Here is a 57,671-nt window from a genome sequence, read left to right as displayed (position 1 = left end):
GGAAAGATCGGCCTGGAGGACTGACCGGCGATTCGTCTTCCAGCACGTGTGCGGTCATGCGCCCTGTTCGGCGGTAACCAGCGGCTTCACCCGCGCCGGGCGGCTGGGGAAGGCGTGGCGCACGATCCGCCACATCACCTGGCCGAACTGCTTCGGCAGCGAACCGGTGTTGTAGTGCTGGCCATAACGCGCGCAGATCTCCTTCACCTCCACCGCGATGGCGGCGTAACGGTTTGCCGGCACATCGGGGAAGAAATGATGCTCGATCTGGTGACTCAGGTTGCCGGTCATTACGTTCATCGCCTTGCCGCCGGCAATGTTGGACGAACCGCGCAGCTGGCGCAGGTACCAGTGGCCACGGCTTTCATCGCGCACGCATTCCTTCGGGAAGGTCTCCGCGTCGGCGGTAAAATGCCCGCAGAAGATCACCACATAGGTCCACACGTTGCGGATCACATTGGCCACCACGTTGCCCAGCAGCACCGGCAGGAAGAACGGGCCGGCCAGCGCCGGGAACAGCAGGTAGTCCTTGAACATCTGCCTGCCCATCTTGCGCCCCACCGGGCGCGCCTGCGCCAGCAGCTGGCGGAAGGTAATCTTGCCGGCGAACCAGCGGCCCAGGCGCAGGTCCTGGATGGCGATGCCCCATTCGAACAGCAGCGCGAACACCACCGCCACCACTGGCTGGGTCAGGTAGAACGGGCGCCAGCGCTGTTCGGGGAAGATCCGCAGCAGGCCGTAGCCGATGTCATCGTCCAACCCGCGTACGTTGGTGTAGGTGTGGTGGCGGAAGTTGTGGGTCTTGCGCCAGTTATCGGCGGTGCCGACGATGTCCCACTCATAGGTGCTGCCCTGCAGCTGCGGGTCGCCCATCCAGTCGTACTGGCCGTGGATGACGTTGTGCGCCAGCTCCATGTTTTCCAGGATCTTGGACAGCGCCAGCAGCGCTACGCCAGCAATCCAGGCCGGAATCAGCACGCTGTGCACGAATGCGCCCAGGAACAGCAGCGCGCGGCCGGCCACGCCGGTCCAGCGCACGCCCGCGACCACGCGGCGGATGTAGCGCGCATCGGCGTCACCCAGCGTCGCCAGGTGGCGGGCACGCAGGGCGTCCAGTTCGTTGCCGAACGCGTCGAGTTCGGCGGCGGACAACACACGGTTATGCACGGCAGGCATGCTCAAAGCTCCAGGATCAGGTCGGTGCTGGCGCTGTTCACGCACAGCTTCACTTGCGTGGCCGGTTCGGCCGCGTACTCGCCGGTCAGGGTATGGCGGGTCACGCCACTGGCCTTGCCGCACACACAGGTATTGCAGATGCCCATGCGGCAGCCACTGGCCGGGCGCAGCCCTTCGGCTTCCAGCGCCTGCAGCAGCGACGTACCGCGCGGCAGTTCCAGGGTGCGGCCACTGCGGCGCAGCTCGACCCGCACCGTGCCGGTTTCTGCATCGGTCAGCACCGGCGGGGTGAAGGCTTCGGACTGAAGCGTGGCCACCCGTCCCTGCAGGCGCGTGTTGGCGGCCTCGACGAAACCGCCCGGTCCACACGCCATCACCTGCGCGCTGGAAAGATCGCCCAGCGAGCTGAAATCGTAGTCGCCCACGCGCGCGGCCGGCGCAGTCGGATCGCGGGTCAGCGCAAGGTGCACGCGGAAACCGGGGTGGCGGGCGGCGATATCGGCCAGCTCGTCGGCAAAGCACACGGCCTCGCGCTGCTGCGCCCAGTACACCAGGTCCACCTGCACCGGCATGCCGGCGGTCTCCATCTGGCGTACCAGCGCGCGCATCGGGGTGATGCCGCTGCCCGCAGCGAGCAGCAGCACCCGCGCCGCAGGCGCCGCCGCCAGGGTCATCTCACCGAAGGCCTGGCCCAGCTCGAACACCTCGCCCACCTGCGCATGCTGCGCCAGGTGCTGGCTGACCTTGCCGCCCGCGACCTTTTTCACGGTGATCGCCAGGCAGCCGTCATCCAGCAGGGTCGGGCTGTAGCTGCGCGACAGCCGGCGGCCGTCAACTTCCACGCCCAGGTTCACGTGCTGGCCCGGGGCCACCCCGCGGAAATGCCGGTTCGGGCGCAGGACCAGAGTGACCGCGTCGGCGCTGGCCGCATTGCGGGACACCAGCCGTGCCCGCGCCCGGCGCAGGGTCCACAGCGGATGCACCCGGCCGGCCCAGAAGTCGAAAAGCTCCTCGGAAACCCAGTGGCGGGGCGAAAGGGACGAACGGCGGGCGGCGGGACGAGGGAGTGCGCTCATGACGCCACTATACGGCCGAGCATACAGGTGTGTATACACTTGTATATTGCCCAGACCGGCTATGATTCAGGGACTTGACCGTCTGGCCCCTGGATGACCCCGCCCGATTCGCACCTGACCGTCCACGACGACGCCCTGCCGGCCCGCAAAGCCTCGATTTCACGCGAGGATCTGCTGGCCGCCGCCCTGACCCTGATCGGCCCGCACCGCAGCGTGTCGACCCTGAGTCTGCGCGAGGTTGCCCGCGAAGCCGGGATCGCCCCGAATTCCTTCTATCGTCAGTTCCGCGACATGGACGAACTGACCGTGGCCCTGATCGACCTGGCCGGCCGTTCGCTGCGCACCATCATTGGTGAGTCGCGGCAGCGCGCGGCATCGTCGGATCGCAGTGTCATTCGCCTGTCGGTGGAAACGTTTTTTGAACAGCTGCGCGCCGACGACCGCCTGCTGCACGTATTGCTGCGCGAAGGCAGCGCCGGTTCGGATGCCTTCAAGCAGGCCGTCGAGCGCGAACTGAACTACTTCGAAGAAGAGCTCTGCGTGGACCTGATCCGGCTGGCGCATGCCGACAACGGCGCGCTGCTGCATGAGCCGCACCTGGTCGCCAAAGCGATCACGCGACTGGTGTTCGCCATGGGCGGCACCGCGCTGGACCAGCCGCCCGAGCGCGACCCGGAGATGATCGAACAGACTGCGCAGATGCTGCGGATGATCATCACCGGGGCGCGAACGATCGCGGGCTACCCGCCAACGCGTTGATCATTCAAGGTTCTTCTCCCGGGTTGCGGGCCGCCGTATCCTCGACCGACATGCTGGATACCAGCCCATCAATCGGCTCGCCGTGGACCTTGATCGTATACGCGCCATCCGGGCCGGTCACCGGCGTATCGAAGCTGTTGATCTTTATGAGGGCGCTGTTGGCCTTGATTGCCCGGATGCACGTATGGCCAAGGCTGACGCCCTGCCCGGTGCCGCCGTAGTAGCACAGCTCCATTCCTGGCAGCGGGAAGTGCCAGATCGCCGACCTTGCGGCATCATCAGGACACTCGCTCCCTTCGCCGGCGCCGAAGTCGAAGGCATGGCCATCGAGCACGCGATGCGTGCAGATCTTTCCGGATTGGTTGTTCCTGGAGAACAGCTCCACGTAGCTGTCGCCGAACATGGCCATGCTTGAGATCTTGCCATCCAGCACATCGCTGCCATGCTTCTCCACCTTCACCGTATCGTTGGCGTAGCTACGGTCGAAGCTTCCAACCAGCACGGGGGCATTGATGTCCTTGAGCACGGTGACGAAGGTGTACCCCTGGTCTTTGCCGTGCCCCCAGTTGCCGAATGCCCGGAACATGGTGCCCTTGACAGCCTTCATGATCCGCATCGACTTGATCTCATCGTTGTCGCAACCGTGCGGTCCGTTGAGGTCGAATGGCTGGAAGGGCAGCAGGATTTCGCAGACGACGTCTTGCGTGCCGTCGTTGCCTTCGTAAAACACCACCCGAGGCTCGGTGAAATCGCCCTCTTCCGTGCCCATAGAGATGCTCGACACCTTGCCATCCAGCACGGTGCTGCCCATCTTCCGGACCGTGTAGCTGGAGGTGGTCAGATTGCGATCGAAACTGCCCACGGTGACGGGAAGCAGGACGTCCTGGGTCAGCGTGATCAACGCATGGCCTTCAGACTGCTGGTGGTCCCACGCCCCATACAGCCGGATCACCGTATCCTTGGGAGCCTTGAGAATGCGCAGTGACCGGATCTCGTCGTTGTCGCAGCCATGCGCGCCCTGCAGATTGAACGGAGAAAATGGAATCGCGACCCGGCACAACTCATCCTGGGTTCCATCGTTCCCTTCGAACGCAACCATCATGCTGTCACTGAAGTCGATCCCGGGCAGCGCTGGCTCGGGCCTAAGCGCGTATTCGCCTACCTTCACGCGGGCCGCGTGCCCCGCGGCAGGTGGAACCTTGTAGACGATGAACTTATTCGTTGCGTATTGCATCTCAACGATCAGGTAGCTTCCATTGGCCAGTGCGCCACTCTTGAATACAGGCACGTTGCCGAAATTGACCAAGCCATGGACCTCGCCCAGCATGGCATGTTCATGCCCCACGAACGCCGCCTGGACGCCGTACTGCTCGATCATCCTCCTGAATCGTGTGTAGTCGCCTTGCCCCCACTCGCCTCGACGATGCAGGTTGATCAGGATGCGCTTGTCGGCGACGCGCGCGGCACGCAGGGCGCCCTCCAACCAGGTCAATGCATTGCGCACCGCGAACTCGGTGCGACCGTTTTCCCTCATGTTCACGATGGTGCGCTCATACAAGGGGGACTCATTGAGCTGGATCATCGCCACGTCGCCGACATACACCATGTACGAGTAGCTGCCGTCGTGGACATTGATACCACCGTTGACGTGTTCGCCGTGGTGATAGTCCTGGGTGACGGGCTTGATCTCGTCCACCCACTGAAGCGTATCGCAGATGCTGTCGCGCACGCAGAAGTTCTTGCCCTCTGACAAGCAGATGTCTACGTTGTCGTTGTAGTCGCGATTGCCCAATCCCGGAAGGAACAACGGCTCGCCGTTGCCGCCGGCCAGCGTCGGGTACAGCGCCTGCATGGTGTAGCGCTCGTATTCGAGGCCGCCATCGGTATTGTCGCCATTGACGATCAGCGGAACCGGCCCATCGCTGGCTTTAGCCTTGCGGAACGCACTGATGTCGGCGAACACGGCCTCCAACGTATCGTAGGCCGGGTCGTCGAATGCGGCACCCGGCTGCCCGCGTTTCGTGGTGTCCACTGCGCGCAGCGCCCCGCTGTATTCCGGATCGCTCGCAACCACCAGCCAGCGCGGCGAACGGCTGTTCCAGCCCGCGGTGATGTGACTTTTGAGCGATCGGGTCAGGGTGGGGGCGCAACCCGGCATCGTATTGGCCGGCGGATAGGGGAACAGGTTCTCCGCCCACATGCTGGAAATTTTTCCGTCGACGTCGCCGTAGCTGCGGATGCTGTAACTGCCATCGGGCGCGGTGTAGTTGTGGTCGAACGAGCCGATGACGATCAGGGGCAGGTCACGGTGCGCATTGATGCACGTGTGCCCCTCGCTGTGACTTTGATTCCATGCGCCGTAATAGCACACCTCCATGCCAGCCTTCGCCTTGAACCATGCACCCGACCGCGCCTCGTCGTTGATGCATCCCGCTCCATCGCCCGATTCCATGTTGAAGCGCACGTCGTGCGCGATGGGCTTGGTGCAGATGGAATGCTGGCTGAGGTTGTTCCCCTCGAAAAGCGTCATTTCGCTCTTCCCGGCATTGAAGTCTTCGAACACGGCCATGCTCGACACCTTTCCATCAAGCGTGTCGCCACCGAACTTGACCAGTCGCCACCCGTCACCGGAGGCAGCGGTATCGAAACTTGCGACGGTCTGCGGCAGGGTGATGTCGCGGGTGATGTAGATGAAAGCATAGCCCTCCCCACGTACGTGGTGGAACCCGCCGAACAGGCGAATCATGGCTCCCTTCTTCGCCTTGAGAATACGCAGCGAGCGTGCCTCGTCATTGATGCAGCCGGAGTTCCCGCCCAGGTTGAATGCGCTGAACGGAAGCGTCCGCCGACAGATCACTTCCTGGGTCGCATTGCTTCCCTCATAGAGCACTACCGCAGCGTCTGAGAAGTCGATCGGCGGCAGAGGGGGCGGCTCTTTCAAAGGGTACTCGCCAACCAGCCGCCGGGCCGCATGCCCCTCGCCGGGGTGAACGCTGTAGACCAGAAACTGCGAGCTCGCGTAGTCCATTTCCACGATCAGATACGTCTCGTTGAAGAGCGCACCGCTTTGGAAAACCGGCACTGTCCCGAAGTTCTCCGCGGTTCCCGACACATGACCGAGATCCGTGTGATAGTGCCCGGCGAACGCCGCCAGCACGCCGTAGGATTGAATGAGGCGTTTGAAGCGCGCGGCATCCCCGGCGGGCCATGCGTTGCGTTTGTGCAGGTTGAGGAAGATGTGCTTGTTGTCCAGCCGGGCCTTTCGCAACGCGCCTTCGAGCCAACGTAACGAGCTGGTGACCTTGAACTTGATCTTGGGGTCCAAGGGAAGACCGGACCCGGATTCGAACTCGCGCTCGTAGAAGGGCGAGTCATTCAACTGGATCAGGGCCACCGCACCCACGTAGACCATGTACGAGTAGCTGCCCTCATGTACGGGCTTGGCATAGTGATAGTCCTCGGTTACCGGCCCGATCTCGTCCACCCAGTGAATGTGGTCGCAGATGGCGTCGCGCGCGCAGCCGTTGTTCACGCAATCATCGACATTGTTGCCGTAGTCATGGTTGCCGAGGCCGGGCAGGATCAACGCCTCTCCCGAGCCGCCGGCGAGCTGCGGAAACAGACCCTGGACGAAGGCGCGCTGATCGCCGTGGGCGTGCTCTGTGATGTCGCCGTTCACCACCAGCGGCACCGGTCCGCTTACGCGTCTCCGGTAGTCGGCGATATCGGCCACCACCCTGCGCAGCGCCTGCGCGGCGCCCGTTGGGTCATGAGGGTTGTCCAGCGTCCGTGGATACTGGCTGTCCGAGGCAAAGATCATCGCCTTGGGCGAACTGGTATTCCATCCGGGCGACATGTACCCGCTGTAATTGGCCGTACTCGTACGATCACAGCCTTCGCGATACCCCTGCGGCGTTGACTCGGCAGAAGCAGGGCATGGTATCGCCACCAAAGCGGCGCAATAGAGCAACCAGGGCAGAACGCGCATAGGAGGAACTCCCCAACGAGCAGGCACCCCCGGCTTCCACAGTATCAGCCTAAGGGACTGCTGCCTCGGATCAAATCCCCCGATTTGCAGTCAAAAAATGCATGCGGTCGTGTTCAGCGCGCGTGAAGACCCCTCCGTACCCGTTCCCCTCGTCCGTCAGCGCTGACACGCGGACATGGAAAAGGGCTGGCACTTGGCCAGCCCTTGGAGTGATGCTGACGCTTTTACTCTCACCGCATCAGCGGCGATAGCACTGCCGCTCCACCACGCGGTCGCCGTTCTTGCTCTGCGAGTTGCCCTGGATCTGGCGACCAGCCGCGCCGCCGGCTACGGCACCCGCCACGGTCGCGATCTTCTTGCCGCTGCCGCCGCCCACCTGATTGCCCAGCAGGCCACCTACCACCGCACCGGTGGCGGTACCAGCAATGCGGTTCGGGTCGCGGCTGTTGCGCTGCACTTCGACGTTCTTGCAGACCACCTTGGTGCCATCGTTGAAGCGGCGTCCTTCATCCTTCGGCCCGTAGGTCTGGGCGCTGGCGCTGAACACCGATGCCATCAGGGCGGCTGCACACAGCACGTTTCGGGTAGAGAGATTCATGGTTGGCTCCTCGCTTCATGACGTAGCGCCAGTGTCTGCGCGGTGCCGGGAACCCCTTGTGAAAAGCCGTGGATGTAGCGTCAATGCCGCACGGGCTGTTCAGCCGGCAGCCATTGCCGCATCGTCGGGGAGGATCAGTGGTTGCCCCCTGCATACTTCTTCTCCCCGGCCAGCACCGCCAGCCGCGTGCGTTCGCCGTTGCCATCCTGCAGCGCCAGGCGGTTTTCCGGCGGGGGCAGCGGGCACGTGGCGAACTCCGTGTACGCGCAGGGCGGGTTGTGCGCGCGGTTGAAGTCCACCACCACCGTGCCGTCCGCGGCAACCGGGTCGGTGCGCAGGTAGCGCCCCACCCCGTAGGTGAGCCTGCCGGTGGTCTGGTCCTGGAACATCAGGTTCAAGCCTTTGGCCGGATCGCCCAACGCTTCCAGCCGCCACTCATGCCCTTCCTTCTCGAACACCACATAGCCCGGGTTGGGATTGTCGGCGACCTCGCCCAGCACGTTGACGATGGGAAGCGTCTTGCCGGCCGGGTGCGGAACGAATCGCGCCTGCACGCGCCAGGCTTCATCGGCGGGGAAGAAATCCAGGCCTGCGAAGTCCCGCCGTGCCGGCGCGTCCGCATGGCGCACCCGCAGGGCAAGGCGCTGACCGCGCTTGATCGCGGTGATCTGGCCCCTGCCTTCGTCATAGGCCAGCTTGGTTCCACCGCCAGTCCCTTCCGGATCCAGGCGGACTTCGCCCTGTACCGGCTTGCCGTCAACCGTAATGGGTACGCCTTCGGCGACCTGGAAGTACAGGCCATCGGCGCGCTGCTCCACCTCGCCCAGTCGATCCGGCGCGATGGACAGGCGGATCGCATTGTCCGCGCCCCCACCCACGCTGCGCTTGCCTGCTTCGATCCAGTGCAGTCCGATCAGGCTGGTCCAGCCATCCGGCTTGCTCAGGTCCGCACTGCGTTCACGGACCCACTGCGTGTGCTGGTCCTGGAAATCCAGCGCCGCGGCTGCGGCCGCGGATGCGGATGGCACCCCTGTGGCCCGGTCCTGCGGACTGCACGCGGTTGCGAGCAGGGTGACCACGAACAGCGAAACGACTGCATGCGTCTTCATGATGTTCACCAGTTCTTCGAAATACCGAGGTGGAGGTAGCGTCCGTAGGATTCGTGCAGCGCGCTCAGGTAGTTGCCGGTGGCGCTCAGCGGCGGCTCTTTGTCGAACAGGTTTCGCGCCCCCACTTCCACTGCGGTGCCACTCAACCGCCCTCGGGTGAACTCCTTCTTTACCGACAGCGCCCAGCGTTGCGTGGAGCCGACCACGAACGGCGTGCGGTCGGCGTAAGCCCCGGCGGTCACGCTGTCGATGTAGTCATCGCGCAGCCGTACCGTCCAGTCCTGCAGGTTCCAGATCAAGGTGGCACTGGCCCGCCATTCCGGCTTCGCGCCGTTGATGCCCACTTCGTTGGCCGCCCCCAGGTCGGGCACCAGGATGTTCAGCTGCCCGCTGGCGATGGCCGCTGCCACCTGCTGTATTTCGGCAGGTTTCTGCTGGGTGTACTCCTTGAGCTGGCTGGCACTGATCAGCAGCGAGAAGTTGCCCCACGACGTTTCCGGCAGGCGCCAGCCGACGTTGTAGTCCACGCCCGACGCGGTGAGTGGCCGACGATTCTGGTAGCGGTTGTAGATGTGCGTCACCACGCCAGCCGGCGCCAGGCCGGAACCTTCGAACTGCGCGATATCCTCTGCCGTCACCGCCGCCCGCACCACGTTCGGGTTGCTGCTGCCTTCCACCACGCGCAGGTACGCGTCGTACAGCAGTTCCTCACCCATGGTGCTGATGGGGTTCTCCACCTTCACCCGCCAGGCATCCACGCTCAGGCTGACAGCGCCCAGTCGTTCGGGCAGGAACTGCGGCTCGAACACCACGCCCCACGAGGATTGGCGTGTGGTTTCCGGTTCGACGTCGTCGCCGTACGAAGTCACGGAACTTACCGACGGCTTCACCGACGAACCGCTGCTGAAGGCATTCAAGCAGGCGGTGTAATCGGGCTGCGCGCCCTTGGTGACCAGCGCATGGCAGCGCACCGCGTCGTTGTTGAAGCCAAAGCCATAGGTCGGCGGCGAGTTCACCAGCTCCAGTCCCGGTGCACGGAAGCCGCCGCTTACCGAGCCACGCAGCAGCAGGCTGTCCACCACCTTCCAGGCCGCTGCCAGTTTCGGCTTGCCGACCTTGCCGGCGTCGCTGTAATCCTCCCAACGGCCGGCAAGCTGCAGGTCGAGCGACTGCACCAGCGGGATGCCCTGTGCCGGCGACACCAGCGGCACCGCAAATTCGATCAGCGCCGATTTGACGTTGCGGCTGCCGCGCACATCCGGCCGCGGGCTGTGGGTGAAGAAATTGCTGGCCGCGACCGTACCGGTGTACCAGTCGGTATAGGGGTTGCTGCCATCGATGTTCTCGTCGCGGTCATCCCGGCGGCTTTCATACCGGTACTCCACCCCCGCTGCCATGCCGATGTCGCCCGCATACCAGGTCAGCAGGTCGGAGCGGTTCACCTTGAAGTCCCACAGCGCCAGTTCCGTGGTGCCTTCGCGAGTCGCCTCGCCGATGAATGACGAGGTGTCGTACGACGTGGCATCGCCCACCCGGATGCTGGCGGGGTCGCCGCCGCTGAACGGGTTGTAGGCACTGGCGTCGGTGCGGTTCACCGCTTCGATGAAGGCATCGGTCAGCCCGCCCTGCTGCGTATCGGTACTGCGCGCGCGTGAGTACAGCAACGCGGTTTCCCAGTTCCAGCCGCCCTCGGTCCAGCCACGCACGCCCAGCAGTACCCGCGACTGGTCGTTGTCCACCTTTACCCGGCGGATGCCCGAATCGGCGAACTGGTAGTTGAGCAGGCGGATCGCATCGGCACCGCGCAGCGCTTGCGGAACCCAGTACGCATCCGGGCGGATATGCAGCAGGAAGCCATCACCGCCAAAGCCCGACTCGCTGCTCACCCAGGATTCGGAAGTGGCACGGTAATAGCCCAGCTCACCGAACAGCTGCACGCTGTCATTGACGTCGAAGCGTCCCGTGGCAAACACATTGCCCTTGCGGATGGCCGGTGACGTGGTGATGCCCGGCTCGGCCGCCGAATCGTAGTGATAGCGCGTGGGCACCGTGCCGGAGGTCAACGCACCGGTGGTGGGATTGACGTACCAGCTGCCGGTGCGCCGGCTGCCGGTATAGGTATCGAAATGCCCCCACGGCGTTCGGGTGCTGAACCCGGTGGTCCCGTTCGGGTCGGGCACGCTGGTGCCGTCGCCCAGCGGGCGGCGGCCGTCGGTGGCGGTGAACCAGGCATCGGAATTGAGCTGCGAGGTCCGGCTGGAGAAGCCATAGAGCACCGAAAGGTTGCCGCGCCCTTCGCTGAAATCGCTGCCGAAGTACCCGTCCAGCGATACCTCCTCGCGGTGCCCATCGGCCACCTTGCCGTAGTTCAGGCGAACGCCGCCGCCATCTGCCAGGTTGCTCGGCATCACCAGATCGACCACGCCGGCCACCGCATCGGAACCGTAGATGGAGGCCGCGCCGTCCAGCAGCAGGTTGACCCGTTCCAGCCCGAAGACCGGAATGGCGTTGGCGTTGTAGGTGGTGTCATCGCCGCTGTTGCTGATCGGGTGCTGCACGGTGCGGCGGCCATTGACCAGCAGCAGCGTGTACTTCGAGCCCAGGTTGCGCAGGTTGATGGAGCCCACGTCACCGCGTGCGACGTTGGAGTTCCGGCCTGCGTTGGTGGTGCCTTTCTCCGTAATGGCCACGTCGCCAAACTGCGGCAGGCTGCGGAACAGCTCGTTGCCGTTGGTGGCAAGGGTGGCGTCGATCTGCTCGCGATCCACCGCGAGCACCGGCAATGCCGCCTGCGCACCGCCGCCGGCAATCTGCGAACCGAGCACGGAGACCTTGTCCAGCGTGCGCGCATTGGAACCCTGTGACGGCGCCCCCGTCGCAGCTGCTTCTTCAGCCGCCTCTGCGGGCTCGGCGGCCTCCGCTGCCCCGGTCGGTGCAAGCAGCGTGCACAGGGCAAGCGCCAGATGACTGCGCTTAGCGCGTAGCGTCCGCATATGCGCCTCGCACGATGCTGCCTTCCAGCTTCTGCTCGTCCTTCACCAGGTTGTACAGCGGGCACGTTGCCTCGACCGACTGGCGCAGCGCATCGATCTCCTGTTCCGACGCCGGCGATTCAATCCGCACCTTGTAACGGATGTCGCTGTACCGCGCCGGCGAACGCACGTTGCTGCCGAAGCGCGGGCTCACCTGGCCATCCACGGTCAGCTCCAGCGAATCCAGCAGCACGTTGCGCGAGGCCGCCTGCACTTCGAAGATGTGGGTCAGGCAGGTACCGGTCACGCCGAGCAGGTGTTCCTCCACCGTCGGGGCCAGGCCATAACCGAGCAGTCCCGGCGCGCTGTCATGCAGCTGCTGGTGGTAGCCATCCTTGCCCAGGAAGACGCGGCGCAGGCCGGTACGCGGTTCGACGTGGGCGCGGGCGACCAGGGTTTCCGGCTCGGCCGGCCTGGCCTTGCCGGCGCCAGGTTTCACCTGTCGGGCCAGCACCGCCGGGCGCTTCTCCTCGGTGATGAAGTCGCGCAGGCCCGGCGGCAGCTTGGGATCGCGCTCGGCCGCACTGTGGATGTATTCCACGTCAGCATGGCTGACCTGTTGCGGACGGGTAACCAGGTCGATGGCCGAGGAGTTCTCATGCACCGCGCGCTTGAGCGCCTGCAACTGGGCGTCGGTGGCCGGTGAATCGATGTAGGCCACATAGGACAGGTTGTTGGGGTAGGCCAGCGTCTCGCTCTTGCGCTCTGGAATGCTGGTGAACACCACGTCCAGGCCATCCAGCGGCACGCCCTGCACGGCCGCCTGCACGATGTACTCGTCGGCCACCGAGCTGGCCAGCGTGCCGACCAGCGAATCCCATGAGCCGGCGCCAAGGTTGTAGCCCGCGTAGTTGCGGCCGCTGTCACTGATGTACTGGAATTCGCCGGTCGGCCCGATGCGCAGGCGGCGTACACCGGAGCGGCTTTCGGCGGTGACTTTGGCGTGGATCGCCGTGGGCGTACCGGGTTTGGCCGACTGGGCCTGGATGGCCTCGCGCTTGGCCGCCAGGTAAGTGCGCAGCGGCGAGGACTGGTCCTCGGCCGAGGAAACCAGCGGGGCCAGCAGCAGCATGGCGGACAATGCGGTGGTGCCGATTACCTTGAACGGCGTCGTGCAGCGTGCGATGGACATGGGAGAACGGCCTCCGGAGTGGTTCGTGAATAGAAGCCCACTCTTTCATGTCGCATCGCCGCATTTAAATAACCGTTGGCAATTCCCATATACATGCCCGACGCCGCCGCGATTCGACGGATGGGATGCCACTGCTAGAGTCGGGTTGACCAGATACAGAGGGACAGGACTGAATGACCACCACCGATCCACTGGTACTGGTGCTGCAAGGCAGCGCGGTAAATGACATCCCAAGCTTCTATGCCGAGATCAACCGGGTCTTCATGGCCGGCGAAGATTGGCAGCTCGGGCACAGCCTGGATGCACTGGATGACATGTTGTACGGCGGCTATGGGGTGCTGGCCGGGCACGAAGGCGCGACATTGATCTGGCGGGACATCGAACATTCCTGCAACGCGCTCGGCGTAGATGCGACCCGCTCATGGCTCCACGGCAAGCTTGCAGGAAGTAGCGTGTTCAACGAGGCCACCATCGCAGCTCAGCTGAAGGCGCTGGACGCTGGCGAAGGCCAGACTTACTTCCAGATCGTCATGGAGATCTTCGCCGCCCATCCTCGGATCTACCTGGCGGGTCGCTGAGCCGCATGACCACGGTTTCCCGTTGGTAGGGTCGATTTCCAAACGACTGCACGTAGACGAGCAACGCCCGGTGGCGCATGGGGCGCAAACGGAAGCGTCTCTCGGTTCGAAGGTCATGCGTTACCGGCCGTGGTCACACTATCGGCAGTCGTCTTGCGACCGACCCTACCGTCCAGTCGGCTAACCGTTTAAGTCGGCGCAACCTCCAATTCGGCACAGGCGGCAGCCGCAGGTGCGACCCTCCCCTACAATGTGGAGTCCGGCCTGCCCAAGGCCCCGCCACCGATGGACCCCGCGTGACCCAGAAGCCCGCTGAACATACCCCGCTGATGAAGCAGTTCTTTGCCGCCAAGTCCGATTACCCGGACCTGCTGCTGTTCTTCCGCATGGGCGACTTCTACGAGCTGTTCTACGACGACGCCCGCAAGGCGGCGCGGCTGCTGGACATCACCCTGACCCAGCGCGGCAGCTCCGGCGGCGCGCCGATCCCGATGGCCGGGGTGCCCGTGCATGCCTACGAGGGCTACCTGGCGCGGCTGGTGGCACTGGGCGAATCGGTGGCCATCTGCGAGCAGATCGGCGACCCGGCGCTGGCCAAGGGCCTGGTCGAGCGCAAGGTGGTGCGGATCGTCACCCCGGGTACCGTCACCGACGAGGCGCTGCTGGATGAGCGCCGCGATACCCTGCTGATGGCGCTCTCGCGTGGCAAGAACGGCTACGGTCTGGCCTGGGCCGACCTGGCCGGTGGCCGCTTCCTGGTCAACGAGGTCGATTCCGACGACGCGCTGGAGGCCGAACTGGCCCGCCTGGAGCCCGCCGAACTGCTGGTGCCCGATGAAGAGAACTGGCCGGAATTCCTCAAGCATCGCAGTGGCATCCGCCGCCGCGCGCCGTGGCTGTTCGATGCCGACAGCGGCCGCCGCCAGCTGCTCGCCTTCTTCAAGCTGCACGACCTGACCGGCTTCGGCATCGACGACAAGCCGCGCGCCACCGCCGCTGCCGGCGCCCTGCTCGGCTATGTCGAAGAAACCCAGAAGCAGCGCCTGCCGCACCTGACCTCCATTTCCACCGAAACGGCCAGCGAGGCGATTGCGATGAACGCGGCCACCCGCCGCCATCTCGAGCTGGATACGCGCGTGGACGGCGATACCCGCAACACCCTGCTGGGTGTGCTCGACACCACGGTCACTCCCATGGGTGGGCGCCTGCTGCGCCGCTGGCTGCACCGCCCGCTGCGCCTGCGCGAGGTGCTGGTGCAGCGCCACGATGCGGTGGCCACGCTGATCGACCGCGGTGCCGACAGTGACGTGCGCGAGGCGTTCCGTGCGCTGGGTGACCTCGAACGCATCCTTACCCGCGTGGCGCTGCGTTCGGCGCGCCCGCGCGATTTCTCCACGCTGCGCGATGGCCTGGGCCTGCTGCCGGAGGTGCGCGCGGTGCTGGCACCGCTGGATTCGCCGCGCCTGGTGGCCCTGCGCGAAGCGTTGGGCTCGCATGACGAGTGCGCGCACCTGCTGGCCTCGGCCATCGCCACTGCCCCGCCGATGAAGCTCAGCGACGGTGGGGTAATCGCGGAAGGCTATGACGCCGAACTCGACGAACTGCGCCGCCTCTCCACCCATGCCGACCAGTTCCTGATCGACCTGGAACAGCGCGAGCGCGCCAGCAGCGGCATCGCCACGCTGAAGGTCGGCTACAACCGCGTGCACGGCTACTACATCGAAATCAGCAAGGGCCAGAGCGAAAAGGCGCCGGTGCATTACACCCGCCGCCAGACCCTGACCAATGCCGAGCGTTACATCACCGAAGAGCTGAAGTCGTTCGAAGACAAGGTGCTGTCGGCGCGCGAACGTTCGCTGACGCGCGAAAAGCTGCTGTACGAACAGCTGCTCGATACGCTGGCGGGCGAACTGGAACCGCTCAAGCAGTGCGCCGCCGCACTCAGCGAACTGGACGTGCTGGCCGGCTTCGCCGAACGCGCGCAGGCGCTGGACTGGGCGCGCCCGGAGCTGGAAACCGCCCCGTGCCTGCGCATCGAGCGTGGCCGCCACCCGGTGGTGGAAGCGGTGCGCGAGCAGCCGTTCGAACCCAACGACCTCGACCTGCACGCCGACCGCCGCATGCTGGTCATCACCGGCCCGAACATGGGCGGTAAATCCACCTACATGCGGCAGAACGCGCTGATCGTGCTGCTGGCGCACATCGGCAGCTTCGTGCCGGCCAGCCGCGCGGTGATCGGCCCGATCGACCGCATCCTGACCCGCATCGGCGCCGGCGATGACCTGGCACGTGGCCAATCGACCTTCATGGTCGAGATGAGCGAAACCAGCTACATCCTGCACCACGCTACCGCGCAGTCGCTGGTGTTGATGGATGAGATCGGGCGCGGTACCTCCACGTATGACGGCCTGGCGCTGGCCGACGCGGTGGCCCGCCACCTCGCGTACGAGAACCGCTGCTACACGCTGTTTGCCACCCACTACTTCGAGCTCACCGCACTCGCCGACGAGCAGCACCAAGGCGGCATCAGTGGCATTGCCAACGTGCACCTGGACGCGGTGGAGCACGGCGAGGCGCTGGTGTTCATGCACGCGGTGAAGGACGGCCCGGCCAACCGCAGCTTCGGCCTGCAGGTGGCCGCACTGGCCGGCCTGCCCCGCGCCACCGTGGCCCAGGCCCGGCGCCGGCTGGCCGAGCTGGAGCAGCGTGGCGGCGAAACCGTGGCCGCCACCATGGCCCCGCAGGCGCTGGACGCGCCGCAGCAGTTCGGGCTGTTCACCGCGCCGTCCAGCAAGGCGCAGGAGGCGTTGGCCGCGATTGATCCTGATGAGCTGACACCGAAGCAGGCGCTGGAAGCGCTGTACCGGTTGAAGGCGCTGGTGTGAAGCGTCACGACCAACGGTCGTGACCTACCGGGGATCGTGGTACCGCCCCGGCGCGCGGAATGTGCGGTAGCGCCCGACCGTTGGTCGGGCGGCCGGCCGCGTGAAGCCTTCGCATTCTCTTCGTGCAGGCGGCGTTATGCTCCGCCGGTCCCATCCCGGGTCGAAGGAGTCGATCGTGAACACGAACTCGCTCACCGCATCCCTCTTGGAGCAGCTTCAGCAAGGCCAGGGCCTGCAGCAGGTCTCGCAGCAGCTTGGCCTGGACCAGAGCCAGACATCGCAGGCCATCAGCGCTGCGCTTCCGCTGTTCATGGGGGCCCTGGGTAACAATGCCAGCGAACCGCAGGGCGCACAGTCCCTGCTCAATGCCCTTCAGAAAGACCACCTGAGCGGTGGCGGCGGTGGCGGGTTCGACCTCGGCGGCATCCTCGGTGCCGTCCTCGGCGGCGGCGCCGGTGGCCCGGCCACCAATGGCCAGGGCATCCTCGGCCACGTCTTCGGCGGTCAGACCCCGCAGGCCGCCCAGGCCCTGGGCAACAAAACCGGCTTGGACAGCGGCCGCGCCGGCCAGCTGCTGGCGATCCTGGCGCCCATCGTGATGTCGTTCCTTGCCCAGCGGTTTGCCCAGCAGGGCAACGCCAGCAATCTCAGCCAGGCGCTCGGGCAGGAAGCCCCACAGGCCGCCAGTGCGGGCGGGATCAGCGGCGTGCTGAACATGTTCGACCAGGATGGCGACGGCCAGTTCGGCCTCAGCGATGTCATGGGCATTCTCAGCAAACGTTGACCAGCCTGTCGGTCGCCGGCTTGCATGGCCGGCGACCTTTCAATAGTCCGTACCTATCACTTCGGTTAGATCAATTGAATTTACCAACCGCCGACCGGCGCATAGGGTAGTTGGGCTGCCCTCGCGTCCTTCCGCGGGGCCCATTCCACATTCGCCAGTCCACAGGTAACTGCCCATGAAAAGCGAAGCGAAGTGCCCGTTCAACCACGCCCTTGTCGGCGATGCCACCACCAACCGCGACTGGTGGCCCAACCAGCTCCGCGTGGACCTGCTCAACCAGCACTCCTCGCGCTCGCACCCGCTGGCTGCCGACTTCGATTACGCCAAGGCGTTCTCCCAGCTCGACTACGCCGCGCTCAAGGCCGACCTCACCGCGCTGATGACCGATTCGCAGGACTGGTGGCCGGCCGACTTCGGCCACTACGGCGGCCTGTTCGTGCGCATGGCCTGGCACAGCGCCGGCACCTACCGCATCGGTGACGGCCGCGGCGGCGGTGGCCGCGGCCAGCAGCGCTTCGCCCCGCTCAACAGCTGGCCGGACAACGTCAGCCTGGACAAGGCGCGCCGCCTGCTGTGGCCGATCAAGCAGAAGTACGGCCAGGCCATTTCCTGGGCCGACCTGCTGATCCTCACCGGCAACGTCGCACTGGAATCGATGGGCTTCAAGACGCTGGGCTTCGCCGGCGGCCGCCCCGATACCTGGGAACCGGACCAGGACGTGTACTGGGGCCGCGAAACCACCTGGCTGGGGGGCGATGTGCGCTACGCGCACGGCTCCGAAGGTGTGGTCGAAGACCATGGCGTGCTGGTGTCCGATGACGATGCCGACGGTAACATCCACTCGCGCAACCTGGAAAACCCGCTGGCCGCCGTGCAGATGGGCCTGATCTACGTGAACCCCGAAGGCCCGGATGGCAACCCGGACCCGGTCAAGGCCGCCATCGACATCCGCGACACCTTCGGCCGCATGGCCATGGATGACGAGGAAACCGTGGCGCTGATCGCCGGTGGCCACAGCTTCGGCAAGACCCACGGCGCCGGCCCGGCCGACAACGTGGACGTGGAACCCGAAGCGGCCGGCCTCGAACACCAGGGCCTGGGCTGGGCCAACAAGTTCGGCAGCGGCAAGGGCGGCGACACCATCACCAGCGGCCTGGAAGTGACCTGGACGCGCACCCCGGCGCAGTGGAGCCATGACTTCTTCGAGATCCTGTTCGGCAACGAATGGGAACTGACCAAGAGCCCGGCCGGCGCCCACCAATGGGTGGCCAAAAATGCCGATGCAGTGATTCCCGACGCGCATGATCCGTCGAAGAAGCACCGCCCGACCATGCTCACCACCGACCTGTCGCTGCGGCTGGATCCGGCCTACGAGAAAATCTCGCGCCGCTTCCTCGAGAATCCGCAGCTGTTCGCCGATGCGTTCGCGCGGGCGTGGTTCAAGCTGACCCACCGCGACATGGGTCCGCGCGCCCGCTACCTGGGCCCGGAAGTGCCGGCCGAAACCTTCATCTGGCAGGACCCGGTGCCGGAAGCGTCGAAGACGCAGATCAGCGCGGCCGACGTAGCCGCACTGAAGCAGCAGATCGCCGCTGCCGGGTTGAGCGTGGCCGAGCTGGTCTCCACCGCGTGGGCCTCGGCCTCCACGTTCCGTGGTTCGGACAAGCGCGGCGGCGCCAATGGTGCGCGCATCCGACTGGCCCCGCAGAAGGACTGGGCGGTGAACCAGCCGCAGCAGCTGGCCAAGGTGCTGGCTGCACTGGAGAAGATCCAGGCTGGCTTCAAGGGCGATGGCGGCGCGCAGGTATCACTGGCCGATCTGATCGTTCTCGCCGGCAATGTCGGCGTGGAGCAGGCGGCCAAGGCCGGTGGCCATGACGTCAGCGTGCCGTTCAACGCGGGCCGCACCGATGCCAGCCAGGACCAGACCGACGTGGAATCGTTCGCGGTGCTGGAGCCGTATGCCGATGGTTTCCGTAACTACGTGAAGGGCCGCTACAGCGTGCCGGCCGAGGCGCTGCTGATCGACAAGGCGCAGCTGCTGACCCTGACCGGGCCGGAGCTGACCGCGCTGGTGGGCGGGCTGCGCGTGCTGGGTGCGAACGTGGATGGAAATACCCAGGGTGTGCTGACCGAGCGCCCGGGCACGCTGAGCAACGACTTCTTCGTCAACCTGCTGGACATGCGTACGCAGTGGAAGGCCAGCGGCGATGGCTATGAGGGCATCGATCGCAACGGTGGCGGCAAGCGCTGGACCGGCAGCCGCGCCGACCTGGTATTCGGCTCCAACTCGGTGCTGCGTGCGATTGCCGAGGTGTATGCCAGTGCCGATGGCGAGAAGAAGTTCGTCAACGACTTCGTGGCTGCCTGGGCGCGGGTGATGGAGCTGGACCGCTACGACCTGCACCGGTAACGCGGGTTTGGGGGGCGCACGACCAACGGTCGTGCGCCTATCAAAGGTCCCAGCCAAGGACGGCGCGCTGTACTGCCAACCGTCGGCTCGCACCCGGACGCTATAGGCCACGCAACCCCCATCGCACCCCGCTACAATCCCCGGTACTGGTCGGCCACTCCGACCTCGGCAGGACGTGAGCGCCCGTGATCAGAAAAATCCAGATCGAGAATTTTAAGTCGATCAAGAAGATGAGGCTCGAACTAGGCCGCGTCAATGTTTTCATTGGCGAGAACGGTTCGGGGAAGAGCAACATTCTTGAAGCGCTAGCGCTGGCGGGGGCGGCCGCAGCGGACAAATTGGATAACGAGTTCCTCGCTTCGCGAGGAATTCGAACCGCTGAAGCCAATCACATGCGATGCGCTCTTAGTGGTGCAACAGCGGACCCTGACATCGAGATATCGGTCGCCACGGACGATCCTATCCGGGCGAGCTTTCGCCTGAGCAATGACGGCAAGCCCTACTCAAGCTGGAAGTGCGAACAAACCTCAGACGCCAAACTTAAAATGGACCCTGACTTTTGGATCGGCACGCTTCAAGAGATAATCAGAAAAAGAAACGAAAACCTGCACGATGGCGTCTCAGTTGCAGATTTTCGCGTCACGGACTCCGAGACTCTGGAGAACTTCATAGCCGAGCTTCGCAAGCGCTTGGATCATGGAAAGACTGAGCCCATTGAAGTGACACTACAAACACCTCCCCAGCCGGCGGGCGGTCACAGTGGGCAATCTGACATAAGCGCAATTAGGGATTTCGTAATATATTCACCAGAAAATCAATCACTTCGAGAATTCCAGAGAGAGGGCCAGATAGAGCCATTGGGAATCCAAGGCGAAGGCCTTCTGAAGTTTTTGAAGGTCATCAATGAGACACCCGACTATGCGGGCTCCATTAAGGCGATTCGCGAGCGCTTAAAGGTTCTCGGATGGTTTGAAGATCTGCGGGTTCCCGACGAAAGCAATACTCTCGAGCGCAGAATCGAAATCAAGGATCGATACCTCCACGAGGCCGCAGGCAGCCTGGATCAGGTCAGCGCTAATGAGGGATTCCTCTTTTTGCTCTTCTACTTCTGCCTGTTCTCTACGGATCTCACGCCACGATTCTTCGCCGTTGACAACGTTGATGCATCGTTAAATCCAAAGCTGTGCGCCCATCTCATCACTGAGCTTGCCAAACTTGCTCAAGAGAGCGAAAAGCAGGTAATCCTTACTACACACAACCCCGCAACGCTTGACGGTCTAGATCTAAACGACGACGACCAACGTCTTTTTGTGATCTCTCGTAGCAGTGAGGGAGAGACAAAAGTGCGCCGTATCAAACAAAAATCTGGTAACGCTACTGATGTGAAGCTCTCCACTGCGTTCATCAGCGGATACCTTGGCGGCCTACCGAAGAACTTCTGACCATGGAAGAAAACGAAGTCAGCTTCGCTTTGATCACTGAAGGCATCACCGATCAGGTTGCACTCGAGGCAATTTTAGAAGGTCATTACAAACGCTTTGGTGTGGAAGTCTTCTTCAGCCACGTTCAGCCCCCGAGAGACGCCACCGACGCGGCGAGGCAGGGTGATTTCGCGGGATGGGAGAACGTTTTTGAATCTTGCTCAAAGCCGGGGGAGGCTACTCATGCCCTTTCCTTGAACGATTATCTGGTCGTTCAAATCGACACCGACATGGGCGAACACGCCAACTTTGGGTTGCCGCTTGCCCCTGGCGGCGTAGATGTCGACGAGGCCACGCTGGTCACCCAGGCGCGGGCCCTAATTGCCACCAAGTTTGGCGACGAGTGGGCAAGCATCGAGGATCGCGTGTTCACTGCCATCTCGGTGCACTCGTTGGAATGCTGGCTGATGGCGCTGCATGGGTCTGCCGCTGCCAGATCAACGAAAAGCTGTGAAGAGCGCCTGCGCAAGCAATTGGCGAAACAGAATACGGCGTACGAGAAGGCGCATGCCTGCTATGAAGCCATTTCGAAAGATTTTCGAAAGACCAAGCGTTTGGATGACGCGAGGTCGCGCAGCGTGAGCCTTGATAGGTTTGTGGAGAGCCTTCCCCCGGTGGTCGTGCAGTAAGGCCAGGCTGCCGAACGTTACAGCACCGCCTGGGTCGGCCAACGGCCGACGCTACCGGATGACAGTCGCCCGCCGGCGGTTGGCCGGCCCTCGCGTTGCTTACAGCGCGTCAAGGTCACCCAGCGCGCGGATCAAGCGCCGCGCACGTTTGTCGGGGCGATGCTCCGGTGGCAGGTAGCCGTTCTTCATGGCCGCGCGCTGGGCACGCTGCTCCGCCCTTCGCGCGCGCGAGGCTTCGCTTTCCTCGTACAGCTGCTGCGCCACCGGCGCCGGGCCGCGCAGGTCGCTCAGGCCGCGCACCTGCACGTCATACACCTCATCGCCGCGGCTGATCTGCAACTGCTCGCCCACGCGTACCGCGCGCGAGGACTTCGGGCGCTGCCCGGCCACGTCCACCTTGCCCGTTTCCACGGCCTGCTTGGCCAGGCTGCGGGTCTTGAAGAAGCGTGCGGCCCAGAGCCACACGTCCAGCCGCACGGAGGCGGCCACCAACGGTTGTGCTTCGGTCATGCGGTTGGTTCAGCTCCCCGGCTCGGCCGGTCGTCGATTCAGCGGTTGCGGCGCCGACGGGTTGCCCCGGCAGCCGGTGCCACCGATCAGTACGGGTACCCCCGCATCCAGATCGCGGCGCTGGCTGCCGACCTGGCATTCCGGTCGGTCCATCGGCCGTACCTGCGCATCGCGCAGGCGGTCGTCCGTAGACGAACATGCGGGCAGCGCGGCGGCAATCAAGAGCGCCAGCACGGCGGGGATGAACCGGTCAGCCGGGCGGGTCCGGCGCCGTCCCGTGCCGGGTAAAGCGGTCGCGGCGATCATGCAGTGAGACGCGTAGGTGCGCATCGCGATATCCCGTAGATGGGCGTGGTGCTAGTGTGCCGCTGTCCCGCCTTGATCTCCAGAGCCCATGGCCAAAGCGCCGCTTGACCTGACCACCGGCCCGATCGGGCGCAACCTGTTCCTGTTCGCCCTGCCGATCCTGGCCGGCAATATCGCCCAGTCGTTGAACGGCTCGGTGAATGCGGTGTGGGTGGGCCGCTTCCTGGGCGAGGCGGCGCTGACGGCTACCGCCAACGCCAACAACATCATGTTCTTCCTGATCGGTTCGGTGTTCGGCATCGGCATGGCCGCCACCATCCTGATCGGCCAGGCGATGGGCGCCAGGGACATCCCCCAGGCGCGGCGGGTAATGGGCACCAGTGCCACCTTCTTCATCGGGCTGTCGGTGGTGATCGCCATCGCCGGCTGGTGGCTGTCGCATCCGCTGCTGGCGGCGATGGGCACGCCGGCAGCGTCACTGCCGCTGGCCGAGGCCTACCTGCGCATCATCTTCCTGGCCATGCCCACGCTGTACGCGTTCGCTTTCCTCAGTTCGGCACTGCGCGGCGTCGGCGATTCACGCACGCCGTTCCGCTTCCTGCTGCTGTCGGTGGTGCTGGACATCGGCTTCAATCCGCTGCTGATTTTCGGCATCGGGCCGTTCCCCAGGCTGGGCATCGCCGGCGCGGCGTGGGCCACGCTCATCGCGCAGACGCTGTCGCTGATCGGGCTGCTCTGGTACATGCGCAACAAGCGCCATGTGTTGTGGCTGGGGCGCAAGGACATGCGGCTGTTCAAGATCGACACGGAAATCCTGCGCGCACTGGTGGTCAAGGGCGTGCCGATGGGCCTGCAGATGGTGCTGATTTCGCTGTCGATGATCATGATGATGACCATGGTCAACAGCTACGGCACTGATACCGCAGCGGCCTATGGTGCGTCGCTGCAGTTGTGGACGTATGTGCAGATGCCGGCGATGGCGATCGGTGCGGCGTGTTCGTCGATGGCCGCGCAGAACGTGGGCGCGGGCAACTGGTCGCGGGTGCGGGGCACCGCGCGCAGCGGCGTGCTGTACAACTTCCTGCTGACCGGCGTGCTGATCCTGCCGCTGATCCTGCTGGACCGTTACTCGCTGGCGCTGTTCCTGCCCAGCGGCAGCGAAGCGCTGGACGTGGCGCGCCACCTCAACCACATCGCGGTGTGGTCGTTCCTGTTCTTCGGCGTGAACTTCGTGATCTCCGGCGTGGTGCGCTCCACCGGTGCGGTGATTCCGCCGCTGCTGATCCTGGCCGCCTCGTTGTGGGGAATCCGTGTGCCGTTCGCCGAGCTGCTGCGGGATCGCTGGGGCGCCGATGCGGTGTGGTGGAGTTTCCCGGTGAGCTCGTTCTGCGCGATGCTGATGTCGCTGGCGTATTACCGCTGGGGCGGCTGGCGCAAGGCACGCATGTTGCCGGCGCATCGCCAGGAAGTGGCGGCGCCCGCGGAAATTCCCGCATCGCCGCCCTCGCCGGTCGCCGATCCTGCGCCGCCGATTGCCGCAGTCGAACGCGGGTAGAACGCGTAGACACGCATGGCGTGTCCCTACGCGAGCATGGAAGCCCAACGGCCCCCTTCGTAGCGACACGCCATGCGTGTCCCACGCAGCCCCAAACGCAAACGGCCACCCGAAGGTGGCCGTCTGGTGGGGTAGGTACCGACCGTTGGTCGGTACCCCACGCCGGAATTACTGGGCAGCCTTGGCAGCCAGGCGCGCGGCCTTGGCCTGCGCAGCAGCAGCCAGATCTTCCTTGATGCGGGCAGCCTTGCCTTCCAGGCCACGCAGGTAGTACAGCTTGCCGGCGCGGACCTTACCACGACGCTTCACTTCGACCGAGTCGATGATGGCGCTGTGGGTCTGGAAGACGCGCTCGACGCCGTAGCCGTGCGAGATCTTGCGGACGGTGAACGCGGAGTTCAGGCCGGCGTTCTTGGTGCCGATCACGACGCCTTCGTACGCCTGGACGCGCTCGCGGTTGCCTTCCTTCACCTTCACGTTCACGACAATGGTGTCGCCCTGGCTGAACTTCGGCAGCTCGCGGGTGATCTGGGCGGATTCGAAGTCCGAGAGGATGGTTTTGTTCAGCTTGCTCATGGGTGCACCGATTGTGTTCGTTCGGGTGGGCGTGTCGTTTCGACAACGTAGGCTCATGCAGTCACCGGACTGTGCTGCACGTTTTTTGTAGGGTTTCCACCGTCAGGCGTGAAAGGCCTGATGGGAATCCGCAATTCTAACCATTCTTCGGGGCAGTTACCACCCCAGCGGGCGTTACGGCAGTTCGGCCCTTGCCTGGTCCAGCAGGATCCGGTCGGCCTTGGACAGGCTGGCCTCGTCAAGCAGGTCCGGGCGCCGCAGCCAGGTCCGCAGCAGCGATTGCTGGCGGCGCCAGCGGGCGATGGCTGCGTGGTTGCCCGAGCGCAGCACGTCCGGGACATCGCCCCATTCATGTTGCGCCGGCTGGCTGAAATGCGGGCAGTCCAGCAGCCCCTGCGGGCCTTCGAAACTGTCCTGGGCGGCAGATTCGGCGTCGTTGAGGGCGCCTTCCTGCAGCCGGGTAACGGCATCCACGATCACCGCCGCGCCCAGCTCACCGCCGGACAGGACGTAATCGCCAATCGAGATTTCCTCGGTGACCTCGGCCGCCAGGAAGCGCTCGTCCACGCCCTCATAGCGCCCGCACAGCAGGATCATGCGCGGCAATGCCGCCAGTTCCCGGACCTTGGCCTGGGTCAGCGGCTTGCCCTGCGGGCTCAGGTAAATGACCGGGGCCGGCGCCGGGTCGGCCGCCTTGGCCGCAGCCAGGCAGGCGCGCAGCGGCTCGATCAGCATCACCATGCCCGGGCCACCGCCGAACGGACGGTCGTCCACCCGGCGATAGTTGCCCTCGGCGTAGTCACGCGGATTCCAGCCATGCAGGTCCAGCAGGCCGCGTTCGGCCGCCCGGCCGACCACGCCCAGCGCGGCCGACTGCGCCATGAATTCCGGGAACAAGGTGATGACGTCAATGCGCACCGGTCAGAACTCCGGGTCCCAATCAACGATGACCAGGTTGGCCTCGAAATCCACCGATTTGACGAAGTCCGGCTGCACGAACGGAATCATCCGCTCACGGTCGCCCTGCACCACCACCACGTCGTTGGAGCCGGTCGAGAACAGGTGCGATACCCGCCCCAGTTCGACGCCATCGACGGTACGCACCTGCAGACCTTCCAGGTCGACCCAGTAGTACTCGTCGGCCTTCGGCGGCGGCAGTGCGCTGCGTGCTACATAGACTTCGGTTCCGTACATCGACTCGACCACATCGCGGTCGGTGATATCGGGAAACACCGCAACCAGGTGCTTGCCGGACTGACGTCCGCGCGCGCCCTTGAGGGTGCTCTCCTGGCCGGCGGGCGAGCGCAGGATCCAGGGCTGATAGTTGAAGATGGCGGTACGCGGCTCGGTCCAGGACTCGAGCTTTATCTCGCCTCGCACACCAAAAGCGCCGACAATCCTGCCCAGCAGGATGCGGCGCTCGGTATCTTTCATCTGTATATGCCGACGGGCCGCGCCAGGCGCGGCCCTTCAGGATCAGGCCGCAGCGGCCTGGGCCTTGGTCGCTTCCTTGTACAGGTTGCGAACCTTGTCGGTCAGCTGGGCGCCGTTGGCAACCCATGCGTCGACCTTCGGGATATCCAGCACGATGCGGGCTTCGGCGCCCTGGGCAACCGGGTTGTAGTAACCCACGCGCTCGATGTTGCGGCCGTCACGCGCGCTGCGCGAGTCGGTCACGATGATGTGGTAGAACGGACGCTTCTTGGCGCCGCCGCGGGTCAGTCGGATCTTGACCATGGTGTTGCTTCCTCTATTGCCCAGTCGCCAGGATGGCGCGGTAAGCCGGCGATTATAGCGGCGGGGTGCGGGCATTCCAAGCCTGCCTGGGCGGGGGAACCTGAATTGGTCGTTCAGGACGGTTGAGCAGGGTTGCAGGCGCCGCTTGGGCCGGCCAACGGCCGGCGCTACCGAGCGGCCGCAGCCGGATATCCGGTAGCGCCGGCCGTCGGCCGGCCCAGGCGGTCTCACCCCAACACGGAATCCCACGGCGCCTGCAACAACACTGCCTTGGCTTTTCCGCAGACTCCCTCCGACCCCGGGAACGCCACTCCATCAATGCTCCCGATCGGCCACACCCCTGCGGCATTGCAGGCAATGGCGGCGTCGAACCCGGCCAGGTCGTCCAACCGCAACGGCGCCAGCTGCGGCTCCCCGCCCCACCCCGCCTGCAGCAGGCGCTCCTGCGTTCCGCGCAATGCCGGGGCCTGCGGCCACACCAGGTCTCCACCACGCCCGAACGCGATGTTCCAGGTGGTGCCTTCGCTGATCGCACCCTGCGCATCCACGAATACTGCATCGTCGTACCCGGCCTGCAGCGCCTGCCGACGATGCTCGAACAACGGGAGCGTGCCCACATGCTTGAGGTGAGGCAACTCGCGCTGGTACACCACGCTGCGCACGCGGCGTGCCCTTGCCGGCAGCGTCACCGGCGCTGACACCGCCACCAGCACATCCACCGGCACGACCTGCAGCAGCTTGCGGAAATCGAACGCGCGCGAAAACACCGTCACCCGCAGCGAGGCATCGACCCTGCCTTCGGCCAGCAGCGCCGCCTGCATCCAGGCCTGCACCCGGGTGCCATCCAGCGTGCTGCCAAACAGTTCCTCGGTGCCCTGGCGCAAGCGCCGCAGGTGCAGGTCGAGCCCCTGCACCGCACCGCCGCGCACCTGCAGCGAGGTGAAGTGGCCGTAGTTGACCAGCGCGCCGGCCAGATCGTCGGCGCTGGCGCGGTGGCCGTTGCAGTACACGCTCATCCCAGCAACCCGCGCGCGTCGGCCCACAGCGCCTGCAGCACTTCGGCCGCCGGCTTGTCGGGCGCCATCCAGGCCGATTGCCCGGCCCACGCCTGCATCGCGTCGATGCGGTGTTCGCGGTTGGCCTGGGCGCGCATCGGCGCGGTCAGGCCGCGCTGCACCGGGTACGGGCGCGGCGGCGGCGCGGACGGGGCGGCGGCTGCACGCACATAGGGTGTCGCCAGGCCACGGCCGAGCCGGCCGCTGAAGGCACGGGTCGGCCAGGTGTCTTCCGGTTCGGCGGCCGCCAGCGCCTGCGACCAGGCCGGGTCGATCGCGCACTCGGGCGTGCGCAGGAACGCGGTGCCGATCTGCACCGCGCTGGCACCCAGCATCAGCGCGGCGGCGATGCCGCGTCCGTCGGCGATGCCGCCTGCGGCAATCACCGGCACCTGCAGGCGGTCGGCCATGCGCGGCACCAAGGCGAACAGGCCCACCAGTTGGCGCTCGGCAGCCGCCGGATCAAACGCGCCGCGATGGCCACCGGCCTCGAAGCCCTGCGCCACGACCGCATCGGCACCCGCAGCCTCGGCGGCCAGCGCTTCGGCCAAGGTGGTGGCGCAGGCGAACCAAGCGATGCCGGCGTCTTTCAGGCGCTGCACCTGGGCGGCACTGAAGACGCCCATGATGGTGGAGGCGACCGCAGGCTTCGCGGCAATCAGTGCATCGAACTGCGCATCGAAATCGGCCGGGCCGGCGTCGGCGGCATCTGCCGGCACTTCCGGGCCCCACTGCGCGAGAAATGCCCGGGTGGCGGCTTCGGCGTCAGCATCGCGCGCGGGCGCAGCATCCGGGATCCACACATTGACCTGCGCCGGCCCGCTGGACTGGGCGCGGAAGGCATCCATCCACGCCACGATGTCCTGCGGCTGCGAGAGGACCGCGCCCATCGCGCCCATGCTGCCGTGGTTGGCCAGCACGGCCGACAGCGTCACCGGACAGGCGCCGGCCATGGGGGCGAGCAGAATGGGAGACTGCAACGAGAAACGCCGACAGAAACTGTCGGCGCGTTCGAGGATTCGCGGGTCGGTCATGCGGGGCGCACCTTTGGGGTCGACCTTTACAGTCTACGCCGGGCGTCCCTTGGACACGCATGGCGTGTCGCTACGCGGGCGGCCCGATGACCGACGCCTTGATCAGCGGAACGGCATGCCGCCGCGGCCGCCCATGGCACCCATCATGCCCTTCATGCTGCGCATCATGCCCTTCATGCCGCCGCCGGCCATCTTGCTCATCATCTTTTCCATCTGCTGATACTGCTTCATCAGCTTGTTGACGTCGGCCGGAGTCAGGCCGGAACCGCGCGCGATGCGGGCACGGCGCGAGCCGTTGAGCAGGCCCGGGTTGCGGCGTTCCTTCTTGGTCATCGAATTGATGATGGCGATCATGCGCGGCACTTCCTTGCCCTGGCTGACCTGCTGCTTGAGGTGCTCGGGGATCTGGCCCAGGCCCGGCAGCTTGTCCATCAGGCCGCCGATGCCGCCCATGTTCTGCATCTGCTCGAGCTGGTCGCGCATGTCGTTCAGGTCGAACTTCTTGCCCTTGGCGACCTTCTCGGCCAGCTTCTGCGCCTTGTCCTTGTCGACCTGCTGCTCGACCTGCTCCACCAGCGACAGCACGTCGCCCATGTCCAGGATGCGGCCGGCGATACGGTCCGGATGAAACACGTCCAGGCCGTCGGGCTTTTCGCTGACGCCGACGAACTTGATCGGCTTGCCGGTGATGTAGCGCACGCTCAGCGCGGCACCGCCACGGGCGTCACCGTCGGTCTTGGTCAGCACCACGCCGGTCAGCGGCAGCGCTTCGCCGAAGGCCTTGGCGGTATTGGCCGCGTCCTGGCCGGTCATGGCATCGACCACGAACAGGGTTTCCGCCGGGTTCACCGCCGCGTGCAGGGCCTTGATCTCCGCCATCATCGCTTCGTCGATGGCCAGGCGGCCGGCGGTATCGACCAGCAGCACGTCCACGAACGACTTGCGCGCATCATCGATGGCCGCGCGCACGATGGCTTCGGGCTTCTGGTCGGCGCTGGACGGGAAGAACAGCACGCCCACCTGGTCGGCCAGGGTCTTGAGCTGCTCGATCGCGGCCGGACGATAGACGTCGGCCGACACCACCATCACCTTCTTCTTGCGCTTCTCCTTCAGGTGCTTGGCCAGCTTGCCCACCGTGGTGGTCTTGCCCGCACCCTGCAGGCCGGCCATCAGGATGATGGCGGGGGCCGGCACATTGAGGTTCAGGTCGGAGGCGGCCGAGCCCATCACGGCGGTCAGCTCGTCGCGCACGACCTTGATCAGCGCCTGGCCCGGGGTCAGCGACTTGAGCACTTCCTGGCCGACCGCGCGCACCTTGATGCGCTCGACCAGGGCCTGCACGACCGGCAGGGCGACGTCGGCTTCCAGCAGCGCGATGCGGACTTCGCGGGTGGCCTCGCGGATGTTTTCCTCGGTGAGGCGACCGCGGCCACGCAGCCGCTCGATGGTGCCGGAGAGGCGCTGGGTCAGGGACTCGAACATGGAGGCAACCTGTTCAGAACGAAAGACAAAGAGACGCACAGTATAGCGGGTCCGCTGCACTCCCCCGACGGCCCGGGGGTATGCGAAACTGACACGATGACAATCGTTCTCATCGCGACCCTGCTGTACCTGGCCGCCACCGCCCTGCTGGTGCGCGCGGTGGTGCGCGATGACGCCAACCGCTCGCCCACCTGGCTGTGGCCGGCGGTGCCGGCGATGGTCCTGCACGGCAGCTACCACGCACTGGTGGCCCTGCACACCAGCGGCGGGCCGGACATGCACTTCTTCGCGGCGCTGTCCCTGGTCGGGCTGGGCATGGCCTGGCTGACCTCGCTGGTGGCCGCGCGCGGGCGCATGGCCGCACTGGGCGTGCTGGTGTTCCCGATGGCCGCGGCGGTGCTGTGCGTCTACCACGGCTACGGGCATGCACCCAGCCGGCCGCTGGGCTGGCAGCTGGCCACCCACGCCTGGATGGCGCTGCTGGCCTACGCCACCCTGAGCGTGGCCGCGTTGCTGGCGATCATGCTGTGGCTGCAGGAACGCGCCCTGCGCCGCCGCGATTTCCGCCCGTGGCTGCGCGCCCTGCCGCCGCTGGCGGACCTGGAAGCCCTGCTGTTCCGCGTGATCGCGGTGGGCTTTGCCCTGCTCACGCTGACCCTGCTCACCGGCGTGCTGTTCGTGGACGACCTGCTCGCACAGAAACTGGTGCACAAGACGGTGCTCAGCGTGCTGTCGTGGATCGTGTTCGGCACGCTGCTGATCGGCCGACGCCGCTACGGCTGGCGCGGCGCCAAAGCGGTGCATTGGACCCTCACCGCCATGGCGCTGCTGCTGCTGGCATTCTTCGGCAGCCAGTTCGTCATCGAACTGGTGTTCGGGCGCGCGCGCTGATCAACCGCCGCGGCGCGCCCGCTGCATCGCTTACAGCCCGTAACGCGCGATCACATCAAGGTGCCGCTGTTCGTCCTGGCCGCAGGCTTCGGCCAGGCGCAGCCAGCACATCCGATGCGGCCAGCCGGCGGTGGCCTCAAGCAGGAACCGGTGCAGCGCCAGCGGGGGCGCTTCCTGAGGCTGGGCGAGGGTGAACAGCACCCCTGGCAGCGGCGCGCCGTCGGCCTGGGTGTCGGCAAGCTGGTAGTCGTCCGCGCTGTGGGTCCACAGCTTCCAGCCGCGGTCCTTGACCGCGTCGGAGAACGCCGCCCAGGCCTCCTCGCCCGGATGCACGCCATCCACCAGCCAGCTCGCCGCATGTCCCCCACTTTCCAGCAGATGGACTTCGGCATAGGTAGGCATGAAGCGACGGCGTTCTTCTTCATCTTCCGGTGCCGGATGCACCAGTTCGGCGTCGAACACCACCCAGTCGTCCACGCGCTGGCGCCGGTTGGCTGGCGCGTTCTCGACGATGCGCGCGGTGACCGGGCCGGTCCGGCGCGCGTAGTACTCGATCGGGTCGCCACCGTCCATGCAGCGGATGATCACCCAGCCGAAGTTCTCTTCGACGGGGCCTTCGGTGCTTTCCAGTTCCATGCCGACTGCGGCGGCGGATGTCCGCACGGCTGCCCAGTCACGAGCCGCGCTGGCTGCCGTCATATGGTCCCAGTGTGCGCTGCGCGGTTCCTCCAGGACCTCGGTGAGGTGGCGGTACTGCGCGGCGGCGTCCGGGAAGCGCTGCATCGCCATCAGGGCCATCGCCAGCAGATTGCGCGCGCCGTGCGAACCGGGCGACAGCGCCAGCAGCGCCGAGCAGGCCTGCTCCAGCGCGGCCCAGTCGGACTGCTTCTGCGCGATCTGTGCCTGGCACCACAGCGCGAACACCGGCACCTGCGCCTGGTAGTGCTGCACCAGCCGTTCCAGCTCGCCCAGGTCGCCACGCTGCACCAGCAGCCGCATCAACGAATACGCCGGGGAGGCATCTTCGTGCGGGTGGCGCTGCACGAACGCCCACAGCAGGGCCAGCGCCTCCTCCTCGGCACCGCAGGCCGCAAGCGCCGAGGCGGCCACGTCCAGCAGGGCCGCATCATCGGGCCGCGCCGCCACGGCCTGCAGCAACCACTGCGCTTCGCGCTCGGGGTCGCGCCCTTCGTTCTGCGCCCCCTCCCCGACCAGCCAGTCCAACAGGGCCTCGGCGGGCACGGGCAGGGCGGCCACCGCGGGGGCGGCCTCGATGCGCGCGGCCATCGCCGCCACGGCATCGCGGGCGCCCAGGTCCTGGCGCAGACCATCCAGGTGTTGGCGGGCCAGCGCCAGGTGGCGTTGCGCGGTCCACACCGCGCCACGCTGCAGGGCCATGTCCACGCACAACCCGGCAATCTCGATCACGAAACGGTGCGCGCCCACCTGGGCGTAATGCGCCAGGGTGGCGCTCATCCGGCGCCCCAGGTCCCAGCCGTTGCGTTCGGGCGCGCTGCGCACCAGCAGCGCCGCCGTGTGCGCCCACATGCGCCGGTAATTCGGCGACACCTGGTTCCACGGCACCAGGGCCTCCAGCGCCTCTTCATCGCGCCCCAGCTGCGCCAGCGCCCAGGCACGCGACAGCCGACGTGGCACGGTGCAGTTGGCCGGCTCATAGTCGCCCTCGGCCTCCACCTCGGCCTGGCGCGCGTCGATCAAGGCCAGGGCCTCGGCGGCACGGCCGCTGGCCAGCAGGATCTTGATGCGCATTTCGGGGAAGCTGTCGTAGACCTTGCCGCCATGCGCCAGCACGGTACCGGCCTGTACGTCCAGGTAGTCCAGTGCGCCCTGGGGATTTCCATCATCCAGCAGCGCGTCGGCCTTCTCGCAACTCAGGCACTGGAAGCAGGCCCAGCTCGGGTCGATCCGCCCCAGGGTTTCCTCGCACACCTCGATGCGTTCGGGCACCCAGCCCGGGCCATCGATGTTGCCGTAACACGCGGCCAGGTCCTGGGTCACGCACACCGACTGTGGGCACTCCACCGTGTCGGCGCGGTGCGCGCGTTCGAACAACGCCACCGCATCACCCAGCGCCGACTCGCCCTCCAGCCGGTTGCCGACCCGGTTGCGCATCTCCCAGTGGCCCACGAACACGTCCAGCCATGGATTTCCAAGCGTCTTGCCGAGCGCACGCGCTTCGGGCAACAGCGCATCCACGCGATCGATGCGCAGCTCGCAGACCTCGTCGGTCAGCCGGGTGAGCAGCTGCGCGCTCTGCGCCTGCCCTGCCTCACCCAGATCGTCCTGCAGTTTTTCCACCCAGTTCCAGATATCCATGCGGTCGTGCCGTCCTGTAATGCGTAAAGAAAATCGAAATGTCAGCGCGGCTGCAGCATCTGCTGCAGGGCCTCGGCGATGTCGCCGAACGCGCGGTTGAGATCACTGCTGGCAGCGCCGCCGTCCTGCGCACGTCCCTGCGCGCTGACGATCACCTTCAGCGAGCGCAGCAGCCGCGCGGCGGCCTCGGCCTGGGGATTGCCGGCGCGCATGGCCGCCAGCAGCGCCTGCACGGCCGGGTTGTCCAGGTTGAGATACAGGCGCGAGGGTGCACGTGCGACGATGCGGGCAGTGAACTGCCGCGCCAGGCGCAGCGCGGCCATTGAAACGCGCTTGTCGTTCTCGTCGTCTTCGAGGCGGCGCTTCAGCTCGGCCTCGCGATCGGGCACCACCACCACCGGCAGTTCAGCCGGGCTGAAGTGCGCCGGCAGCAGCTGCTCGCCATCGCCCAGGTGGGTCTGCAGCCACGCCAGTTCGGCCTCGGGCAGCGTGTCGGTCTGGAACAGCGCGCGATTGCCCTGCTCGGTGCCCAGCTCCACCAGGCGCATGCCCTTGGCCTGGGTCCAGCGCCGCAGGAACGGCACCACGGCATAGCGGTTGCCATGCGCCACCGGCACGCCCATCGCGCGGAACAGCATTTCCTCGAAGCCGCCACCACTGTCCAGGATCACGTGGACCGCGCCACGCGACGGCAGTTCACTGGCGCGGATGTCGCCCTGCGAGCTGGGCACGCGCACGTGCTCGAGCAGCAGCTGGAACAGCCGGTCATCGCAGAGCGAGGCGCCCAGCAGCGCCTCGTTGTGCCGGGCCAGGATGCGCCGCCAGGCTTCGGGCTGCTGCCGGGCGATCTCGACCAGCCCATCGATGAGCGCCTCGCCGAGCGCATGCTGCACCGCGCTGTAGATGTCGTCGCGCTGCAGGTCCTCGCGGCTGGCGGTGGGAGTCAGCCGGCTGGATTCGATCACCCCGCCAATGAACCCGGCCCACGGCGGCAGCAGGTCGCGCGCGTCGTCGTCGAGCAGCATCCCGCGTACGAACACCGACAGGTTGCGGTTGTCGCTGGTGCCGTAGGTCGCGCCATCCTGCACCCACAACAGCCCCACCGCATCGCTTCCGCCTTCGGCGCGCAGCGGCATGCAGGCAATCGGCTCGAAGCTGCGCTCGAAGTGCGCGGCAAATTCCAGCGCGCGGCGCTGCGCCTGCAGCGGATGCAGCGCCACGCCCGCCTGCGGGCGCCACGGCGGCGGCTCGGGATTGATCGCACGCGCGTCATGGCCGATATGGATGGGTTCGCCCAGCAGCGCGCAGTAGCGGCCCAGTATGTCGCGCAGGGTCTGCTCCTGGGCCAGGTGCGTGTAGCTGCCATGCAGTTCCAGCACCACCTCGGTACCCACCGCACGCGGAGGCATCGGCGATACCGTGTACTGCTCGGCATTGCTGGACACATAGCAATGGCCCAACCCGGGTTGTTGGTAGGACGTGGTGCGCACGGTGACCCGGCGCGCCAGCACGAACGCGGACAGGAAGCCCAGCCCGAACATGCCGATCAGCCCCTCGTCATCCTCGCCCGCCTGGCGCAGGCCACGGGTATAGCCCACGCCGACGGTGGCCAGGTAGTCGTGGATTTCCTGCTGGGTCAGGCCCGCGCCGGTATCGACGATGCGCACGATGCCGTTCACCGGATCGCCATGCACCTCGATCCGCCCGGCCTCCTGCCAGTCCGCCTGTTCCAGCCGACGTCGCACCAGCGAATCATGCGCGTTCTGCACCAGTTCCCGCAGCGCCACCACCGGGGTGGAATACAGGTGTTTGCCAAGGACCGTCATCAATCCGTTGAGGTCGACACCAGCGCGACGGATCTCGCTGGCGCCCTGCGTGTCCAGGGGAGTCGCTTGCATGTAATCGTTTTCTCTGGCGGGAACGGAAAACTAGCACAGCCCGGCCACGGTTTGCCTGCGCGCCCGCATGCGCCGGAAATGCCCGATTCAGATCGCGTCGATCGCTTCGGACAACCGCTCCACGGCGATGACTTCCATGCCCTTGACGCTGCCGGTCTTGGGCGCATTGGCCTTGGGCACGATGGCGCGCTTGAAGCCGTGCGTGGCCGCTTCGCGCAGGCGGTCTTCGCCGTTGGGTACCGGGCGGATCTCGCCGGACAAACCCACTTCGCCAAAGGCAATCGTCTTTTCCGCCAGCGGCCGGTCCTGCAGCGAGGACAACACGGCCAGCAGTACCGGCAGGTCCACGGCCGTTTCCTGCACGCGGATGCCGCCTACCACGTTCACGAACACGTCCTGGTCGCCCACCAGCACCCCGCCGTGACGGTGCAGCACCGCCAGCAGCATCGCCAGGCGGTTCTGTTCCAGGCCCACCGCCACGCGGCGTGGATTCGACAGCGGTGACGCATCCACCAGCGCCTGCACTTCCACCAGCAGCGGCCGGGTGCCCTCGCGGGTGACCATCACGCAGCTGCCCGGCTGCCGGGTGCTGCCGCCGGACAGGAAGATCGCCGACGGATTGGACACTTCCTTCAGCCCCTTCTCGCCCATCGCGAACACGCCCAGCTCGTTCACCGCACCGAAGCGGTTCTTGAACGCACGCAGCAGGCGGAAGCGGCTGCCGCTCTCGCCTTCGAAATACAGCACCGCATCCACCATGTGCTCGAGCACGCGCGGGCCGGCAATGCCGCCTTCCTTGGTCACATGCCCCACCAGGAACACGGCCGTACCGGTTTCCTTGGCAAAGCGCACCAGCCGCGCCGCGCTTTCGCGCACCTGGCTGACCGAGCCCGGGGCGGCGGTGAGCGATTCGGTCCACAGCGTCTGCACCGAATCGGCCACGATCAGCTTCGGCCGCGCCGCGCTGGCGTGCTGCAGGATTGCTTCGACCTGGGTTTCGGCCAGCGCATTGACGTTGTCCAGTGGCAGGTCCAGCCGCACCGCGCGGCCGGCCACCTGCGACAGCGATTCCTCGCCGGTGATGTACAGCACCGGCAGCGTGGCGGCCATCTTCGCCACTGCCTGCAGCAGCAGGGTCGATTTGCCGATGCCCGGGTCACCGCCCACCAGCACCACCGCACCTTCGACCAGGCCGCCGCCGAGCACGCGATCGAATTCGCCGATGCCGGTGCTTACCCGCAGGTGCTCGGTCTGCTGCACGTCCTTGAGCGCCATGATCTTCGGCGCATCGACCTTGCCGGCCCAGCCCGAGCGACGCGCCGCCGGCGACTTGGTGGCCGCGGCGCTTTCCAGCGTGATCTCGCTCAGCACGTTCCAGGCGCCGCACTCGGTGCACTGCCCCTGCCACTTGCTGTATTCCGCGCCGCATTCGCTGCACACGTAGGCGGTAAGCCGCTTGGCCATGTCAAATCCAATTCATCGTCTGTCGGGCAGGATAGCCGAGCCACGTCGCAGCAACCGAGACGCGCGCCCAACCGCCGGCTGAACGCCCCCGCTCAACCTTGCCCCGCCCCGGCCGATACCGTGGCGGGCGCCCGCGCCTTTCCCTTCCCCATGTACATCCAGGCTTTTCCATGACCGGCACCTACAGCCAGAGTCTCGTCGTTTTCTCGCTGCTGGTTGCCATCCTCGCCTCGTATACCGCGCTGGACATGGCCGGCCGGCTGGCCAGTACCGAAGGCCGCGTTGCCCGCTGGTGGCTGGCCGGTGGCGCCGCCGCCATGGGCCTGGGCATCTGGTCCATGCACTTCGTGGCCATGCTCGCCTTCCACCTGCCGATCCCGGTCGGCTACGACCTGGCGATCACCCTGTATTCGCTGGCCGCGTCGGTGGGGGCCTCGGCCTACGCGCTGTGGCTGGTCTCGCGCCCGGAGCTGCCGTGGCCGCGCCTGGTCGCCGGCGCGGTGCTGATGGGCCTGGGCATTGCCTGCATGCACTACCTGGGCATGGCCGCGATGCGCATGGAGCCGGGCATCGAGTACGACCCACTGTGGTTCGCCGCCTCGCTGCTGATCGCCATCGTCGCCGCCGGCGCCGCCCTGTGGATCGCCTTCCGGCTACGCACCCAACAGCGCCGTACCGGGCTGCTGCGCGGGGCGGCCTCGCTGGTGATGGGCCTGGCCATCGTGGGCATGCATTACACCGGCATGGCCGCCGCCAACTTTCCGGAAGGCAGCATCTGCGGCGCGGTGTACGCCAACGGGCTCGATACCAAGTGGCTGGCGGTGCTGGTCATCGTCACCACCCTGGCCACGCTGGGCATCGCGCTGATCGCCTCGCTGTTCGACCGCCAGATGCGCACCCGCACCGGCCTGCTCGCCGATTCGCTGGCCCAGGCCAACGAAAAGCTGCTGCAGGCCGCGCTGCACGACCCACTCACCCAGCTGCCCAACCGCATGCTGCTGCAGGACCGCATCGAACAGACCATCGAAAAGGCCAAGCGCCGCAACTTCAGTTTCGCGGTGATGTTCTGCGACCTGGACGGCTTCAAGGCCATCAACGATGCCTACGGCCACCAGCTGGGCGACAAGCTGCTCATCGAGATGAGCAGGCGGGTCAACGGCCTGCTGCGCGCGCAGGATACCTTCGCCCGGCTGGGCGGCGATGAGTTCGTCATCGTGTTCCAGCTGGATGTGCCCGAAGACGCCGCCGTGGTGGCCGAGCGCATCATCGCCACGGTGGCCGAGCCGTTCGAGATCGACACGCTGGACCTGCAGGTCACCGCCAGCCTGGGCATCGCGATGTACCCTACCGATGCCACCACCGAGCGCGAGCTGATGGCGCATGCCGATGCGGCCATGTACCACACCAAGGACTCGGGCCGGAACGGCTATACGTTCTTCACCGAATCGATGCACGTCAGCGCCAACCGACAGCTCAAGCTGCTGCAGGAGCTGCGCCGCGCCCTGCAGCGCGATGAGATGGTGCTGCACTATCAGCCCAAGTTCCGTGCCGATGGCGGTGGCGTGATCGGCGCCGAAGCCCTGGTGCGCTGGCAGCACCCGGGGCTGGGCCTGCTGGGACCGGACACCTTCATTCCGATTGCCGAACGCAGCGGGCTGATCCTCCCGCTGGGCGACTGGGTGCTGGACCAGGCCTGCGCGCAGCTGCGGCAGTGGCATGACGCCGGGCACGCAACGTGGTCGATGGCGGTGAACCTTTCGCCGCTGCAGTTCTCGTCCACCACGCTGCTGGACACGGTGAAGGCGACGCTGGAGCGGCACGGCCTGGCCCCGCACCACCTGACCCTGGAAGTGACCGAGACCACGGCCATGCAGGACGTGGAAGCCAGCCTGCAGATCCTGCACGGGCTGACCGCGATGGGGGTGAAGATTTCCATTGATGATTTCGGCACGGGCTATTCGAGCCTGCTGTACCTCAAGCGCATGCCGGCGACCGAACTGAAGATCGACCGCGCGTTCGTGCGCGACCTGGAGGACAACGCGGAAGATGCGGCGATCGTGTCCTCGATCGTGGCGCTGGGGCGTTCGCTGCAACTGCAGATCGTAGCCGAGGGCGTGGAAACTGCCGGGCAGCGTGACTACCTCAACGAGCTGGGCTGCGACCTGCTGCAGGGTTACCACCTGGGCAAGCCGGTGGACGCCGAGGCGTTCCTGCGCAACGCCGCATAACCGACCAATGGCGCCGATCGTTTGGGGCCCACCGGTAGACCCGACCGGTAGAGCCGACTGTTAGTCGGCTGCTCTTCGCGCGGACCCGCCCCTGCGTTCTTCATGCATGGCGTTGCCGACTAACAGTCGGCACTACCGTCCGTGGCGGCGTTGCCGTCCGGGGCAGCGTTATCGTCCGGGCAGCGTTGCCGTCCGGGGCAGCGTTACCGTCCAGGGCGTGTTGTCCGGAATGCAGGTTGCAAACAAAAAGGCCGCCCTTCCGGGCGGCCTTTCTGCATGCACCAAACCCCGAAGGGTCAATGCATCATGTGCACATTCATATTGTGCATGACCCACAGCGTGCCGGCGACGATGATGCCGATCACCACCACGGTGAAGGCCGCCGCGCTGACGTTCCAGCGCTGTTCCGACGAGCGGTTCAGGTGCAGGAAGAAGATCAGGTGCACGAAGATCTGCAGGATCGCCGCCACCACGATGATGACGCCCGTGGTGAAGACCGGCAGGCCACCCTTCATCACCGCCCAGAAGGGAATGATGGTGAGGACGGCGGCCAGCAGGAAACCGATCAGGTACGACTTGACGCTGCCGTGGCTTTCGCCCGCGGCGCCATGGCCGTGGTCGTGTGCGTGAGTGTCATGTGCCATTACAGCGCTCCCTTCAGGTAGACGACGGAGAACACGCCGATCCAGATCAGGTCCAGGAAGTGCCAGAACAGGCTCAGGCACGCCATGCGGGTCTTGTTGGTCGGGGTCAGGCCGTTCTGCTTGATCTGGATGAACATGATCAGCAGCCACAGCAGGCCGGCGCTCACGTGCAGGCCGTGGGTGCCCACCAGCGCGAAGAACGCCGACAGGAACGCACTGTGGTCCGGACCGAAGCCCTCATGGATCAGGTGGTTGAACTCCCACACTTCCATGACCATGAAGCCGAAGCCCAGCAGCCAGGTCAGGCCCAGCCACAGGTACATCTGGCCAACCTTGTGCTTGTGCAGCGCAATCATGCCCAGGCCGAAGGTCAGCGAGGACACCAGCAGCAGCGTGGTTTCCCACGCGACGAAGGTCAGGTCGAACAGGTCCTTCGGACCCGGGCCACCGTTGGTGCCGCCGGCCAGCACGATGTAGGTCGCGAACAGGCTGGCGAAGATGAGGCAGTCGCTCATCAGGTACACCCAGAAACCGAAGACGGTGTTCTCGCCGGTGTCGTGGTGTTCGTGGTCATCATGGCCATGGGCCGCCGCGTGTGCGGCGTGCCCGTGGTTCACGTTGTTGGCGATAGTGCTGCTCATGCCTGCAACTCCGATTTCACCAGACCCTGCGCCTGCAGGTGACGGCGGTGCTCATTTTCGATCCGCTCCACTTCGGCAGCCGGTACGTAGTAATCCACGTCCTTGTCGAAGGTGCGCCAGATGAAGGTGCCGATCATGCCGACCAGGCCAACGATGGCCAGCCACCAGATGTGCCAGATCATCGCGAAACCGAAGACCAGGCTGAAGGCACCAATCACCACACCGGTACCGGTGTTGCGCGGCATGTGGATGTCGGTGTACTTGGCCGGGCGTTCCCACGCCTCACCACGCTGCTTGCGTTCCCAGAAGTCGTCCAGCTCGGTGACCTTGGGCAGCGAACCGAAGTTGTAGAACGACGGCGGCGAAGAGGTTTCCCACTCCAGCGTACGGGCATCCCACGGATCGCCGGTCAGGTCGGCGGTCTTCTTGCGGTCGCGGATGGACACGGCCACCTGGATGATCTGGCACAGGATGCCGGCGCCGATGATGAACGCACCGACCATCGCAATGACCAGCAGCGGCTGGTATTCCGGGTTCGGGTAGCTCTGCATGCGGCGGGTCATGCCCATGAAGCCCAGGATGTACAGCGGCATGAAGGCCACATAGAAGCCGATGAACCAGCACCAGAACGCGCGCTTGCCCCAGGCCTCGTTGAGGCGGAAGCCGAACATCTTCGGCCACCAGTAGGTGATACCGGCGAACATGCCGAACACCACGCCGCCGATGATGACGTTATGGAAGTGGGCGATCAGGAACAGGCTGTTGTGCAGCACGAAGTCGATGGCCGGGATCGCCAGCATCACGCCGGTCATGCCGCCGATGGTGAAGGTGACCATGAAGCCGATCGTCCACAGCACCGGGCTGGTGAACTGCACGCGGCCGCGGAACATGGTGAACAGCCAGTTGAAGATCTTCACGCCGGTGGGAATGGAGATGATCATCGTCGTGATGCCGAAGAAGGCATTGACGTTGGCACCCGAACCCATGGTGAAGAAGTGGTGCAGCCACACGATGAACGACAGCACGCCGATGCAGGCCGTGGCGTACACCATGCCCTTGTAGCCGAACAGCGCCTTGCGCGAGAACGTGGCGATCACTTCGGAGAACACGCCGAAGGCCGGCAGCACCAGGATATAGACTTCCGGGTGGCCCCAGATCCAGATCAGGTTGATGTACAGCATGGCGTTGCCGCCACCGTCATTGGTGAAGAAGTGCGTGCCCAGGTAACGGTCCAGGGTCAGCAGCACCAGGGTGACGGTCAGCACCGGGAAGGCGGCGATGATCAGCACGTTGGTGACCAGCGCGGTCCAGGTGAACACCGGCATGTGCATCAGCTTCATGCCCGGGGTACGCATCTTCAAGATGGTAATGAAGAAGTTGATACCGCTCAGTGTCGTGCCTAGACCTGCTACCTGCAGGCCCCAGATGTAGTAATCCACACCTACCCCTGGACTGAACTCCTTGCCCGACAACGGCGGGAAGGCCAGCCAGCCGGTCTGCGCGAATTCACCCACGCCCAGCGAGATCATCACCAGGCCCGCGCCCGCCACGAACAGCCAGAAGCTGAGCGAGTTGACGAACGGGAAGGCCACGTCGCGTGCGCCGATCTGCAGCGGCACCACCACGTTCATGAGGCCGGTGATCAGCGGCATCGCCACGAAGAAGATCATGATCACGCCGTGGGCGGTGAAGATCTGGTCGTAGTGGTGCGGCGGCAGGAAGCCTTCGGCGCCGTTGGCGGCGATGGCCTGCTGGGTACGCATCATGATGGCGTCGGCAAAGCCGCGCAGCAGCATGACGAAGGCGACGATGAGGTACATCGCGCCGATCTTCTTGTGGTCAACCGAGGTGAACCACTCTTTCCAGAGATAGCCCCACAGCTTGAACTTGGTGATCAGGGCCAGCACGAGCAGGCCACCGATCCCCGCGCCAACCAGCGTGGAGATGATGATCGGGTCGTGCGGGATGTCAGCGAATGTCAGTTTGCCCAACGGATTCATGCTTATTCTCCCGAGCCTGCGTGGCCGGCGTGACCGGCGGCGGCGTGCTCGTCTGCAGTGTGTTCGGCATGGTCGGCCGGCATGTCATGGGCACCGGCCAGCATCTCGTGGCCTTCGTGGCTTTCGCCCGCAGCGCCGTGCGACATGCCCTTGTGATCCATGGCCTTGTGGTCCATGCCGTAGTGCTGGTTGTCACCCATGTGGCGGGCAACGACCCAGTCGAACAGACCGGCTTCGGTGGTACCGAAGTAGGTCACCGGGTGCCAGTCGTGGTTCTTCTCGGCCACCAGCGCGCCAAAGGCGGCCTGGTCCATCGGGGTGCTCTGCGCACGCACCTTGGCCAGCCATGCCTGGTATTCGACTTCGGTCACCGAGTTGGCGTCGAAATGCATCTTGCTGAAGCCCGCGCCGCTGTAGTGCGAGGACATGCCCGGGAAGGTGCCGGTCTCGTTGGCGATCAGATGGAGCTTGGTCTCCATGCCGGTCATCGAGTAGATCATGCTGCCCAGGTGCGGGATGAAGAAGGCATTCATCACCGAATCGGACGTGATCTTGAAGTTCAGCGGGGTGTTCACCGGGAAGGTGATTTCGTTGACCGTCGCGATGTTCTCTTCCGGGTAGATGAACAACCACTTCCAGTCCAGCGAAATGGCTTCAATCACCACCGGCTTGGTCTGCGAGTCCAGCGGACGGTACGGATCCAGCGAGTGCGACGAACGCCAGGTCAGCACGGCCAGCACCAGCACGATCATGCAGGGGATCGACCAGACAACCACTTCGATCGCGGTGGAGTGCGACCACTTCGGCTCGTAACGGGCCTTGGTGTTGGAGGCACGGTACTTCCAGGCGAAGGCGAGGGTCATGATGATGACCGGCACGACGACCAGCAGCATCAGCACGGTGGCCGTGATCAGAAGGGTCTTCTGGTCGTGGCCGACCTGGCCCTTCGGGGCCAGAATGGCCGAGCTGCAGCCCGTCATGAACACGGACAACGCGAACAGCAGGCCCGGGCGCAGCCAGCGCCCAAGGGATTTCAACGGAATCATCGGTCGATCCAATTGCGTAGGGAATGCCTTCTCAAGCGCGCCCCTCCGGCCAAGCCGGGTGTACCGCTCCCAAGGGGCGGCACGGAGGACGTTCATGTCAGCCCCCTAATTTTATGCCGTCACGCACCATTTAAGAAAGGCATTGACAATGATCTGACGCAGGAAAGGCCCGAAAACGGCTGCGACACGTTGTCGCACTGCGCGCAGACCGCCCGGATCAGCACAGCCGGAGCGACATGTATAGACATGAATCGTTCACGGCAGCGATCGGTGCAAGTGGCCCTGCGCGGCCGCCCGACCCAACGAACCCGCCCTCACGCGCGCACGCGGACACACCCCGAATGAACACCGGACAGTCGGGCCGGGCACATGGCCGTAGGACACCGGGCCGCCTGGCGCCGTAGGGTCGGTTCCCAAACGACCGCCCATGCACCACCCACACCCGGTAACGCATGAAACCTGATCAAAACCGCTCTTGATCTCCCCCGCCCCACCCGCCACTCCGCGCCCACCGGACCGATTACGACGCCACGAACCACCCTCCAAACCAAATGATGCACATCGGCGAAAAATAATTTTTGTGCCTTGGCTCACACACAAACGCCGCAATTCCCGTAATTCCGTGCCACACCCGACAACCAGTAGATACAGCCTACTGAAATCGCAAACCCAACAGACACAAACGATTTCGCTTCTTCGTCGACCGCGGGCAAGGTTCTCCCCGGAGCTCAAAACTCCGGTGAGCCAAAATTATGGATGTCCCATGTCGGGAGGGTGGCTAATACAAGACCCCTCACGGGGGAATACACCCGCCGTCTGGCTTGCACGGTTTTGACCTCCCGACGCCCTCGCCCTCACCGGCGAGGGCCATTCCCTGTTGGAGGAGCGAAGATGAAACCCAAACCCGTCCAGTGGCCCGAAGACGAAGAAGAAGTCGTCCTGCTGCTACCCCGCTGCGCACCCAGCTATTCCCCCAGCTACTACCACAACGTGCGCGCCGTGCCCCAGATCGGCGAACAGGACCGCGATCACTTCGGCCCGCTCCCCTTGGTGACCCTGCGCGGCGCCTGGCTGCGCAAGTTCGGGTTCGAGGTAGGCGTGCACGTAAGAATCGAAGCCACTCCCGGGCAGATTCTCCTGCGCCCGCTGTGGAATGACGATCCGCCCGTCCGCGAGAATGTCGAGAAGCCCGTCGTGCGCTATGTCGAAGTGGAAGATCGGTAACCTGGGACGAATTGACAGCCACCAGATACTGACCTAGCGTCCGAGCTGCCGTTCCCGCGTCCAGACACCAGGAAGTCTCAATGAACGTAATGTTGATTGGCGGTTCGCTTTTGATTGGAACGATTCTGCTGACCTCGATTCCGCAGGCGGCCACGGCCGCCGCACCGGTTGAACAGACCTCGCTCGCAGTAACGCAGATTTCAACGGACGTCGACAAGGCGTCGTTTGTCGAGCGACTCACCACGACCTTCCAGACAATGGCCGCCTCGGAATCCACCGAGGCACGTGCCGCAGGCATCCAGTATCTGGACGCCATCAAACAGCCGGGCATTTCCGGCCTGATCGAGCAGTTCTCCTACCCGCTCGATGCAGGCGGATCGAGCGTGATTGCGAAAACCACGGATGCTCCGTGGCAGCCGGGATCGACCCGGGTAAGCCAGTGGTGCGGAAAGAGCAGTGGCTACCTCCGTGTCTACCAGGTGACAGAGAAGTACATGGAAACCAAGCGAAACGGCAGTTCACGCTCCTGGGTCCCGGTGCAGAACAGCGCGACGATGGTTGCAACCTGTCCCGACAAGCTGGCCTGAGCCCTGCGGCCCAGGCTAGGCAGCAACCACCCTGTTCTGGCATTCCGCCCCACTGGCGAAATCGCACAGGTTGCGCAGGGTGATGCTGCAGATCTCCTGTAGGGCTTCAACCGTAAAGAAGCCCTGGTGCCCGGTAACCAGCACATTCGGGAAGGTCATCAGGCGCTGGAAGAGATCATCGTCGATGATCTCGCCAGACAGATCCTGGAAGAACAGCGCGCTTTCCTGCTCATACACATCAATGGCCAGGTGGCCGAGATGCCGCGACTTCAGCGCGCGCACCACCGCATCGGTGTTGACCAGCGCGCCGCGCGAGGTATTGACCAGCATCGCGCCGGGCTTCATCAACCCCAGCGATTCCTCGTTGATCAGGTGATGGGTCTGCGGCGTAAGCGGGCAATGCAGCGACACGATGTCCGAGCGGGCCAGCAGTTCCTCCAGCGCCACGTAGTGGCCCACCGCCGAGAAGTCTGGCGACGGGTAAGGATCGTTGCCCAGCACGGTGCACCCCATCCCGTTGAAAATGCGCGCCGTCGCCAGCCCGATCTTGCCGGTGCCCACGATACCCACGGTCTTGCCGTGCAGGGTGCGCCCCAGCAGCCCATCCAGCATGAAGTTGCCCTCGCGCACCCGGTTGTAGGCGCGGTGGGTCTGCCGGTTGAGGGTCATGACCAGCGCCAGCGCATGCTCGGCCACGGCCTCGGGCGAGTACGCCGGCACCCGGGCCACCAACAGCCCCAGTTCCGCGGCAGCCACCAGATCCACGTTGTTGAACCCCGCGCAGCGCAGCAGGATCGCCCGCACCCCCAGCCCATGCAGGGCCTGCAGCACGGGCGCGTCCAGGCGGTCGTTGACGAACACGCAGACTGCATCGAAACCCTGGGCCAGGCCGGTGGTCGTGGCGTCCAGCGCCGCATCGAAATAGGCCAGCTCAAATCCCTGTCCCGCGTGGTCGCGCGCATTCGCTTCATCGAGGAAACGGCGGTCGTACGGGCGGGCGCTGAACACGGCGGTTTTCATGGGGGTAACCTTGGGCAAGCGTGATGCCCAGTAGACCAGAACCCCGCACAGGATAGAAACTCCCATGCAACCGGTCTGGCGCAAGCGTCTGCTGACGGCCGCTACGGCCGCGCCGTCGTGCCACCACCGCCGATCTTGAGCCGCTTGACGGCAAATACCCCGCCGATCATCAGGTCACCGTTATCCATGACCGTGGTGATGCCGCCCAAGGCGTTCCAACGACGGCTGTCGTCCGGGAAAACCCAGCGCGACTTGATCTCGCCCGTTGACCAATCCAGGCCGACATACTGGTAGACGCCCTTGTCCTTGTGCGCGGCGTACAGCAGCCCGGTTGCGGCCGAGACCACCGGCACCATGATGTCGGTGTTGTCGACCTCATGGTTGATCCAGGCCTTCTCGAACGCGTCCTTGTCCGGGTTCCAGTTGAACTTCTGTATGCCAATCGGCGCCGGCCGGGTGATCCCGCCGGTGAACGCATTGCCCGGACCCGCCGGAAGCGGTTTGGGATACGTACTGTTGAGGAATGCGACGCCGTATCCCAACACATTGGGTGAGGGCTCGATGGTCATCTGGCTGATATCGATGCGGATCTGGTCGGCGATACGGTTGGACTGGGTGCCCGGCTTTTGCTGGAAGCCTGCCGGAATCGCGTCGCGCCAGAACGCCACTGCGTTGCTGCCGGTTTCAGCCGCATCGGCAATCACGATCAGTTTGTCCGGGTCGCTGCCGAATCCCATCAATGTCGGGGTGGTGCCCGAGCCGCGCGAGATCGCACCCATCGCCAAGGCCTTTTCGCCGGGCATGGAATCGTAGGCGGACGACCAGGCGCCGTCCTTTTCGTCGGTGGACAATGTGGTCCCATTCCAGATCACCTTGTTCATGTGCTTCTCGGTGACCACGTAGATGCCATTGTTCTCATCGATCACGATGCTGTTGTCGACGGCCTCGCCATTGAAGGTCACTGACGCCTTCACGTTCAGATCCCGGTCCAGGATGATCAACGCTCCCGGCGCGGCTGCCGCCAGGAAGCCGTCGTAGGTCATGTTCAGGCCGATGATGCGGGTAACCGACCTGGCGACGTCTGCCGGCAGGCCCTTGGCTACGTCGGCCGTCTTTACGATCCGCGGCGGGTCACCGACTACGTTGCCATCGGTTGTCTTGAGCACGTGGGTGCCACCGTACACGCAGTAGTGATTGCCGTCGCGATCAAACAGGTTGTACACCCCGTTGATGCCGCTTTCCATGTTGAGGCCGGCGGAACCCAGCCCCTTCAGCGCATCCAGAATCTTCGTCTCGTCCTTGGCCCGGTAGGCGGCGTCCAGCTGGGTCAGTGCGGCATCCAGCGCAGTGGGCGTAGCCATCGCGGCGGATTTTTCAAAGCCGGGGTAAGGCAAGAGTCCGCCCACCGCCTCGAACGCGTCACCGGTCACGCGGATCTTCTGCACACCCACCGCACCGCTGGCAAAGGCGATCACCTCCCCGCCCACCCGCTTCATGGTGGGATTGGAGGTGATCAGCGTGGGCACGGTCGCTACGTCCGCCGCAGTCAGGTTCCTGCTGCCGACGGGCCCTGCGATCAGCACTGAATCGGTTGCCGCTGGATTGAAGTGGGAGGTCGGGTAGACGCTCTCCGCCAGCCACGGGTTCGGTGGCGGCATGTTGGGTGGTGTTGCTGCAGGCGGCTCCGCGGGGCGGGCAGCCGCAGGTGCTGGGGTGGGAGTTGTGCTCGTGGTCTCGCGGTTGCATGCCGGAAGAAGCAGCGCGAGGATCAAACCCAGACCGACAGCCGGAGCCGCGTCCCACATCCTGGTCGCCATCTGCGGCTTCCTCTACTGGCCTTGACGAATGTCAGCTTCCACCGGGCCAACCGATGGCGCCTCAGCAAAGGCACGGTCGGTCGGCCGGTATTTTTACTTAACGGCCGTATTGCATCGCGAGATGCGGCCGCGTCAGCCGCGCGCGAGGGACATATGGCCACCGCGCGTCTCAACCTGTGACTCTGGCCGACACTACGATCTGCGCCATGAGCACAGTTCACGACCACAGCACCCCCAACGAACCATCGAACCGCCGCGCCGAGCGCCCGGAGATGTTTGGCCACCTGTTCATGGGGCCGGACCAGCGCTCCCCCCTTGAGCAACGGGAGGCCGAGCGCAGGGAGCGTGCGCGTCGCACCGGGAAAGGACGTCGAGACTGGTGGAAGCGCGAACTACCGCCAAGGGGCTGAGGATCCGGCTTGAAGGGCAGGTGCCAACGGCGCGGCATCCACATGCCCCTGATCAGGCATCGGCTAAGCTTCCTGCCTGACCTGAAGACGGACCCCACTGCATGCCCTCTCCCCCTACGCGTGCCGGATGTGCCTTGTGCCGCGATGCGGAGCCGCTGCCGTTCGACTTCAGCTACGCGTTCCAGCCCATCGTCGACATACAAGCGCGCGAGGTGGTCGCGCACGAAGCGCTGGTACGCGGTCCAACGGACGAATCTGCCGACACGGTGCTGTCGCGCGTGACCGCCGAGAACCGGTATTCGTTCGACCAGGCGTGCCGTGAGAAGGCCATCCGGATCGCGGCCGGGTTGCAGCTGCCGTCCTGTCTTTCGATCAATTTCCTGCCCAATGCCATCTATCGGCCGGAAGTATGCATTCGCTCCACCCTGCAGGCGGCCGAGCGGTATGGCTTTCCGGTGGAGCGGATCATCTTTGAGACGGTGGAGGGCGAGCAGGTCAGCGACGGCAAATGGCTGGCCGAGATCCTGAGCGAGTACAAACGTATCGGCTTCAAGACGGCGATTGATGATTTCGGCGCTGGCTTTGCCGGCCTCAACCTGTTGGCCGATTTCCACCCGGATATCGTCAAGCTGGACATGGCGTTGATCCGGGGCATCGACCATAGCCGGTCACGACGCGCCATCGTGGCCGGGGTGATCTCCATGTGCGACGCGCTGGATATCGAGGTGATCGCAGAAGGAATCGAAACCGCGGATGAGGCGCGATGCCTGTCCGATCTCGGCATCCGCCTGATGCAGGGCTACTGGTTCGGCCGCCCACGCTTCGAGCAGGCCGCCGGCGAGGCCGACATTCCCTGGGGCGCTTGACGGGGCGGTTCGCGCTCGGACTGCGGCCCTGACGCCGAGGTTAACAGCGGCCGCTCGAAACCCAGGCACGCGCCGATGTGTCATGGACCCGCATGCCAGCCTGGCCTAGTATCGGCAGCTGCCGAATGCCCATGACTGGATGTGCGTGAACAGCTTTGAAAGATTCAACGGCCGCCGTAGCGGCAAGGGCAGTCAGGTCGCCATCCTTGCCCATGGCTTCGGAACCGACCAGACGGCCTGGAGCGCCCTGCTCCCGTGGTTCGAGGCGCGCTACGACGTAGTGTCGTTCGACCTCGCCGGTTGCGGACCCAACGGCGCGGACACCTACGATTTCGACCGGCACGGTTCGTTGTTCGGCTATGCCGACGACCTGCTGGAGTTCATGGACGACCTGGCGCTACGCGACTGCGTGTATGTCGGCCACTCCATGAGCGGCATGATCGGTGCGGTGGCCGCGGTGGCCCGCCCGGAACTGTTCGACCGGCTGGTCACCGTGGGGGCCTCGCCGCGTTACCTGGATGACACCGGCTACACCGGCGGCTTCCAGGCAGCGGATCTGGAAAACCTGTTCGACAGCATGAGCGCCAACTACCAGGCCTGGGTGGCCGGGTTCGCGCCGATGGTGGTGGGCGTGGACAACGGGGAGGTGGTGGCCGACTTCTCACGCACGCTGTTCCAGATGCGCCCGGACATCGCGCTCAATACCTCGCGCACGATCTTCAATTCCGATATGCGATCGCTGGCCGCGCAGCTGACCCGACCTGTGCACGTGATCCAGACCGCGGTCGACATGGCCGTACCGGTGCAGGTCGGTCATTGGCTGGAAGCGGCCATTCCGACCGCCACGCTGGATATCATCGATGCCGAGGGGCATCTTCCGCACATGACCGCCCCCGATGAAGTCGTCCGCATCCTTGAGCGCCGCCTGGCGGGCAACGTGGCATGAGCACTGCCGACAGCGACGCCCTCGCCGGCCTGTGCCACTTCGCCCAGCTCGCTTCCGGTGCGGACCTGGTCATGGCGGTGGAGATTGAAGCCAATGGCTGGGCGGGCTGGGCCGCTTCATTCCCGGCCATGCCTTTTTCCGGATTCAGCCTGGCCCGTAGCGGCATCCTGGAGCACGGCTGGTCGGGGGAACTCGTGGCTGCCGCCGGATTCCGCCTGCCCACGGCCCTGCTGCATGGATTGAACGGTCCACCGGCGCGACTGCTGTTCGTGCCCGCGCCGTCCCTCGGCGCACCGCTGAGCGGCCTGCTGGTGCTGTGGAAAGGCGAACCAGCAGCCATCGCTCTGACCCCACAGGTTCCGCTGCTGGCCACGAGCGTGGCCCGGCTGCTGTCTGCCCGGCGCGAGAAGCTGCGCGAAGTGACGGTGCAGAACCAGTTCATCGATCTGGTCGAGAGCGTGCCCGCCGGGATCGTGCTGATGGAAGGCGACGGCGTGAGCGCGGTGATCAACGAGCGTGCCGCCGACCTGCTGGGCTGCCCGCCCGGTAACCACCGCGCGCGCGACCTCGCCGAACCCATGCGTAGCCTTCGACAGCGGCGCGACAACCACGCCGAGCTTGAGCAGGCGTACGGCGCGCAGGTGGGTAATGTCAGTTTTGCTTCCACCTTGAACTGGGCGCTGGGCGAACGCACGATCGAGGTGGATACCCATCCCGTACGTGGGAACGGCGAATACGGCCGCATCTGGCTGTTCACCGACGTGACCGCCGAACTTTTAATGGCCGCCGAGCTGCGCCGCCTGGCCGCCTCCGACCCGTTGACCGGCATTCCCAACCGGCGCCACTTTGAGGAGCGCTCGGCCCAGATCATCGCCGCGCGCCAAGCCACCGGTCATTCGGTGGCCGTGCTGATGGTCGACGTCGATCATTTCAAGAAAATCAACGACAGCCACGGTCATCCTGCGGGCGATGAAGTGCTGAAGGAAGTAGCAAAGCGCTGCCGGGAGGCGCTGCGCGAGCGCGACCTGTTCGCGCGCTTTGGCGGCGAGGAGTTTGTCGCGCTGCTGGCGGCCCCTGCCGTCGAGGACGCGCCGGCGGTGGCCGAACGGATGCGTCAGGCCGTGGCCGCCACGCCGATTGATGTTGGCGATGCGCGCATCAATGTGACGGTGAGCATCGGGGCCGCGCTGGGTGAGGCGCTGCCGGGCAGTGACCAGCCGCTGCTGGCCGAATTGATCGCGCGCGCGGATGAGGCGCTTTACCGGGCCAAGGCGGGCGGGCGTAACCGGGTCAGCATGGCGGCGGAACAGGATTAATCGCTCGTTGATGCAGTTGTTGGATAGATTTACTCCGACCGGCCATTGAAGGCCCTCCATCTGCCCCCACTGCTGGATCACCGCCTTGGGAAGCCCCTGATGCCGAAGATCTCCAGAGCCAAGTTGCTGGCCGCCACCACCACGGTGCTGGTCCTGCTGCTCGCCTGCAATCTTGAGCTGCTGCCGCTGGCATTGCTGGTGGACGCCATCGGGCTGGACGTCCTGGCGTTGCTGCTGGGCGCGCAACTGGTGGCGGTGCTTCCATGGGCAAATGCGCGTGTGGCGAGACCACTGAGCAATGCCCGCTCAGTGCTTCTGCGATGCTCGCGGCGTCAGTAGGCGGCCACCTCCGGCAACCCTTGTTCGCCTTGCTTAGATAACACGCAATGATCAGTCGTAAAAACGGAACGACCACCCGACTTGGGCACCAGCTTTCGTCTGTCATCGCACGATTTAGCCATTTGCCGACCCATGCCGTAGCGGCACCACCCACCCGTCCAATAGCTGATATGCTCGGCAAGGCGGATGGCTACCGTATCGTAAATTGCTCCAAATCATGAATCGTCTGTCGCAGGTTATGCGACTGACGTTCGCTAGAATTATTCCCGCCCTTTTTGCGAAACAGGACTTTGCGAAGGAGCAATTATGCAAGCCACGTACTACCAGTATTACGTAACCAAAGGAAATGGAACTACACAGTACCGGGTGGATATACGTCCATTCTTGCTAAAGTTCTGCTCCTGGAAGACACCGATCTTCAAAGCTAAGTTTACCCATAACAGTGAAAGGCTGTACCTCATCCACACGGCAGGGGACCATTTCCTCTTCCTCCACACGTTAGACAACGAGATCATCAAGAAGATTGATGCAAACAACCTCACTCTTGCCGATCTGAAATCCCATCTTGCAGGAGACTCGGCAGGATTTGCCTCATACGTCAACATTCGCGATGACTTCTTCGGCATCGCCTGCAAGATACTATCCCCCAGATGCGCAACCTTTGCGGACTTCATTAACGCGGTTCTCGACGCACTTAATCTACCCTACAAATTTCACGCGGTCGCCCTCACTCACCAGATGGCAAGAAAGGACATCTCAAAACTGACGAGGGTCGGAAAGGTTACGGTCGAACTGCAGCGTAGCAATAAATTGCACGAAGATCTCGTGGAATTTCTCTCTGGAAAGCTCAAGCAACATTACGATGAAGTGGGTCCGATTGAAATTACAATTCGCCCGCAGAAAAGTCGCGGCAATATCAAACCAGTGTTGGCGGGCATGTCCTCGACAATTGGCAGTGCGGGCGTAAGCGACTTTGAAGCGCGCGCCGTCACGGCATTGGCAGACAAGGTTGTAGACATATACCTCGTGGGTGAGGGAATTGTCCGAAACCCTTTAAGTGGCGACACAGACTCGAAAATTCAGCGCGACTTCGACAAACAAATAAAGAGTAACGCGCTACTGAACGAGAAACTGAGAGAGATGAGGGCGAATAGTGGAATCCAAGCCGCTACGTTTAATGACCTTAATAATCCTACTAAGCCACCTAAGTAGCCTAACGGTACTCTTCGCGATACCCGCCGAAGCCGCCTGCATACTCACCGCTTCCGCAGGCCGGCTTGAGTCACTCGCCTCTCTCCTGGGAAGCTTCGCATTTACAATGGCAGGCTTCCTAGCCGCTGTATTGGCACTCTTTGGCATCATGTCAGGATCGTCCGTGCTCGCCAAGTACCAGAGACGCGGTCACCTGACCACCCTACTCCTTACCATAGGGGTCACCATTCTTGAGCTGGCAATCACCTTTATTCTCTCGGTTCGACTATTCTTCGTTATTCCAACGCAAGGCTACATCTACTTCTTAGCCTGGCTTGTCGCCACCAACCTCATCATGGTCCTGCTCAGCACTTTTCCCATCGTAATGCTGGTTAAAGGCACCATTGAGTCAACCGATCACGATATAGCACCTAGGTGTTGAAATGAAAAAATCGCCCTCCCATATAGCCCGCGATGAGGCCATACGCGGACGTGTACGCCCGCGCAGGAAGAGCAATCTTGCGCTGACTCACTCCTTGCGCTGACTCACTCAATGTCACAAGCGCTCGATTATCTCTCGACTGGTTGCACCCATTGTCGCCTCGATAAGATCACGAATTTTTGACTTATCCGTTGTTCCGGAAGTGACCACATCAGCTAGAAATATCTCGCTTGACGTCCTGTCCATGGATCGGATAATTCCGGAGGTCGAGGGAGCAATCAGAAGAGCGTCAGGCTGTAGAAAGCGATGCCGCATTTGCGCTTTTGCATGGTCTATCCGGATCATCTCATCACCGTGCAAGTAGTATCCATTCGCGGCATCATCCACTTCAATGTAGCGTCCTTCGTACCACGTCGCAGCATCCTGACGCCAACCGGACGTGTCAGGTCGCGACACCAGTTGGCCGTCCGGATCGGATATCTCAAATGGCTCGTCCGCGGAGAACAGCAGAACAAAGAAACTTTGCCACTCGCCGGAATACTTGTAGCAGATCAACTTCTCGATGACACACTCGTATGTTCCGTGAAGCAGCCATCGACCGCTCTCCAGTAATGAGATCGCGCTGAGAACATTGTCTCCGCCATTAGAAAGGGCGTACCAGAAGTCACTGGGATCGCATTTCGCCGCGAAATTTTCCAGAAACCTATTAATAATAGCTTTCTGGTCTGTCTCGTAAAACTCGGGCGCCCTCTGAATTGACGCCCTGATCGCATCATCCAGATCCCGCAACGGCTTCCAGGCGTCCTTGGGTGGATTACGTAGTTGCTGTTCGAAGGCCCTCAGCTCCCCCATATCCCGGAACCGTCGTTCTGGGCTACTCTGGATGCACTTATCAATAATCCTATCAAGGATCTCAAGCTCCTTGTTTGGACCTTTATAAGCCTCGCGTCCGCCGCCTCGTACAAAAGTGTTGCGGATATACCAATTGAGCACCTGTCCTAGCGCAAAGACATCCATTGTGGTCGCTGCCTGCGTCCCGGGTGTTACTTGCTCCGGTGCACAGCACGCAAAATTTGCTAAGCGTTCGGACAGCTTGGTTTTCGCCTCGCGCGCGAAAAATTCATCGGAAAAATAGGCAACGCCCAAATCCCCGACAACAAATGCATTTTCTTGCCGATCAAAGAAAATGTTCTGCGGCTTGATGTCACGGTGAACAATGCCATGATTGTGAAGGTGTTCAATACCATCCCGAAGATCCCGCAACAGCTTCCACCCGCGCCCAGCCTTAATCGCGTCATCCTCATCCGAGGCGCTGCCAAGACCATGCAAGCTTGCATGATAACGCTTCATCACAATTAAGTAATGAGCCTTTCCATCAATGCTGGTTCTATCTAGATGGTATGCACGCGTTACATTGATGTGGCTTGGAATCTGCGCCACGCAGAAGAATTCGTCGCGAAAACGCGCCAACGAAGTGAAGCGCCCGTCAGGAAGCAGCTTGACGGCATACGGCTGCCCCTCCTTAATGAAAGCAAGGACGACGGCATTACCACCCTCTCCAATCACCTCTTGATATGTGAAGGTTCCGACCGCGGTTTCAAGTGAATTAGCTTTGAAGTATTTGACGATGCTAATTTGGTCCTCCTTGGATCCGTGAGGAAAAGCACACTACTCCGCACTCCTGGCTGGATACGCTGAGCGCCGTTTTCGCAATTCGGAGCAGCTCACTGCAAACGTGTTGAGCGTATACTCCCGCGCGCTATCGAGCCGATAAGCCCAAGGGTAGTATCTAACTACGTAATCTTGGCTTGTTCTTGGACTCGCTTCAAGACGATCTGTTAAATTCAGAGCGGAGCGCAATGCTCTCGGAACGCCGGGCAACCATTCAAGCTCAGCCATACAGCTGCGCTACTTGTAGGCCAAAGACGTTGCGCGAAATAGGGCCTCCTACCCCACCAGTCACGATACCCAAGGAAGGAGTGAGTGCTGTTTGCGCCGAATGCCTAACTAGAATGGAGTCCAGGCACGTTCGGATGGTGAGGGACATTGGCAGCGAAAGTTCATCGCCACCCAATTAGGCAAGGCTGGCGGAAATCATCTAAAACAACAAAGGCCCGCTTCCGCGGGCCTTTGAAGCAACTGGTGCCGGAAATAGGAATCGAACCTACGACCTACGCATTACGAATGCGCCGCTCTACCAACTGAGCTATTCCGGCTGAGCTGGCAATTCTAAGGGGGTGGGCGCCGGGGGTCAATCTGCCTTGGCGGAACCGCCCCGGCCGGCTGAACGGGCCCTACCGAGCCGCAGGGCGGCCAAGCCTGCCCCCTCCCCTCACTGCGCGGAGAACTCGACCTTCCAGCTGCCATCCCGCAGCGCGAAGATGCTGGAATCGGCGGCCAAGCACAGCACCGGTGCCTCGACACCCACTCGCATGGGTTTGCAGTTGAAAGGCGCCTCGCCGGTCATGTCCCAGTCGTTCTTCTGCGACGAATAGGCATAGAGCTCCCAGACCCCACCCCAGGTATTGACGTTCCAGCGAGTCGCCCAGCCTGAGGCAGCGGTATCCATCTGCACATCGTAGATGACATAGGGCGGCCGGCCGATCTGCTGCCAGCTCTCGCCACGATCCGTCGAGTAATAGACCTTCGAGAAGGCTCCCTGGCTCCAGAGCGCCGCGAGCACCCCCGTGGAAGGGTTGACCCGTAGTGAGGACGTCCGCTCCCTGGGCGCGATGGACTTCCAACGCCCGGTGGCCAGATCGAGTCGCTGCGGCGTGTTGCCCGCCAACAGATAGTAGTCGCTGCCCGCCAGTTGTCCCTGCGCGCCCAGCCAGCCCCACATGTCTTTTCCCTCCAACGGCAACTCACGGGAGAGCGTCAGGTCACCCAGGTCATCGCGCTGCGCGACGTACACGCGAAGGCGCACTGCCTTGGCCGGTGGCTGCAGTCGCGGCGCCAGCGGGATGCGCCCTGGTACAAAAGCATCGGCATTTTCTGCGGTGGTCACGACCCAGCGGCCGCCCGCGTGATCGATGTCCACAACCGAGCGCATGCTGCCCAGCGCCGCGAGCTCGGCCCAGGTGGCGCCGCCATCGCGGCTTTCGCGGATGTAGCCGTCATCGCTCCCGCTAACCAGGCGTCCGTCGTGCGCCTCCACCGCCATGATCTTGCGCACGGTGTCCATGCCGACGTTGCTCCACTGGCCGTCCCGCGTGCGCTTGCGCAGCTGCCCGAAGTCGGCAGGGAAATACATGGTGCCGTCGGCGAGAATGGCTGGCTCGTCCTGTACCGGTACGGTGACTGTTCGGATCAGGCGGAGAAACGCATCAGGATCCTTGGCCGATGTCAGCGCTTCAATCGTGGACGTCTTGTTGACCTTGCGATCATAGGCCATCAGCAGATTGACGATGGGGCCCAGCCCGGTATCCGGATTACCCGCCTCCATGGCCGGCGACAGCGACAAGGTGGCAGGGCGGAGCGGTACGGGGTCGGTCAGCAGCGACGCGAACGGTTGCGCCGCTGCGGCAACCCTTCCCGGATGCTCGTCATGGGTGAGAGGGACGACCACGGTCTTGTAACCACCCACGTTCACGGCAACGTAGTCGCCCAGATCCGTGACCCGGCCAGGCTTGACCTCGAAGGTCGGGCCGTCCTTCCACGGCAGAAAGCCCCATCCCGTAATACGATAGTTGCCCGCCGGCAACCACATGCCCAGCGCCTGCATGCTGGCAACGGCCGGAACGGCGGCCGCCATGTCGATACGGATCTCGCGCTTGCTGCCCACCGGGCTGACAACGAGTACATCGCGCCCGCCCTTGGAGAACGACGCATAGGCATAGCCATGGGTCGCCACCAGTTTGGCCGGTTCCTGTGGTGCACTCACTGCGATACCCGGCACTGCGAACAGCAGAACCGCCGTCAACAACGTGCTGCGCATACGATCTCTCCCTGAAGTCCGGTCACACCGACCGGCAGGCTCAAACGACACTGGAATGAGCGACATCCTTGAAGGCACGACGCTCCCCAGCGACGTGCCCACGGGAGATGGTAGCGGGTTCGTCTGACTGCGTGAAGATCGCGCATCGAGGCGCGACGGTTCAGCCCGAGCCACCCCGCGTTGACGTGACCGCCCGTAAAGTGCGTGGACCATCATCTGGAGGCCCCGCATGTCCCCCTGTGACCGCCTGCCCGGCCTGCTGATCGCCTCATTGCTGTTCGCCACCACGGCTGCGGCCGAGGCCACTGTGCCTGCGCCGCCTGACCAGCAGTGGCAGCCCCTGTTCCAGCAGGTGCAGCGCGCCCACCTGTTCAAGGACCAGAAGACGTTCGCCGATGCGGTGCCGAAACTGGATGCCGACGCACTGCTGGCCGAATGGGGCCAGGCCCAGGCGCAGCCCGCCTACACCCTGCCCGCCTTCGTGGCCACGCACTTCACCGTTCCCACGGAGTCAGCCGCCTACGTGCCACCT

The 57,671-nt window shown here is 64.5% G+C and carries 47 protein-coding genes and 1 tRNA gene (2 of these 48 cut by a window edge); 20 read left to right on the top strand and 28 right to left on the bottom strand.

The window, feature by feature from the left end; translation table 11 throughout:
* Window positions 1-24, top strand: partial view of a metallophosphoesterase gene (locus AC06E7_RS10585; protein WP_478064550.1) — the 3' end only. It extends 1,104 nt beyond the left edge of the window; the window shows 24 of its 1,128 coding nt (coding positions 1,105-1,128); the start codon falls outside the window, past its left edge; it ends in the stop codon at window positions 22-24.
* 30 nt (window positions 25-54) lie between these two features.
* On the opposite strand, the gene AC06E7_RS10580 is transcribed toward AC06E7_RS10585, so the two are convergent.
* Both AC06E7_RS10580 and AC06E7_RS10575 read right to left on the bottom strand, forming a co-directional pair.
* Window positions 55-1,176, bottom strand: coding sequence for a fatty acid desaturase family protein (locus tag AC06E7_RS10580; RefSeq protein ID WP_184125363.1), 1,122 nt, complete (start codon window positions 1,174-1,176; stop codon window positions 55-57).
* A gap of 2 nt (window positions 1,177-1,178) precedes the next feature.
* Window positions 1,179-2,252: a ferredoxin reductase gene (locus tag AC06E7_RS10575; RefSeq protein WP_478064548.1), complete on the bottom strand. Its 1,074-nt coding sequence runs from the start codon at window positions 2,250-2,252 to the stop codon at window positions 1,179-1,181.
* Between the two features lie 93 nt (window positions 2,253-2,345).
* On the opposite strand from AC06E7_RS10575, the gene fabR reads away from it, so the two are divergent.
* The gene (fabR, locus tag AC06E7_RS10570) at window positions 2,346-3,011 is read left to right on the top strand and encodes an HTH-type transcriptional repressor FabR (protein WP_068850302.1); all 666 of its coding nucleotides are present in this window, start codon (window positions 2,346-2,348) and stop codon (window positions 3,009-3,011) included.
* Window positions 3,012-3,015: 4 nt separating this feature from the next.
* On the opposite strand, the gene AC06E7_RS10565 is transcribed toward fabR, so the two are convergent.
* From AC06E7_RS10565 to AC06E7_RS10545, 5 genes are all read right to left on the bottom strand, one after another.
* Complete coding sequence (locus AC06E7_RS10565) at window positions 3,016-6,999, bottom strand: hypothetical protein (RefSeq protein WP_478064547.1); 3,984 nt, start codon at window positions 6,997-6,999, stop codon at window positions 3,016-3,018.
* Window positions 7,000-7,237: 238 nt separating this feature from the next.
* Complete coding sequence (locus AC06E7_RS10560; RefSeq protein WP_068850298.1) at window positions 7,238-7,597, bottom strand: glycine zipper 2TM domain-containing protein; 360 nt, start codon at window positions 7,595-7,597, stop codon at window positions 7,238-7,240.
* A gap of 134 nt (window positions 7,598-7,731) precedes the next feature.
* Window positions 7,732-8,706, bottom strand: a complete 975-nt coding sequence (locus AC06E7_RS10555; RefSeq protein ID WP_478064544.1) for a DUF1684 domain-containing protein — start codon at window positions 8,704-8,706, stop codon at window positions 7,732-7,734.
* Between the two features lie 5 nt (window positions 8,707-8,711).
* Window positions 8,712-11,699 carry a TonB-dependent receptor domain-containing protein gene (locus AC06E7_RS10550; RefSeq protein ID WP_478064542.1) on the bottom strand — a complete coding sequence of 996 codons (2,988 nt, stop codon included), beginning with the start codon at window positions 11,697-11,699 and terminating at the stop codon, window positions 8,712-8,714.
* Window positions 11,680-12,870 (bottom strand): OsmC family protein, encoded by a 1,191-nt coding sequence (locus AC06E7_RS10545; RefSeq protein WP_478064540.1) that lies wholly within the window; start codon window positions 12,868-12,870, stop codon window positions 11,680-11,682. Before AC06E7_RS10545 ends, AC06E7_RS10550 begins: the two co-directional genes overlap by 20 nt.
* Window positions 12,871-13,043: 173 nt before the next feature.
* Between AC06E7_RS10545 and AC06E7_RS10540 the strand changes: the two genes are divergently transcribed.
* From AC06E7_RS10540 to AC06E7_RS10515, 6 genes are all read left to right on the top strand, one after another.
* Window positions 13,044-13,448 carry a barstar family protein gene (locus AC06E7_RS10540; protein ID WP_478064538.1) on the top strand — a complete coding sequence of 135 codons (405 nt, stop codon included), beginning with the start codon at window positions 13,044-13,046 and terminating at the stop codon, window positions 13,446-13,448.
* Window positions 13,449-13,777: 329 nt separating this feature from the next.
* Window positions 13,778-16,333, top strand: a complete 2,556-nt coding sequence (gene mutS / locus AC06E7_RS10535) for a DNA mismatch repair protein MutS (protein ID WP_478064623.1) — start codon at window positions 13,778-13,780, stop codon at window positions 16,331-16,333.
* A 175-nt stretch (window positions 16,334-16,508) separates the two neighbouring features.
* Window positions 16,509-17,117: a DUF937 domain-containing protein gene (locus AC06E7_RS10530; protein WP_428999283.1), complete on the top strand. Its 609-nt coding sequence runs from the start codon at window positions 16,509-16,511 to the stop codon at window positions 17,115-17,117.
* A gap of 175 nt (window positions 17,118-17,292) precedes the next feature.
* Window positions 17,293-19,530 (top strand): catalase/peroxidase HPI, encoded by a 2,238-nt coding sequence (gene katG, locus AC06E7_RS10525; RefSeq protein ID WP_478064536.1) that lies wholly within the window; start codon window positions 17,293-17,295, stop codon window positions 19,528-19,530.
* Window positions 19,531-19,715: 185 nt separating this feature from the next.
* Window positions 19,716-20,972 (top strand): AAA family ATPase, encoded by a 1,257-nt coding sequence (locus AC06E7_RS10520; RefSeq protein WP_478064535.1) that lies wholly within the window; start codon window positions 19,716-19,718, stop codon window positions 20,970-20,972.
* Between the two features lie 2 nt (window positions 20,973-20,974).
* On the top strand, window positions 20,975-21,640 hold the full coding sequence (locus tag AC06E7_RS10515) for a hypothetical protein (RefSeq protein WP_478064533.1): 666 nt from the start codon (window positions 20,975-20,977) through the stop codon (window positions 21,638-21,640).
* 99 nt (window positions 21,641-21,739) lie between these two features.
* Here the strand turns inward: AC06E7_RS10515 and AC06E7_RS10510 are convergent, their stop codons facing one another.
* Both AC06E7_RS10510 and AC06E7_RS10505 read right to left on the bottom strand, forming a co-directional pair.
* The gene (locus AC06E7_RS10510; protein WP_217536894.1) at window positions 21,740-22,150 is read right to left on the bottom strand and encodes an RNA-binding S4 domain-containing protein; all 411 of its coding nucleotides are present in this window, start codon (window positions 22,148-22,150) and stop codon (window positions 21,740-21,742) included.
* Between the two features lie 9 nt (window positions 22,151-22,159).
* Window positions 22,160-22,480 carry a hypothetical protein gene (locus AC06E7_RS10505; RefSeq protein WP_478064532.1) on the bottom strand — a complete coding sequence of 107 codons (321 nt, stop codon included), beginning with the start codon at window positions 22,478-22,480 and terminating at the stop codon, window positions 22,160-22,162.
* Window positions 22,481-22,544: 64 nt separating this feature from the next.
* Here AC06E7_RS10505 and AC06E7_RS10500 point away from each other — a divergent pair, with 64 nt between their 5' ends.
* The gene (locus tag AC06E7_RS10500) at window positions 22,545-24,011 is read left to right on the top strand and encodes an MATE family efflux transporter (RefSeq protein WP_478064531.1); all 1,467 of its coding nucleotides are present in this window, start codon (window positions 22,545-22,547) and stop codon (window positions 24,009-24,011) included.
* A 168-nt stretch (window positions 24,012-24,179) separates the two neighbouring features.
* Here AC06E7_RS10500 and rplS read toward each other — a convergent pair whose 3' ends face one another.
* From rplS to ffh, 7 genes are all read right to left on the bottom strand, one after another.
* A complete protein-coding gene (rplS, locus tag AC06E7_RS10495; RefSeq protein ID WP_068850284.1) occupies window positions 24,180-24,587 on the bottom strand; it encodes a 50S ribosomal protein L19 in 408 nt (135 codons plus the stop codon).
* Between the two features lie 174 nt (window positions 24,588-24,761).
* Complete coding sequence (gene trmD / locus AC06E7_RS10490) at window positions 24,762-25,505, bottom strand: tRNA (guanosine(37)-N1)-methyltransferase TrmD (RefSeq protein ID WP_093533114.1); 744 nt, start codon at window positions 25,503-25,505, stop codon at window positions 24,762-24,764.
* Window positions 25,506-25,508: 3 nt separating this feature from the next.
* Window positions 25,509-26,021 carry a ribosome maturation factor RimM gene (gene rimM / locus AC06E7_RS10485; RefSeq protein WP_068850280.1) on the bottom strand — a complete coding sequence of 171 codons (513 nt, stop codon included), beginning with the start codon at window positions 26,019-26,021 and terminating at the stop codon, window positions 25,509-25,511.
* A 42-nt stretch (window positions 26,022-26,063) separates the two neighbouring features.
* Entirely contained in the window at window positions 26,064-26,324 is a 261-nt protein-coding gene (gene rpsP, locus AC06E7_RS10480) for a 30S ribosomal protein S16 (RefSeq protein WP_068850278.1), read from the bottom strand.
* Between the two features lie 227 nt (window positions 26,325-26,551).
* A complete protein-coding gene (locus tag AC06E7_RS10475) occupies window positions 26,552-27,340 on the bottom strand; it encodes an aminotransferase class IV (RefSeq protein ID WP_478064528.1) in 789 nt (262 codons plus the stop codon).
* Window positions 27,337-28,413: an NAD(P)H-dependent flavin oxidoreductase gene (locus AC06E7_RS10470; protein WP_478064527.1), complete on the bottom strand. Its 1,077-nt coding sequence runs from the start codon at window positions 28,411-28,413 to the stop codon at window positions 27,337-27,339. Before AC06E7_RS10470 ends, AC06E7_RS10475 begins: the two co-directional genes overlap by 4 nt.
* 102 nt (window positions 28,414-28,515) lie before the next feature.
* Window positions 28,516-29,895, bottom strand: a complete 1,380-nt coding sequence (gene ffh / locus AC06E7_RS10465) for a signal recognition particle protein (protein WP_478064525.1) — start codon at window positions 29,893-29,895, stop codon at window positions 28,516-28,518.
* A gap of 96 nt (window positions 29,896-29,991) precedes the next feature.
* On the opposite strand from ffh, the gene AC06E7_RS10460 reads away from it, so the two are divergent.
* A complete protein-coding gene (locus tag AC06E7_RS10460) occupies window positions 29,992-30,786 on the top strand; it encodes a cytochrome C assembly family protein (protein WP_068850270.1) in 795 nt (264 codons plus the stop codon).
* A gap of 30 nt (window positions 30,787-30,816) precedes the next feature.
* On the opposite strand, the gene AC06E7_RS10455 is transcribed toward AC06E7_RS10460, so the two are convergent.
* The 3 genes from AC06E7_RS10455 to radA form a co-directional block, all read right to left on the bottom strand.
* Window positions 30,817-33,123, bottom strand: a complete 2,307-nt coding sequence (locus AC06E7_RS10455) for a hypothetical protein (protein ID WP_473168699.1) — start codon at window positions 33,121-33,123, stop codon at window positions 30,817-30,819.
* A gap of 41 nt (window positions 33,124-33,164) precedes the next feature.
* Window positions 33,165-35,021: an ATP-binding protein gene (locus AC06E7_RS10450; protein WP_145478232.1), complete on the bottom strand. Its 1,857-nt coding sequence runs from the start codon at window positions 35,019-35,021 to the stop codon at window positions 33,165-33,167.
* An 87-nt stretch (window positions 35,022-35,108) separates the two neighbouring features.
* Window positions 35,109-36,485 carry a DNA repair protein RadA gene (radA, locus tag AC06E7_RS10445; RefSeq protein WP_093533108.1) on the bottom strand — a complete coding sequence of 459 codons (1,377 nt, stop codon included), beginning with the start codon at window positions 36,483-36,485 and terminating at the stop codon, window positions 35,109-35,111.
* A 170-nt stretch (window positions 36,486-36,655) separates the two neighbouring features.
* Here radA and AC06E7_RS10440 point away from each other — a divergent pair, with 170 nt between their 5' ends.
* Window positions 36,656-38,713: a putative bifunctional diguanylate cyclase/phosphodiesterase gene (locus AC06E7_RS10440; protein ID WP_478064523.1), complete on the top strand. Its 2,058-nt coding sequence runs from the start codon at window positions 36,656-36,658 to the stop codon at window positions 38,711-38,713.
* A gap of 296 nt (window positions 38,714-39,009) precedes the next feature.
* On the opposite strand, the gene cyoD is transcribed toward AC06E7_RS10440, so the two are convergent.
* Genes cyoD through cyoA form a run of 4 tightly spaced genes read right to left on the bottom strand, consistent with a single transcriptional unit; the run spans window position 39,010 to window position 43,044 of the window.
* A complete protein-coding gene (gene cyoD, locus AC06E7_RS10435; protein ID WP_478064522.1) occupies window positions 39,010-39,357 on the bottom strand; it encodes a cytochrome o ubiquinol oxidase subunit IV in 348 nt (115 codons plus the stop codon).
* Window positions 39,357-39,998, bottom strand: a complete 642-nt coding sequence (gene cyoC, locus AC06E7_RS10430; RefSeq protein WP_068850257.1) for a cytochrome o ubiquinol oxidase subunit III — start codon at window positions 39,996-39,998, stop codon at window positions 39,357-39,359. Before cyoC ends, cyoD begins: the two co-directional genes overlap by 1 nt.
* On the bottom strand, window positions 39,995-41,998 hold the full coding sequence (cyoB, locus tag AC06E7_RS10425) for a cytochrome o ubiquinol oxidase subunit I (RefSeq protein WP_478064519.1): 2,004 nt from the start codon (window positions 41,996-41,998) through the stop codon (window positions 39,995-39,997). The genes cyoC and cyoB overlap by 4 nt, the downstream gene beginning before the upstream one ends.
* Before the next feature lie 2 nt (window positions 41,999-42,000).
* Window positions 42,001-43,044, bottom strand: coding sequence for a ubiquinol oxidase subunit II (cyoA, locus tag AC06E7_RS10420; protein WP_478064517.1), 1,044 nt, complete (start codon window positions 43,042-43,044; stop codon window positions 42,001-42,003).
* Between the two features lie 891 nt (window positions 43,045-43,935).
* Here cyoA and AC06E7_RS10415 point away from each other — a divergent pair.
* Window positions 43,936-44,268 (top strand): SymE family type I addiction module toxin, encoded by a 333-nt coding sequence (locus AC06E7_RS10415; protein WP_179197313.1) that lies wholly within the window; start codon window positions 43,936-43,938, stop codon window positions 44,266-44,268.
* An 80-nt stretch (window positions 44,269-44,348) separates the two neighbouring features.
* Window positions 44,349-44,855 carry a hypothetical protein gene (locus AC06E7_RS10410; protein WP_449324924.1) on the top strand — a complete coding sequence of 169 codons (507 nt, stop codon included), beginning with the start codon at window positions 44,349-44,351 and terminating at the stop codon, window positions 44,853-44,855.
* Window positions 44,856-44,870: 15 nt separating this feature from the next.
* Here the strand turns inward: AC06E7_RS10410 and AC06E7_RS10405 are convergent, their stop codons facing one another.
* A complete protein-coding gene (locus AC06E7_RS10405) occupies window positions 44,871-45,875 on the bottom strand; it encodes a 2-hydroxyacid dehydrogenase (protein WP_478064515.1) in 1,005 nt (334 codons plus the stop codon).
* A 101-nt stretch (window positions 45,876-45,976) separates the two neighbouring features.
* Window positions 45,977-47,692, bottom strand: coding sequence for a hypothetical protein (locus AC06E7_RS10400; RefSeq protein ID WP_478064514.1), 1,716 nt, complete (start codon window positions 47,690-47,692; stop codon window positions 45,977-45,979).
* A gap of 511 nt (window positions 47,693-48,203) precedes the next feature.
* Here AC06E7_RS10400 and AC06E7_RS10395 point away from each other — a divergent pair.
* From AC06E7_RS10395 to AC06E7_RS10370, 6 genes are all read left to right on the top strand, one after another.
* Window positions 48,204-48,968: an EAL domain-containing protein gene (locus AC06E7_RS10395; protein ID WP_478064512.1), complete on the top strand. Its 765-nt coding sequence runs from the start codon at window positions 48,204-48,206 to the stop codon at window positions 48,966-48,968.
* Between the two features lie 139 nt (window positions 48,969-49,107).
* Window positions 49,108-49,914 carry an alpha/beta fold hydrolase gene (locus tag AC06E7_RS10390; protein WP_478064511.1) on the top strand — a complete coding sequence of 269 codons (807 nt, stop codon included), beginning with the start codon at window positions 49,108-49,110 and terminating at the stop codon, window positions 49,912-49,914.
* The gene (locus AC06E7_RS10385) at window positions 49,911-51,230 is read left to right on the top strand and encodes a sensor domain-containing diguanylate cyclase (protein ID WP_478064509.1); all 1,320 of its coding nucleotides are present in this window, start codon (window positions 49,911-49,913) and stop codon (window positions 51,228-51,230) included. The genes AC06E7_RS10390 and AC06E7_RS10385 overlap by 4 nt, the downstream gene beginning before the upstream one ends.
* Window positions 51,231-51,329: 99 nt before the next feature.
* Entirely contained in the window at window positions 51,330-51,569 is a 240-nt protein-coding gene (locus tag AC06E7_RS10380; RefSeq protein WP_478064507.1) for a hypothetical protein, read from the top strand.
* Between the two features lie 306 nt (window positions 51,570-51,875).
* Entirely contained in the window at window positions 51,876-52,781 is a 906-nt protein-coding gene (locus AC06E7_RS10375; RefSeq protein ID WP_478064505.1) for a hypothetical protein, read from the top strand.
* A gap of 163 nt (window positions 52,782-52,944) precedes the next feature.
* A complete protein-coding gene (locus AC06E7_RS10370; protein WP_478064504.1) occupies window positions 52,945-53,202 on the top strand; it encodes a hypothetical protein in 258 nt (85 codons plus the stop codon).
* A 114-nt stretch (window positions 53,203-53,316) separates the two neighbouring features.
* On the opposite strand, the gene AC06E7_RS10365 is transcribed toward AC06E7_RS10370, so the two are convergent.
* From AC06E7_RS10365 to AC06E7_RS10355, 3 genes are all read right to left on the bottom strand, one after another.
* Entirely contained in the window at window positions 53,317-54,768 is a 1,452-nt protein-coding gene (locus AC06E7_RS10365; protein WP_478064502.1) for a protein kinase domain-containing protein, read from the bottom strand.
* Window positions 54,769-55,342: 574 nt separating this feature from the next.
* Window positions 55,343-55,418: transfer RNA gene (locus AC06E7_RS10360), tRNA-Thr, on the bottom strand.
* A gap of 116 nt (window positions 55,419-55,534) precedes the next feature.
* The gene (locus AC06E7_RS10355) at window positions 55,535-57,139 is read right to left on the bottom strand and encodes a beta propeller repeat protein (RefSeq protein ID WP_478064500.1); all 1,605 of its coding nucleotides are present in this window, start codon (window positions 57,137-57,139) and stop codon (window positions 55,535-55,537) included.
* 229 nt (window positions 57,140-57,368) lie between these two features.
* Here AC06E7_RS10355 and treA point away from each other — a divergent pair, with 229 nt between their 5' ends.
* Window positions 57,369-57,671: the beginning of an alpha,alpha-trehalase TreA gene (treA, locus tag AC06E7_RS10350; RefSeq protein WP_478064498.1), read on the top strand. Its footprint extends 1,314 nt past the window's final position; 303 of the gene's 1,617 nt are visible here — the first part of the coding sequence; its start codon is at window positions 57,369-57,371; the stop codon falls past the right edge of the window.

Source organism: Stenotrophomonas sp. Steno-Z4 (assembly GCF_056393145.1).
The sequence above is the reverse complement of the archived record's forward strand: the minus strand, read 5'-3'. Positions and strand labels throughout refer to the sequence as shown.

Excerpts from the sequence above, each read along its gene's own strand:
- AC06E7_RS10580 (WP_184125363.1), bottom strand. The coding sequence starts at position 1,176 with ATGCCTGCCGTGCATAACCGTGTGTTGTCCGCCGCCGAACTCGACGCG.
- AC06E7_RS10575 (WP_478064548.1), bottom strand. The coding sequence starts at position 2,252 with ATGAGCGCACTCCCTCGTCCCGCCGCCCGCCGTTCGTCCCTTTCGCCC.
- fabR (WP_068850302.1), top strand. The coding sequence starts at position 2,346 with ATGACCCCGCCCGATTCGCACCTGACCGTCCACGACGACGCCCTGCCG.
- AC06E7_RS10565 (WP_478064547.1), bottom strand. The coding sequence starts at position 6,999 with ATGCGCGTTCTGCCCTGGTTGCTCTATTGCGCCGCTTTGGTGGCGATA.
- AC06E7_RS10560 (WP_068850298.1), bottom strand. The coding sequence starts at position 7,597 with ATGAATCTCTCTACCCGAAACGTGCTGTGTGCAGCCGCCCTGATGGCA.
- AC06E7_RS10555 (WP_478064544.1), bottom strand. The coding sequence starts at position 8,706 with ATGAAGACGCATGCAGTCGTTTCGCTGTTCGTGGTCACCCTGCTCGCA.
- AC06E7_RS10550 (WP_478064542.1), bottom strand. The coding sequence starts at position 11,699 with ATGCGGACGCTACGCGCTAAGCGCAGTCATCTGGCGCTTGCCCTGTGC.
- AC06E7_RS10545 (WP_478064540.1), bottom strand. The coding sequence starts at position 12,870 with ATGTCCATCGCACGCTGCACGACGCCGTTCAAGGTAATCGGCACCACC.
- AC06E7_RS10540 (WP_478064538.1), top strand. The coding sequence starts at position 13,044 with ATGACCACCACCGATCCACTGGTACTGGTGCTGCAAGGCAGCGCGGTA.
- mutS (WP_478064623.1), top strand. The coding sequence starts at position 13,778 with ATGAAGCAGTTCTTTGCCGCCAAGTCCGATTACCCGGACCTGCTGCTG.
- katG (WP_478064536.1), top strand. The coding sequence starts at position 17,293 with ATGAAAAGCGAAGCGAAGTGCCCGTTCAACCACGCCCTTGTCGGCGAT.
- AC06E7_RS10515 (WP_478064533.1), top strand. The coding sequence starts at position 20,975 with ATGGAAGAAAACGAAGTCAGCTTCGCTTTGATCACTGAAGGCATCACC.
- AC06E7_RS10510 (WP_217536894.1), bottom strand. The coding sequence starts at position 22,150 with ATGACCGAAGCACAACCGTTGGTGGCCGCCTCCGTGCGGCTGGACGTG.
- AC06E7_RS10505 (WP_478064532.1), bottom strand. The coding sequence starts at position 22,480 with ATGCGCACCTACGCGTCTCACTGCATGATCGCCGCGACCGCTTTACCC.
- AC06E7_RS10500 (WP_478064531.1), top strand. The coding sequence starts at position 22,545 with ATGGCCAAAGCGCCGCTTGACCTGACCACCGGCCCGATCGGGCGCAAC.
- rplS (WP_068850284.1), bottom strand. The coding sequence starts at position 24,587 with ATGAGCAAGCTGAACAAAACCATCCTCTCGGACTTCGAATCCGCCCAG.
- rimM (WP_068850280.1), bottom strand. The coding sequence starts at position 26,021 with ATGAAAGATACCGAGCGCCGCATCCTGCTGGGCAGGATTGTCGGCGCT.
- rpsP (WP_068850278.1), bottom strand. The coding sequence starts at position 26,324 with ATGGTCAAGATCCGACTGACCCGCGGCGGCGCCAAGAAGCGTCCGTTC.
- AC06E7_RS10475 (WP_478064528.1), bottom strand. The coding sequence starts at position 27,340 with ATGAGCGTGTACTGCAACGGCCACCGCGCCAGCGCCGACGATCTGGCC.
- AC06E7_RS10470 (WP_478064527.1), bottom strand. The coding sequence starts at position 28,413 with ATGACCGACCCGCGAATCCTCGAACGCGCCGACAGTTTCTGTCGGCGT.
- ffh (WP_478064525.1), bottom strand. The coding sequence starts at position 29,895 with ATGTTCGAGTCCCTGACCCAGCGCCTCTCCGGCACCATCGAGCGGCTG.
- AC06E7_RS10460 (WP_068850270.1), top strand. The coding sequence starts at position 29,992 with ATGACAATCGTTCTCATCGCGACCCTGCTGTACCTGGCCGCCACCGCC.
- AC06E7_RS10455 (WP_473168699.1), bottom strand. The coding sequence starts at position 33,123 with ATGGATATCTGGAACTGGGTGGAAAAACTGCAGGACGATCTGGGTGAG.
- AC06E7_RS10450 (WP_145478232.1), bottom strand. The coding sequence starts at position 35,021 with ATGCAAGCGACTCCCCTGGACACGCAGGGCGCCAGCGAGATCCGTCGC.
- radA (WP_093533108.1), bottom strand. The coding sequence starts at position 36,485 with ATGGCCAAGCGGCTTACCGCCTACGTGTGCAGCGAATGCGGCGCGGAA.
- AC06E7_RS10440 (WP_478064523.1), top strand. The coding sequence starts at position 36,656 with ATGACCGGCACCTACAGCCAGAGTCTCGTCGTTTTCTCGCTGCTGGTT.
- cyoD (WP_478064522.1), bottom strand. The coding sequence starts at position 39,357 with ATGGCACATGACACTCACGCACACGACCACGGCCATGGCGCCGCGGGC.
- cyoC (WP_068850257.1), bottom strand. The coding sequence starts at position 39,998 with ATGAGCAGCACTATCGCCAACAACGTGAACCACGGGCACGCCGCACAC.
- cyoB (WP_478064519.1), bottom strand. The coding sequence starts at position 41,998 with ATGAATCCGTTGGGCAAACTGACATTCGCTGACATCCCGCACGACCCG.
- cyoA (WP_478064517.1), bottom strand. The coding sequence starts at position 43,044 with ATGATTCCGTTGAAATCCCTTGGGCGCTGGCTGCGCCCGGGCCTGCTG.
- AC06E7_RS10415 (WP_179197313.1), top strand. The coding sequence starts at position 43,936 with ATGAAACCCAAACCCGTCCAGTGGCCCGAAGACGAAGAAGAAGTCGTC.
- AC06E7_RS10410 (WP_449324924.1), top strand. The coding sequence starts at position 44,349 with ATGAACGTAATGTTGATTGGCGGTTCGCTTTTGATTGGAACGATTCTG.
- AC06E7_RS10405 (WP_478064515.1), bottom strand. The coding sequence starts at position 45,875 with ATGAAAACCGCCGTGTTCAGCGCCCGCCCGTACGACCGCCGTTTCCTC.
- AC06E7_RS10400 (WP_478064514.1), bottom strand. The coding sequence starts at position 47,692 with ATGGCGACCAGGATGTGGGACGCGGCTCCGGCTGTCGGTCTGGGTTTG.
- AC06E7_RS10395 (WP_478064512.1), top strand. The coding sequence starts at position 48,204 with ATGCCCTCTCCCCCTACGCGTGCCGGATGTGCCTTGTGCCGCGATGCG.
- AC06E7_RS10390 (WP_478064511.1), top strand. The coding sequence starts at position 49,108 with ATGTGCGTGAACAGCTTTGAAAGATTCAACGGCCGCCGTAGCGGCAAG.
- AC06E7_RS10385 (WP_478064509.1), top strand. The coding sequence starts at position 49,911 with ATGAGCACTGCCGACAGCGACGCCCTCGCCGGCCTGTGCCACTTCGCC.
- AC06E7_RS10380 (WP_478064507.1), top strand. The coding sequence starts at position 51,330 with ATGCCGAAGATCTCCAGAGCCAAGTTGCTGGCCGCCACCACCACGGTG.
- AC06E7_RS10375 (WP_478064505.1), top strand. The coding sequence starts at position 51,876 with ATGCAAGCCACGTACTACCAGTATTACGTAACCAAAGGAAATGGAACT.
- AC06E7_RS10355 (WP_478064500.1), bottom strand. The coding sequence starts at position 57,139 with ATGCGCAGCACGTTGTTGACGGCGGTTCTGCTGTTCGCAGTGCCGGGT.